Here is a 57671-nt window from a genome sequence, read left to right on the forward strand (position 1 = left end):
GTGCGGCTTCTCCATACTCGCGCAGGCGCGGATTTATGATCAGCGGCGGTGCATCCAGCCAAGAGGTGCTCGCTGGCACGTCGTCTGCTTCAGCAACCTCAAGTGAGAAGTGGCGTGCTGGCTGTAACGCGAAGGCTGCATGCGCAAGACGGTGAGCATCGTCGTCGGTGTCGCATGTAGCGAACCACTGCGCCAACACTCGGAAATCGGCCGACCGGTCGCTGCGCCCACTGCGGCGCTCATTGATCGTCGCGATGGCACTTAACAGTTGCGGAATCGCCGAGCGTGCCCTTGCACGCAGCAGTTCTGCTTGAGGTGGTTCGTTGCCGGTTGCCAGGAACCAACCGCGTAATCCTTTCCAGCGCTCGCGCCAGATATCCTGGCGGCGTTGTGCTTCCTCTGCCTGTTCGCCAGTGCCGTCGGGGGCGGTATCACGTGCTTCACGTGTGGCGACTTGGCGCAAGACGTAGTCGATGGAGGTGGACAGGTCATGCAACGTGCGGGCGATGGCGTCGGAGCGACGGATCAGATCGCCCATGAAGCGTTCGAGATAGTCGATCAATCGTCGCTTGTAAGCGACCAATGCGGTGGCGTCGGCCTGCTGCAGCTCTAGACTACGTGCCACTCCAGCCATGAACGCCTGGGCGTTTTCAGTAAGACCCTCAAACACCCGCACTAGGTCGCGCAGAATCTCATGTGCCTTGGCGGTATCAAGGTCGTTGACGGATTGTGCCTCAGCCATCAATCGCTGCAAGGCTCGTAAGCGGCTGTCGATGTCCTCCAGCGCGACTGTCTGCAGTTCTGCACGATGACGTAGGCTCTGCGCGAATGCTATCAGGCCGGCCTCTACCGCCTCGCCGCCGCGCGATAGCCGATAGAGAAAACGTGCCCGGTAATAGTCATTGAGCGTGGATACACGCGTCATGTCCGGCTGCGATTCGAGATTGCCCCAGGCCGCCAACTGAGCTAATGCAGCGGCAACCTCTTCCTGAGCCGGTGGCGTCCGTTGACCCCATTTCGCCTCGGACAATACTTCGTCGGGCCGTAATTGCAGGCGGTACTGGCGCTTGGCAGCCGCGAACACCTCCATGATGGCGCGATAGAGGGCTGCCTTTTCCGCAGTGGCGTGGCGGAACAGATCCGCTGAAGCTTCCGGCCAGGATGAGTTGTGAATCACCAAATTCTGCCTCAGTGACCTTCCGTGATCGATGAGACCATTCTTCAGTCCTCTTCGCTATTTGCCAAGCTTTCCCTGCGAGCCAAATTACTTTGGAGTTTTTGTGTCGGTGAGGTGCTTCAGGTGGTGAATGTGGATGGAGGTAGAGTCTGCTGGCGGTGACTTGCCGTTCTCTTCAGGTCTCCTGAGCTAGATCACTTTCTGTCCAGAATCCGCAATTGACCTTCTTCTTAAAGCACCATTCGGCGCAGTATTCCGCTGTGCCGAGAGTAGCAGCGACTGCTCTCCCAACGATAAGGATAGGACACTTGCCTCAATATCTTCTCGTCCGGTTAGAGATCATCGGTACGGTGCCAAGCCAGGGCTGTTTCGCTTCGTCACAGCATTTGTGAGTGATAGGTTGGGAGCGCTGCTGACACCTGATTCAGAGCGGAAATACAGGTCTCTATTTTGGCTATTATGGAAGTGATTAGTGATATTTGCTGCAAAGCATATCCTCTACGTACCGGTCCCATATAGGGGCTAGGAAATCCGTTAAATCTTCAAAGGTGGCGTTGATGATCTGAGGATTTGCATTGATGATGGAGTATAGGCAGTCCAGTGCGCGGTTAAGGTAGCCCATGGTGGCATATTTTTCTGGGGTAATGCAGTCTATGATTTCTTGTATTTCGGCTGTTACATTGTCCTGATTTTCTAAGCGTAAGATTTTCTGTACGTAATTTGTGTCGTGGCCTGGTGTGCGATCAATAAATAGAGTGCAAGCTTGCAAGCAGCACTTAACTAGATTGAATTCAATCTTGGGTGGGGTGTTAAATGGTCGGAAGTGAGACTGTAAAAGTGAGACAAGAGCAAGTGCTTCTGAGCGGGAGCTTGGGCGGCGTCCTAAATCTTTGGACATGAAGTGGGCTGATGAGCGCGCAAAGCTTTCTAGGTTTCTGTATTTTGTTTTTTTGAATTTTTTAAACGCTACCCCCAAAATCCCTTTGTTAGACTTCTTGTGCCTCTCTATTGTCCATTTCCAAACTTTTGGTAAGAGATCATCTATCAACCATTGGTGTGTTGCTTCTGCGTTCCAGGCCTTGCGATGCGATACTGTGATCGGATGTCCAGAAATATCTTGCAGCGGGGACCAGCCGATAGTTACATAATGATTGTGGTTAAGGTGAATCCCAGGATCGGTATAAGCATACATGATCACATGGTAGCCGGCGTCTAGATTCTTAGTTGTGTGAGGGGTAAAGACTTTCAAGCAGGATGGGGCTGCATCAAATATGCAGTCGTCTGATGTGCCATGCTCATAGTCATGCTGATCGCAGTAGGCCATGATTTCGTGCCAAAACCAACTTTCTATACGGCAGAGTCCGAAGGTGAATTTTTCTGTTCTGATCTTTTCAAAGCGTAGTATTTTCCATTTTTTTTCAAGCTCGCAAATGCGTGAAAAATATTTATCCCAAGATTTTTCGATAACCCAGTCAAGCTCGTCTATCTCTCTTCTTGTAAGCACCAGTTGAGCGCCGGAAAGAGTCAATACATACTTGTCTGTTTCATGTAGGTTGATTATGAATGGGGTCTCGTATAACGATTTGGCATGGTGTCTATGTTGAATTATTTCTATAAATTTTCTTCCGTCAATTGCCAAGCTAACGCCGCTTAAGTCTTGGCGAGCAAATTCTATTCCGCAGCTAAGGTGTGTTCTGTTTTCATTGGGAAGAAAGAAGCTTACTGAGGATGATTTGTTGCTTATCCTCCATCCGTCCATGATTTCAGTTGTTTTTTTCTCGGGAAATTCTTTTGATAGGGTCGCAACTGGTTTTGGTGCATTGCAGAATCTGATGGCATGTTCCTGGCCGAAGAAGACTTCTACAATCTCACTTAAATCCCTTAATTTTAGATCTATTTTTGGTGCATGCCATAGTTCTGCTGTAATTCCTGTGTTACTTAGTTCTTTTTCAAACAAAATCCAGGCGTCGATTGCTTTTTTATCTTTGACGTTGTCGCTTGTGCAGAGGATAAAGGTTTTTGTGTTCGAGTATTTATTGCTTCTTAGGAACTTTTCTCTGACTTCATTTATTTTCTCTCGGCTGATCTTGGTTGTGTGCTTGCACTCGGCGACAATATATTTTCCGGAGCTGTGGTCGGTGACTATTAGATCTATGCCATCCTGGCTTTGACCGGAGAGGCCATACCTAAATGCTTCCCCAAGCTTATGATTTGGGATGTCTCTATAAGTTCTTTCAAGCAAATGAAGGCAGAGGGATTCAAACTGGGGCCAGGTGAGTTTCTCCAGGGGGAGTTCTTCGATTTTTCTATTCAAGGGTATAGCTTGCACTGGGTTTTTTATATAATCAAGCGCTTCTGGTATGCTGATTTCTTGCTTGTAAGTGTGATGGTTTTCCATTTCGGTTTTGGGTGTTTTATAGTGAGGAATTTGGTTTTTGGGAGTGTGCTTTCTGCTGGTTGTTATTAGTGGCTTTCTGCCGGGGCTTGGTGGTTGGCTGAAGCCGATCTGGGTTAATTTCGGTAGCGAGAAAGACGTGCACGCTATTAAGCACGGTGCGTAGATTTGTGCCGGTTGATGTGGATATTTCTATTTGTGTCTAGTACGTAGAGTGGCTTGTTTATTCCAAACAGCATTTCTTGTACTTGATGCCGCTGCCACATGGACACGAGTCGTTACGACCAACTTTTCGATCTTCTGGTTGGCTGCCAGATACGGTCCTGGTGTTGGCTATTGGCTTCGACATGAAGGATGAGGCCTGTCTCCAAGCGTAATCGAGGCAGATTCCAAACCTCATGCGTGCATCTCGTGATCCGAGACAGATACCAAACCAGCTATCTGCCCCCTCCATGTACTTCCGGCGTTCGCAGTGGTTTTGAAGGGCTGCCGCCGATTCAGCTGTGGACCAGTCGCTGCAGTGGATTGTGACGCCTGTATCACCAAGGCATACGGTAATGTCGTGAGGTTGCCCATCGCTCCGAGCCCTCGAGACCACCAGATCGATACCACTATTGGCATCTGCCATCGTCTCCCCATTGAGCATCAGCAGCAAGAAGCCGAGGTCAATCATCCTGGGATCTGCTTTGGCCTCGATATCTTCGATCAGCCTTCCCAAGGCTGTGTCGGAGAAATGGGTAAGGATGCCTTCTGGTGTTGTTTTGCCTGGAACCCCCTCTCGTCTAGCGGACATGGCGATATCGAGGTCTGCCGAATGGCCTTCGGCAATTACAAATTTTCCGGACGAGCCCTCAAACCACAGGTTCTGCTTCAGATGATACGAGAGAATCGTCAGTTCTTGTAAGGCAGACAGTCGGTCGGCGTACAGAGTACGCCGATGTAGGTAGCTCAGAAGATAAAGCGGGGTTTTAAGCATCTCTGTCATTGCATCAAGTGCAAAGACATCAAGCACCTGCGGTGGCTTGATGATATCTGTCTCGCGGTACTGTAGGAATTGACGTGCCTGGAAGCTCAAGGCTGGATAATGATCGGAGACCAGGCACAGAATGTAGATTTCCTTGAAGCGTCGATCAAACTCAAGTTCCGTACCCGTTGGATCTACGAATTTGAAACGAATGTCGGAGAGCATCGAGGCGCAGAGATGTCCTTGGTCGTATGAGTCCTGGACACTTTTCTTGAAGTCATCCTTGAGTGCTTGATCATTGCCTTTGCGTGCTTCTAGCGTTAGGCGCTTGGATTTGGCCTGCAACACGATTGCTCTGTCGGCATAGATGACCAGTACGTCGACTTCCCCTAGCCTGTTGCCCTTGGTCTCGTAAATATCTACGTTGGTGTGCACATGGAGGCTGCCAAAGACGCCATTCAGTCGATCTGTGGCAAAGCCTTCAGCGAATCGACCACGATTGTTCATTGCGGTAGGCCGATATGCCTTGTCTGAACTCATCCAGTAGAAGGGGGATTCATAAATGCTTCTGCTAGGCTATAGGGCTGAAAGAGCAGGAACTCAGACTGATTGAGCCGAAGTAGTGGTAACGCATTCGATATATTGAATTCGCTCAGTGCGGTAAAGTTTTCGTTTATTTCGCTCGTGGGTAACGCAAATGCATCCAGCACACGTGTGACAATATGCTGGGCAATTCCTGAGCGCTTCACTATCTCCGCGGAAGTCAGCAAATGGGCTGGCAGGATGCTCCATTCGCTGGGTGGCAGTTGTTGCATGGCTGCCAGCTGCGTCGACAGCTTCTCACATTGAAGTTCGTGTGCTACCCGCACTACGGATTGGGCGGCCTCGATAGAGAAGCCCTTGTTAGCTGTTAGCCATGCGTTATCGGCTTTGTATTTGCGCTCTGCTAGATCCAGATACTGGAAGAAGTAGGCCGACTCACCACCATGGAAGATTGGTTCTCGAAAAACTACTCCGTCTTGTAGCGGGCTATGACCTTCATCGACGATCCTCTTCCAGTCCTGCCCCCGAAACGGTTCGAACGACATCACCTTGTGTAATTCGGCGAGGAGCTGGTCTGTACGGATAATGTAATCCTGCATGACTGGAGGGGAGGGTATCGTGTAGTCGATCGGCCCCTTGATCATCAGCCCAATGAGTGTCGAGATTTCAGCGCGAGACAAACACTCCCCTGATGACATGCAGGACATGTCATCAGGGGTCACCTCATCGGAGTATTGGATGAGATTGTCGCGAAAACAGAAGTAAGCAATTGTGTGGGCGTACCCTGGAGAGAGGCACAGTGAAGCGAGTTCGCTGAAGAGCTGATGTTCGGTTCTGGGTAACTCGTTATTCATTGGTAAGTTCTTCCTTGAGCCCCATATCTGTATATGCTTACTCATGCGCGTCGGAGTGTTCGGTTTGAGAGAGGCAGCTCAGATCGGCTGCCAAGTCAAAAGCTCGGCTTCGCCTTTGACAATCATCTCGTCGATGAACCCGAGGGTCTGCTGTCGATGTATTTGACGATTGGGCTCGTTCATGCGGCTAAACAAGGACTGGAGGGCATCTGCGATAGCAACTGCGTTCGGCTCTGGCCACCAGCGTGCCAAGGCTCCTGCCAGATCATTCTGCTCGGTCGTGTTTTGTTCGGTACCGAAGACCAACCTTGCGATGTGCCGAAGGCTCTCGTCCAGACTGGCGAACACATAGCGAGTTCTGCCGTTTTTTGCCTTGGAAACGCGTTCCACGAAATCGCTCAGATGGGTGAGATCCCAGGCGGCATTCCGAGCTCCTGCTAGAGCTCGATTGCGATCAGAAGAACGCAGTGATTTCAGCAATCCACGGCGTGGAGGAGAGTTGGGTGCGAAGTAGAGACAGGCGAACATGGCTGCTGGACCTGCAATGATGAAGTCACGGTGCATCCACTCGAACAACCTGAAAAGGCGATCCAATGGTGGCGCTGCTGAAGTTCGAGTGCACAGATCTTCATCGTTGCGATGTAGTTGCGCCGCCATCGACGAAGCGGTTTCGCCAGGTCAAGTTGCTGGTTGATGGGAGGCGCACTCGCAATAGGCAAACGCTCAACACGGCCTAGGGCTGCCGCTATCCAATCATGCACATGGCCGTTATCCGCCGCGCGAAACCAAGCCAACTCTTCGAGCGCGCGTTTATTACCATGTTGTGGCGCGAGCTCATGGAAGGCGATGGACGGTTCTATTTCAATGTCCAGGCATTGGGCAAATGCCAGAACGGCCGCAGCAGTTCGTCTTGGTCCATCGATGTCCAGACCCTGAGCTACCTGAGCCATACGGGAGACGATGTTCCGATCTGGAAGCAGAACGGTCTTTACGCGCAGGCAATGCTCTTCGTACAGAAAACCATCCGGGTGGTATAGGCCGACTGGTGGTGGCCCGTAACCCGGAACGAATACTTGGGCCCTCTGGAGCTCGCCAGCGATCGCATGAAGATCGTCATAAGGAAAGTCTGCGGGCAAGCAAAGTGCTGCTTCGACGTCTTCACTCTCGAATAGATCAGTAGTCATTTGCTAGGAGGTAGTTCCCTTCCTGGGGGTGGTAGCAGGCTGGTCTCTCGCCCGAGCAGCCGAGGGGCTATCTGCATGATAACTGTGTGATCTGGAAATGCGAAAAGGTGGGCTTCCTGAGGAGGCCTTGAGAGGGATGGTCTGCGGTAGATGGTATCGATCTGACGATGTAGATGGTGTCGCCGTTTTTTGAGTTTTACGACGCGTTTTGTTGTTAGTGCATGAGGGCACAACGTGTCCCAGAATGGTTTTTGCTGGGTGTTAGCTACAAGTGCGTGAGCAGTAAGTCGATAGCCATTTGCCGAGGGCAGATGGGGTAGGGCGCTGGAAAAGCATCCAGGATGATGATGTAATTTCATCCACTTAGCGGATGAAATTACATCATGTACCCACGAAGAGTCCGCCAGTACACGCTTGAGGCTCTGGATGACTCTCTGATCGTTCTGATCAATGGTGCTCGCCAGACAATCGGCGTCGTACGCGGGGTTGCCACCGCATGAAGGTCGAGAGCGTTCTAATCGAGCCTCCGGCGCCGCACGAGCGTCGAGCGCACGGCCCTTGGAGCGATTTGGCGCTCCATACCATCGGCTGGCGCGCGTTTCAGGACTTATGCTCGCAGGTTTGTGAGGTCGTACTCGGCCGTCCCGTGGAAATCTTCCGCGAAGCCCAAGATGGCGGTCAGGACGCAGTTTTCCTCATTCCTGCGGGAAACGACGCTCCCCCGATTGGCACGGTGCAATGCAAGCACACGTCCGATGCCATAAAGGCATTGAAGTTTAGCGATCTCAACGTCGAGATTGATCATGTCGAAGAACTAGTCAAAGCCGGCCAGGCGGATACCTATGTCTTCATGACGAACATGAGTGTGGATGCGCCCGTCGCAGCTGCAATGCGTGCCAGACTTCGGGCGCTTGGCGTGCGTAAGCCGCACATTCTTGGTCGTCAGTACATCGTCCGTGTTATCAGGAGCAGCGCGCGCCTGCGTGCCCTGGTCCCGCAGGTCTACGGCCTAGGGGATCTCACCTCGATCGTGGATGAGCGGCTCAGCGAGCAGAGCCGGGCTCTGCTTGACAGCTGGATCCCAAAACTTCGCACTTATGTGCCTACCCAGGCCCATCGCGCGGCAGTCAATGCGATCTCCGAGCACGGCGTAGTGCTGCTGCTCGGCAATCCTTCAAGCGGCAAATCGGCGATTGGCGCCATCGTTTCGACCATCGCATCGGAGAATCCAGACAGCACCGTACTTGCTCTGACCAGCCCGCGCGACTTCGAGGCCGGTTGGAATCCCAATGATCCGGGGCGCTTCTTCTGGATCGACGATGCATTCGGCTCGAATGTGCTACGCGGCGACTACGTGCAGGATTGGGCCTCGGCTTTCTCCAAACTGCGGGCAGCGATTAAGCATGGCAATCGATTCCTCCTAACCTCCCGCAAGCACATCTATGAAGCGGCGCGGCGTCGGCTCGGGCAGCGCAACCTTGGCCAATTTGCAGATGGCAGCGCCGTGGTGGATGTCGGCGAGCTGACGTCCGAAGAGAAGGCGCAGATTTTATATAACCATGTAAATTTCGGCGAACAGAGCCAGAGCTGGAAGTCGAGCGTTAAGCCGCATCTGCCGGCAGTCGCTGCAGTTCGCGATTTCCTTCCTGGAATCGCCGAACGTCTCGGCGACCCAAACTTCACCAAGGGCCTGGCGCCTCGCGAAAGCTCTCTCGTCCGCTTTATGGAGGAGCCGACAGAGCATCTGGTCGATACTGTCAACGCCTTGGATGATCAGCTACAGGCTGCGCTCATCCTTGTTTATGTCCATCAGGCCGGCTTCGATCCCTGCGATCATGACGCTTCGGCTGCACAGGCAGTCGCGGAGTTGACAGGGTACTCTCTCTCTAAGATCCAGGATTGTTTCGCCGAGTTGAAGGGCTCATTCCTCAAGCTTTCCGGATCAAAATGGACATTTGCCCATCCGACGATCTCTGACGCCCTAACGGAGATTCTGCGCCAGAAGCCCCATATGATGGCAGCGCTCATACGAGGCGCGACTATCGACACCATTCTTAGCAGCTTCACGTGTGAAGGCTCACCGCTTATTCGAGATGCGCTTGTCATCCCGACGACGCTCGACAACGCGTTGGTTGCACGACTTGGCCGCACGCCCGACGAATGGCACCGCAATTGGATGCTGTTCCACTTCCTGTCTTATCGTTCGAGTGAGGCCGTGTTCAAGAAAACCGTCGAACAATATCCAGATCTACTCCGAAGGTCTTGCTGGCAATCCGATCTTGCCAGCAACGATCCCCTGATTGCCATTTGCTCCCGTGCTCATCACCTCAGCATTTTGCCTGACGATCTGCGATCGGATGTAGCCGACAAGCTAGAGTCTGCCGTGCTCAATGGCCTCGACGTTTCCTTCTTTGAGGAGGCACAGATGCTAGCGGTCATACCGCCGCTAAAGCTTATCGGTATGGGCTTAGCGCTGCGGACAACCGTACTCCCGTCGCTCGAGGAGCGGATCGACGAGATGACCGCTGACGCCGACTTGGACGAAGAGCCTGACAGCCACTTTAAGAAGCTTCTCGGCGTGCTTGATCGCATTGAGGCGATTGGTGTCGATGCTGACGCTGTGGACTTGATCGACGACGCACGCGAGCACGTGAAGCGATCAATCGAAGCGCTTGAAGAGCGCAAGCGCGAGCATGATGAAGGCTCCGAAGATGAAGCGGATTGGACGCACATAGTGACGCAAAATAAAGAAGAAACCCTGCCTTCTGCTCCAGTCGTCACAAAGCGCTCAGTGTTCGAAGATGTCGACAAATAGCCTTGAGCCCAAGTATTGAGGCGACCGCCTTCGAGCGGACAGTGTTCAATGTGGCGTTCAATAACGGCGACGACTACCCGAAGAACTTCTCCTACCTCATGTCACCCAACGGCCAATGGAAGCTGACCCCGGCCTACGACGTGACTTTTGCGAAGGGCTGGGCGGGTATCACCAGATGGACGTAACGGGCGAGGCACTGCACATCAACCGCAAACACCTGCTCGCGCTCGCAGTGGAGGAAGCGGATCTGCTAGGTAGCCAGCGGCTTTACAACCAGTGCTAAACGCCAGTTCCCGGGTAGCTGCATCACCCAGGACACGCTACGCACGATCAAGGCACGAATCGACCACAGTATCGAGCGGCTTAGTTAGTCAGCATCGCTATGGCTGCCGCCGTCCGACGGCGTGCTGATTGGGCAGTTGACTCACCGCCCATGCTCCTTGTGCAGTGACCCAAGACCGGCATTCACCTGCTGGAAAACCATGCACTGACCTTAGAGATTCTGCGGGCTCAATATCAGAGAGGCCTCAGGGACTTTTGCGGGAAACCGTCGAAAATCGTCCGACATCGTTGGGCATCGATTGCAGCGAGCGCCATTTTTAGTGCATTAAAATCAGTAGGTTACGTTTTTCATACTTGGATGGGGTGCAAGGGGTAGAGTGTTCGAATCACTCCGTCCCGACCAAATAATCCCAACAAAAAGGCCAGTCAGAAATGACTGGCCTTTTTGTTTAGGCTGAAAAATTGGAGAGGCTTAGAGTGGTGCTATTACATTCACAGAACGCCCCAGCGCCCTGCGCAGTGCTACCGACCAGCTGCGCCTGGAGTGGCCAGCTCAGCCTGCTCAGCCACGCGCGCTTGCGCGCCGCCTGCCCATGCTCGCAGTGTCGCGCGGCGCGCCTGCACGGGCGCATTGATGCGGCGCCGAGCGATGTACGGCTGCGCGCGATCAACCGGCAGGGCTACGGCGTGCAGCTGGTGTTCAGCGATGGCCATGACCAGGGCATCTATCCCTGGAGCTACTTGCGGGAGCTGGCGGGCCAGGCTTAATCCCGTGGCGAGATGGCCTGGAAAGGGATAAAGCCTCAAGGCTGGGAGGCTTTTTTCCATAGGGCGAGGGTCATGGGGAGAAGGGGGCGCCATCACCTAGGGCTTGTAGAAAGCAGCGCTGTAGCGCCAGCTGCCGGACGAGCTGCCTGCATTTATCTGGAATGGATGCCGCTGCCTGTGCTCATAAATTCTGGAACACATGCTGGGGCGATGCTTTGCCCCGAAGGCTTCGGCCCAAGGGCCGATTCTGCGAGCTGGAGGTTGGCATGAACGCGAGTGACACGGAGCAGCAGGCGAGCTGCACGCTGGATGCGTTGCGCGACAAGAGAAATGCCGCGCAAGCCGAGCTGGAGCGTTATCTGCTGGAGCAGTTTCCCATCGATACCGAGCAGAAGAACCTGGGCGTAACGATGCGCACCCACGCGGTGACCGAGATCGAGGAAGAGATGCGCCACGAGATGCTGAGGGCGCAGGCCCACGGCTGAGCCGAGGGCCCGCAAAGTCAGTCGGGTGTGTTCTGCGGGTCGCCCTCATTCGAGCGGCTGCGTGGCTGTTCCCCGGTGATGTCCTCGTCCGGCTGTTCTTCCTTCGCGGGCGGTTCATGGGTGGTGGGCGTCTGTTCTGCTTTGCCGTTGGGCGTTCCGTGGCTGGTCATGTGCTAGCTCTCCACAAAGGCGGGATACCTCTGTTTTGAGGGGAGAGCGGGACGGGTGTTCAAGTATTTGCTGGCCGCGCCAAGCAAGCTTGAGTGCCGAGTCGTCTGCACGGCACCATGCGTTTGAGCATTGGTCGGCAGCGCGATGTCGAGGGCGGCTGGCAGCATGCTCCGCAGATGGTCCACTTCCGCTTCCCTCACGCGATCAGACTCCCATGAACCCAATCGACCGCCAGTCGTTCCAACGCATCATCAGCGCCCATGGCAAGCCCGAAGGGGCGGCGTACTTCGACGTCGCGGAAGAGCTCGCGCACGAGGTGTTTCCTGAGCGCATCGTTTTCCAGACCAATTACCTGGATTACCGCAGCTACGAGGTCGACCTCGCCGAGGGCGCCATACGCGTACGCAAGACCCGCCTGGACAACTACCGACGTGGCGACAAGGCCAAGGTCATCGGCGACGCGATGGACGAGGAGGACTGGGCTGAGCTGGGCGGGCTGTGGCAGCGCCTGAGCCGCGATCTGGACAGCCAGGAGCCTAGGCCGCAGCTCGATATGGGCGACAGCCTGGTCGAGCTGTTCTACTGCCTGTTCGATGAGCCCTACGCGCAGGAGCTCGCGGATAGCATTCCGGCGCCGTCGGCGCAGTGGGATTGGGCGTGGAGGCAGCTCGAAGCGGCGCTGCTCGGGGCTAACCAACTGGCCGAGTTCGAATGGAAGGAGTGGACGTCGGACGGGGTCGCCGCCGTCAATGACCTCGCGCCGCTGCGGCAGTCGTGCATTGCCATCGCGCCGCCCGACGACACAACCATCGCCGCCATCAACCGTACCGCCGACTGGCAGCGGGCGCTGCTGCAGTATTTCAATGGGCAGCTCGAAGCTCATGATCTGAAGCTGCTGGCCATCGGCACCCATTTCGATGAGCGCCAGAGCTTCGCCTGCCTGCCCATGAATGGTCTGGGGCTGGTCAATGCGCTGGAAATCATGGGCCGGCTGGGCATCATCCATCGATATTGAGCGACCCAGGAGGCCACGAGTCGGCAGCATGGGCGCCTGTGAGCGGTGCGGATTCCTCATCATCGAACACGGCCAGCGCTGTTCGCGCTGCGCCGAGGAGATGGGGTTGGCGGCCACACGGCGGCGATCGCCTGGTCGGCTGGCGAATCGCGGCATTCGCTCGGCGGAAGGCCCGCGGTTCTTCCGGCAAAATTCTGTCGACTCTGCGGAGTGACTGTGTAGAATCCCGCGCCCGAAAATGCAGGAGACAACACGTTGGTCATTCATTACTTCGCGTCCCAGGAGAGTGTTGCCTGCGGGCGCACCGGGTCTGGCCTCAATAGCAGCCAGGATGTCGCCCAGGTTTCATGCAAGCTCTGCCTGCGCTCCGTGGAAAAGATGGCTACGGCGCCCGTACGCAAGGCGCCGAGTCTGGCAGAGCTGAGAGCCGCGGCGAAGGCGGAGAAGGCAGCCGCTGCCGAGGCGGCGAAGCCTACTCCCAGACTGTCGCCGCGCGCCGAATGGCAGCAGCGTCTGGAACAGCTGCCGGGGCGCAACCGACTGCCGCGCGGCGCATCCAGGCAGTCCTTCATCTAGCCGGCGGTGCCAGTCCGCTGCCGATTGAAGGCGCCGCCTCGCTCAATGGCTAACCTGTATCAGACACACACAGGGAGCCAAGCCGATGGCACAAGTGCTGGTGGCGGACGAGCAGCCGCTGATCCGCAGGGCGCTACAAGCGCTGCTGGAGCAAGAAGGACATCTGCTGATCGGCGAGTGCGCTGACGGCGGCGAGGCGCTGCAGCTGGTACGCCGCCTGCAGCCGGACATGCTGGTACTGGAGCTGAGTCTGCAGCGCCTGGGGGGGCTCGAGGTGATCCGCCGCCTACGCCAGAGCGGCAGCTCGTTGCCGGTACTGGTGTACAGCGCTCAGGACAGCCCACACCACGCCGCGCTCAGCCTGCAGGCCGGCGCCACCGGCTTCGTCGGCAAGCAGGAGAGTCCCCAGGCGGTGCTCGCCGCCATGCGCGGCCTGCTGCAGGGCCGCAGCCACTTTCCCGCCCAGGCGCTGGGCACCGTGGCGGCCGGCGAACTGCTGCGCGACGAGGCGGACCAGTTGCGCAGCCTGTCGCCGCGCGAGCTCACCGTGCTGCGCTACCTGGCCAACGGCGCCAGCAACAAGCGCATCGCCGACGAGTTGGCGCTCAGCGACCGCACAGTGAGCACCTACAAGGTGCGCCTGTTGCACAAGCTCAATGTCGGCTCGCTGGCCGAGCTGCTGGAGCTGGCCTGGCGCAACGGCCTGCTCGGCCATCTGCCGCAGGCCACCAGCGAAGCCGCCGGCAGCGATCGCTTTCACCAACTGTTCGACAGCCTGCCGATGCCCGTCTGCCTGCGCGATCCGGACGGCCGCCTGCAGGCCTGCAATCAGCAGTTCCTCGACTTCTACGGGCTCGAGCGCGAGGCGCTGCTGGGACGGCGGGTAGCCGAGCTGGTCGAACTGGACGAAGACGAGGTTCGCCGCTACCGGGAGATCTACCGTCAGGCGGTGGAGCGGGGCGAGCCCTACAGCTGCGAGGTGCTGCTCGCGCACCACGGCCAGCAGCGCAGCCTGCGCCACTGGGGCGTGCCCTGGCGTGACGAGAACGGCGCGTTGGTCGGCATGCTCTGCTCGGCGGTCGACCTCAGCGAGCAGCAGCGCGAGATCGCCGAGCTTGCCCAGGCCAAGGCGCGTGGCGAAACGCGCCAGCGGCTGCGGGCGCAATTCCTGCAGGCGGCCGGGCAGGACCTGCTGGCGCAGGTGCGCGAGTTGCGGCGCCTGCTGACCCAGGCGGCGGGGCCGGCGGAGGCGGTGGCGGCGAGCCTGGAGGAGCAGCTGCAGGTGCTGCTCGATCTGGTGCGCCTGGAGCGTGGCGACCTGGTGCTGGAGCCGCAGCGTGCCGACCTCGCCCAACTGACCGCGGAGCTGGCCACGGCAGTGCCCTGCGAACTGCCGGCGAGCGCCCTGGCCAGGGTCGATGTACGGCGATACGAACAGATAGTGGTACCGCTGCTCGGGCAATGCGCGGAGGCGGCGCGCCTGCAGGCCCGCATGACAATCCTCGGCCATGGCGAGGCGGACTGGCACCTGCGACTGCAGCCCTGCGCCCAGCCCGTCGGCTACTCGGCGCCGCTGCTGCTGGCCGCGCGCCTGGCCACGCTGATGGGCGGCGAACTGAGCTGGAGCGGCGACGCGGCGCTGCTACGCCTGCGCCTGTTGCAGGCCTTGTAGTGACATTCCTACAGGACTCTCGTGATCCCCTGATAGGGCCGTGAGCGGCCTCGGCCGAGCATTGACTCCGAAAGCGGCGCTAATCCGCCGAACCTTCTGGAGGAGTCACGCAAATGAAAGCTCGTCAGCATCACGGAAGCCTGCCCAGCCTGCTGCACAAACCCTCGCGCCTGCTGGCCCTGAGTATCGCCCTGGCCTATGCCGGCGGCCATGTCGCGCCAATCTGGGCGGATGCGCTGCCGCAAGGCGGCCAGGTGATCTCCGGGCAGGCCACCATCAGCCAGCAGGGCAATGGCCTGCAGGTGGACACCAAGACCGCTCGCACCGCCATCAACTGGCAGAAATTTTCCATCGGCCCTGACCACAAGGTGCACTTCCAGCAGCCCGACGGCAACTCGGTGACCCTCAACCGGGTGATCGGCGGCGACCCGTCGAAGATCTACGGCATGCTCTCGTCCAACGGCAAGCTGATCCTGCTCAACCCCAACGGCATATGGTTCGGCCCCGAATCGCGCATCTCCAGCCGCGCGCTGGTGGCCGCCGCCGGGCGCATCAGCGACGAGCAGATGGCCGCCTTCGAGAAGAGCGGCAAGCTCGACGTGCAGCTGGAAAGCCTGGTGCGCAACGAAGGTCGCATCGAAGTGCCGGACCACGGCAGCGTGGTGCTGCTCGGCGCCCAGGTGGAGAACGCCGGGGTGATTCAGGCCCGTCAAGGCGAAGTGACCCTGGCCACCGGCCCGCGCGCCACCCTCGATTTCCATGGTGACGGCCTGCTCAGCCTGGCGTTGCTCGATGGCGCCGACAGTCAGGTGGGCGAGGGCGTCAGCGGTGGCGTGAGCAACAGCGGCACCATCGACGTCGGCTCCGGCGTGGTGGCGATGAGCGCGGCCCGCGCCGCCAAGCACCTGGATTCGGTGATCAGCGTCGGCGGTGCGGTGATCGCCGATTCGGTGAGCAGCCAGGGCGGGCGCATCGTGCTGGGCAGCTCGGCACGTACCGAAGTGAGTGGCAGCCTCTCGGCCAAGGGCACGGACGGCGGCAGCATCAAGGTCCTCGGTGACCAGGTGCAGATCGCCGGCAGTGCCCGGCTCGACGCCTCCGGCAGCGCCGGCAAGGGCGGTGAGGTTCTGGTGGGCGGTGGCTTCCAGGGCCAGGGCGAGGCCAGCGCCAAGTCCGCTTCGGTCGACAAGGGCGCCCAGCTGCGCGCCGATGGCAAGAAGCATGGCGGCCTGATCGTGACCTGGTCAGACGGCACCACCACCTTCGCCGGCCAGGCCAGCGCCAAGGGCGGCGAGCGGGGCGGGGTGGTGGAGACTTCCGGCAAGCACCTGAAGGTGACTGCCGACGCCAAGGTCGACGCCGCCGGTGGCAAGCACAGCGGCACCTGGCTGCTCGATCCGGAGACGGTGAACATCGTCGACAACGCCAGCGGTGACGACGTCAGCGCGGCCAGCCTGGTCAACAGCCTGAAGAGCACCAACGTGGTGGTCAACGCCAGCCAGCGCATCAACGTCAACGCGCCGATCATCGCCAGCCAGATCGGCACGGTGATGGTCGACGGCCAGCCCACCGGCGCCACCCTGGCGCTGATCGCCAACGGGAACCCCGGCCAGGTCAGCAGCTACGACGGCAGCGACAAGCACAACGACAGCGGCTCGGTGCACGTCAACGCGCCGATCCTGCTCAAGGACGGCAACCTGTTCATCGCCGCTACCGGCGACGTGCGCCTGATCGACAACGCCGGCAGCGGCGACAAGGGCGACGCGGCCTGGAACAAGCGGGCGATCATCGACGTTGGCAGTGGCATCGTCTGGATCAAGACCAGCAACACCGCCAGCGTGACCCAGGATGCCAACACCGCGCTGATCGGCAGCCAGGTGGCTGTGCAGGGGGCCAGCGTCAAACTGAACAGCGCGCTGAACCATGCCGGCACCCTGGCCGGTCGTGCCAGCAACGGTGTGTTCCAGTTCAACCAGACCAACGCCAGCGGTGCCACCACGACCGGCACGGTCAAGGCGCCGTTCTCCGGCGAGAGCCTGAGCGGCGTCAGCGCCGAGCAGATCAAGTACCTCGGCTTCCAGGAGGTGGCCTCCGACAACGCCCACAACGGCCTCACCAACCCCTACCAGAGCGTGACCCTGTCGGCCGGCGGCCAGCAGTTCGACTACCTGGTGTTCGAGGCCGGCGGCTTCGTCGACGGCAAGGGCCAGGCCATCGACCCCGCTGTGCTGTTCAATTACCTGGACAGCTCCGACTACCTGCTGCATGGGCTGAGCTTCACCGATGCCGCTGGCGTTACCTGGGCGTTCAGCCCGGACAGCAAGTCCGCCGGCATGACCTCGGTAACCCGCAACGGCCAGGCCTATGGCTCGCTGCCGGTAGGCTTCAGCCTCGGCGCCGACAAGGGCACGGTGGTGGCAGTCGACCTCGACGTTCGTCCCTACGGCGGCCTGTCGTTCAATAACGCCGGCTGGGGCGTGGCCGGCTACAACATTCCCGGCCCGACCAATGCGGCGGAGATCCAGCACAACAGCCAGGACGGCACCTCGGAACGCCTGACTGTCGGCCTGGGCGGCAAGGCCGAAACTGTGCAGGCCCAGCTCGGCTGGCTGCTCAATGACCAATCCTGGGCGCAGCCCAAGGACGGCAGGAACCCGTCCCACCCGCTGCTGGAGCAGGCGCGGGTGCATTTCCTCGCCACCCAGGCGGCCGGTGCCGACGCCGTGCAATTGAATGCGCAGAAGGCCAAGGTCGATCTGCAGGTGCAGGACGCCAGCCGCGTCTACGGCGACGCCAACCCGCAGCTGCAGGCGCAGCAGAAGGAGAATGCCGCGGCCAGCCAGGTGCGTGAGATGGACCGCTTCGTCGACCGCCAGCTGGGCCGTGACGGCATCGCCCAGGGCGAACCCGCCACCGATGCCACGGCCCGCTCCAACGTCGGCCAATACGCGATCACCGGCAGCCTGGCGGGCGACGACTTCGCCAACCGGCGCTACGAGATCGGCGTGACCAAGGGCACCCTGACCATCACCCCGGCACCGCTGGATGTCATCGCCCATGACAAGGCGAAAAAGGTCGGCGAGCAGGACCCGGCGCTGACCCATGAAGCCCAGGGCTGGAAGTTCGCCGACGACGAGCGCGACTTCACCCTGGAGCGCGCACCGGGCGAGGCGCCGGGACAGTACCGCATCTTCGAGAAGGACGGCACCCGCCTGGTCAGCGCCAACTACGAGGTGACCTTCCACGACGGCAAGCTGAGCATCAGCGGCCCGGTCAACCCGGATCCGGGGCCCGATCCGAAGCCAGGTCCCGATCCGAAACCGGACCCCGGCCCGCAGCCGACGCCGGCTCCGCAGCCCGGAGCCAATCGGCAGGCCGACTCGGCCTCCGTGGCCCAAGGTACGAGCAGCGAGCGCTGCACCGCGCTGGAGTCGCCCTCGGCAGTATCGGCCAACTACTCGGTGACCCCCGCGGTGGTGCGCACCTACCAGGTGCAGCTGGTGTGCAAGCCGCGCTCCTACGGCTCGCCCGCGGAGCAACTGCCGGACGCCAACGACATTCTTACCTACGCTAATGGCTTGCTGAAGGATGGGCAGTTCCTGCTTCCGGACTGGAACAGGACCGTCATTCCTCGTGAGCTGCAACTGGACGCGCCGCAAGGCAAGTGAGGCTGACATGAACACGCAAGCAATCGGCCTGCTGAACAAGCTGACCCTCTCCATCGCCTCCCTGTCGCTGGCGCTGGCCGCGACACTGACCGCAGCGGCACCGCTGTCCAGCATCGACCCCGGCCGGGTGCGGGTGCCGGACGAGGAGGGCCTGCGCAACGACACCAACCAGATGCCCGGCAGCCTGCAGCTGCCGGCCAGCGAGATAGTGGCGGAACCGCCGCCGCTGATCGTCACGCCCAAGGCGCCCAGTCTGCCGGCCAGCGACACGCCCTTCGCCGTGCGCAAGGTGCGCCTGGAAGGGGTGAAGAGCTATCCGGAGAACACCTTCACGCCACTGCTGCAGTCCCTCGAAGGGCGCCAGGTCACCCTGGCCGAGGTGCAGGCCGTCACCGAGCGCATCACCCAGCGCTACCGCCACGACGGCTACCTGCTGGTACGCAGCTATGTGCCGGCCCAGGAGCTGAACGATGGCGAGCTGGTGCTGCGGGTGGTGGAGGGCAAGGTCAACAAGGTCACGGTCAGCGGCGCCAGCAACAGGACCCTGGAAGGCTACGCCGAGAACATCCGCGAGGAGGCGCCGCTGCGGGGCTCGACCCTGGAGCGCAACCTGCTGCTGATGAACGACCTGTCCGGCAACGAGACCCGTGGCGTGCTGTCCGCCTCCGAAGGCACCGAGGGCAGCGACCTCAACCTGGAGAACAAGCAGCGGCGCTGGGAGGGCTTCTTCGGCTTCGACAACCGCGACAGCCGCTACTACGGGCCCTGGCAGGTCTACGGCGGGGTCGGCCTGAACGACCCGTTCGGCATCGGCGACCACCTGGCTTTGCGCCTGGGGCGCTCGGTCGAGGGCGACAAGCTGGCCTTCTACGAGGGCCAGTACGAGATGCCGGTCGGCCGCGACGGCACCGTGCTCAGCCTGCTGGCGCAGCACAATGATGGCAACGCCGATACCCTGGACTTTCTCAACGCCAACAGCAGCGGCGACACCCTGGCCGCGCGCATCACCCACCCGTGGATTCGGTCGCGCAACGAGACCTTCAAGACGTCGCTGGCCTTCACCTGGTTCAACGGTGAGTCCGAGTACCTGGACGACCCCGACCTGCCGCCGTCCAGCGAGGACCACATCCGCGCCCTGCGCCTGGGTGCCAGCTGGGACTTCAGCGACAAACACGGTGGGCGCAACCTGCTCAAGGGCGAGCTGAGCCAGGGGCTGGACGTGCTCGGCGCCAGCTCGGAGAAGCGTCTGAACACCTCGCGCCTGGAAGGGCAGACCGACTTCACCAAGCTGCAGGTGGATGCCCAGCGCATCCAGGACCTCGACTGGCTGAGCGAGAACCTCAAGCTGTACCTGGCCGTGACCGGGCAGACTTCGTTCGGCGACCCGCTGCTCTCGCCGGAGCAGTTCGGCGTCGGTGGCAGCGAGTTCGGCCGTGGCTACGACCCGTCGGAGATCGCCGGCGACTCCGGCCTGGCCGGCAAGGTGGAGCTGCAGTACAACACCGTGCACAGCATCAAGGACCATGCGGTGCCGACCCAGTACTACGGCTACTGGGACGTGGGCAGGGTATGGAACGAGCAGCCCCGGGCCCTGGCGTCGGAGAGCCTGGCCTCGGCCGGCTTCGGCGCCCACCTGCAGGTGGCCAAGGACATGTTCGTCTCGCCGGAAGTGGCCTTCCCGCTGACCCGCACCGTGCAGGCCGAGGAGCTGGACGACAAGAATGGCAAGGAGCCGCGCTTCTACCTCAACTTCCTCAAGCTGTTCTGACGCGATGGCGCCGCCTGCGGAAGGCGGCGCCGACGAGCCTCCAGCAGCCAGCTGAATCACTCCGATCGCCCATACCACCCGACACGGGGGGTATGGGGTTCGCTGGGCAATCGTAGGATGCGGCTCGGCCAGCTGCGGATGAACGCGGTTGGCATCTTGCGACTTGGGATATCTCCCTGTCAGGGATAGCGTCATGAGCCAACCTCTTCTCGCTGCAGCTGCAGCCATTCTCCTGCTGGTGCCAGGTCATCTGCTGGCCGGCGGCCTGATGCTCTATGAGGTCGGCACGGACAACGTCGGCCTGGCCAATGCGGGCGCCGCCGCGCGGGCCCAGGGGCCTTCGACTCTGGCCAGCAACGTGGCCGGTATCGCCTGGTTGCCTGGCACCCAGGTCAGCGTCGGCGCCCAGGTTCTGCATGGTCATCTCGAATTCGAAACCGATGGCGCCAGCAACGTCGCCGGTGCCGATGGCGGCAACGCGATGGAGTGGGCGCCGGGGGGCAGCCTCTTCATTTCCCGGGAGCTGGGCGAGGGCTGGTCGGTCGGCTTTGCCAGCTACGGTGATTTCGGGCTCAGCCTGAACTACGAGAACGACTGGAGCGGCCGGTACTTCCTGCAGAACGGCGAAATACTCGGCATGTCGCTGATGCCGGCGCTGGCCTATCGCGCGAACGAGCAGTGGGCTTTCGGCCTGGGCGTGCGGGCCTTCTATGCCGCGCTGGATAGTCAGCTGGCCATCGACAACGATCCCTTCGGCCTGCTCGAGCGGCCGGATGGGCAACTGCGCTACAGCGACCACGACTGGGGCTACGGCGCCAACCTGGGCGTGATCCATGAGCCACGCCCGGGTACCCGCCTGGGGTTGAGCTACACCAGCGCGATCGATATCGAACTGGAGGATGGCCTGGACCTCCAGGGCGTCGGTCCGGTCGTGAGCGCATTGCTGACTGAGCGTGGGCTGCTCGGCGCCGATACGCGTCTCGACATGCGGGTGCCGCAGACCCTGACCCTGAGCCTCTATCAGCAGCTCGATCCGCGCTGGGCGCTGCTGGCCAGCGTCAACTGGCAGGACTGGTCGCGGTTCGGCGAGGTGGGCATCGAGCTGGACAGCAACCGGCCGCGCTCGGCCACGCTGCAGGCCAACTACCGCGATACCTGGCATCTCTCCCTCGGTAGCCAGTTCCGCTTCGCCCCGCGGTGGCTGTGGAGCGCCGGTGTCGCTTACGACAGCTCGCCGGTGGACGACGACGACCGCAGCCTCGCGGTGCCGATGGCGCAGAGCTGGCGTTTCGGCACGGGCCTGACCCATGCGCTGGATGAGCATATCGATCTGAACCTGAGCTACGAGCTGGTCTGGCTCGGCGACATGCCGGTCCGCCAGCAGAAGCCGCTGCCCGCCGGCGATCCGAAGCGGGTTTCCGGGGAGTTCGAGGATGCCTGGATCCAGGCCCTCAGCGGCAGCCTGACCTGGCGTTTCTGAAGCCATGACGAGCTCGCCAGGGCGAGCTTTCCTACAGACAAACCCACACTGGAGAACACCTATGAGAGTCGCGCCAACGGCCTTGCTGGCTGCCATCGGCCTCGGCCTGGCCAACCCCGCTGCGGCTGCCGATACGGATCAGCTGCTGCAGATCGCCAAGGAGGCCTATGTCTACGGCTACTCGCTGATCACCACGGAAGTCACCCGCGTGCAGATGACCAACGTGGCCAAGGTGGACAACGAGCATGCGCCCATGGGCCAGTTCATCAACGTCAAGCGCTATCCGCCGGCCGGGTACCGCGGCGTGTCGGCACCCAATGCCGATACGCTCTACTCGATCGCCTGGGCGGACCTGAGCGAGCCGCAGGTGTTCAGCCAGCCCGACATGGGCAAGCGCTACTACCTGATGCCGATGTACGACCTGTGGATGACCATCTTCCACTCGCCGGGTGCGCGCACCGCGGGCGGCTCCGCGGCCAACTACCTGCTCACCGGCCCGGGCTGGCAGGGCGAGGTGCCGGCGGGCATGGTGCAGATCAAGTCCGCCACCCGCAAGATGCTGATTCTGGGGCGCACCTACGCCGATGGCAGCGACCAGGACTACCAGGCGGTCAACGCCCTGCAGGCGCAGCTCAAGCTCACGCCGCTGTCCGCCTGGGGCAAGCCCTATGCGCCCAAGGCCGCGCCGGTGGACCCCGATCCGGGCTTCAGCATGACGGCCAAGCCGCAGGAAGTGATTCTCGGCATGAGCACCGAGAGCTACTTCAACAAGCTCGCCACGCTGATGTGCGAGGACGCGCCGCCGGCTGCCGAGGATGGCCCGATCCTGGCGCGCATGGCCAAGCTGGGCATCGAGCCGTGCAAGCCGTTCGTGCTGAGCAAGCTGGACCCGGCGCTGCAGAGCGTCCTGCAAGACCTGCCCGCCACGGCCCTGAAGGAGATCGGCGCCAGCCAGCCCTCCCTGGGCAGCAAGGTCAATGGCTGGACCTATACCAAGGGCCTGGGTGTCTACGGCGACAACTACATGAAGCGTGCCGTGGTCGCCGCCTTCGGCTGGCCGGCGAATGTGCAGCAGGACGCCGTCTACCCTTACGCCACGGTCGACAGCAGCGGGCAGAAGCTCAATGGCGCCCACCGCTATACCCTGACCTTCGCCAAGGGGCAGACGCCGCCGGTGAATGGCTTCTGGTCCATCACCATGTACCAGATCGACCAGGGCTGGTGGTTCGTGCCCAACCCGCTGAACAAGTTCACCGTCAGCCCGCGCAACGACCTGCAGTACAACGCCGATGGCTCGCTGACCCTGTACTTCCAGCATGAGTCGCCCGGCAAGGACAAGGAGGCCAACTGGCTGCCGGCGCCGAAGGGCGACTTCCTGCCGATGCTGCGCATGTACTGGCCGCAGGATAAGAGCCCGTCGATCCTCGACGGCAGCTGGACGCCGCCCCAGATCATCCGCGCCGAATAGCCTCCGCAACATGGGCCCCGACGCGTCTGCGCCGGGGCCTGCCGCTCTCTCCAGCCTGGCGATTTCGGCCAGGGCTGCTCGCTCGTTTCCCTGCGATTCGCCGCCGCCCCCCGTCACTGGGGGGGAAGCGCGGGCCGCGACTGCCTATGTTGTGCCCCATGCTGTCGCGGCGTGGCCAAGGCCTGCGCGTGCCGGGAGCGACCATCCGAACAAGAACAACTGGAGCGATGCCGTGCTGGGTTTGATGCAGGACCACCCCCTACTTATTTCCTCGGTGCTCGAACATGCACTGCGTTCCCATCCAACGGCGCAGATCGCCTCGCGCACCGTGGAAGGGCCCATGCACCACTGCACCTACGCCGATGTGGGGCGCCGTGCCAAACAGATGGCCAATGCCCTGACCAGGCTCGGCATCGAACCCGGCGAGCGCATCGGCACCCTGGCGTGGAACGGCTATCGGCACATGGAGCTGTACTTCGCGGTGTCCGGCATGGGCGCCGTGCTGCACACCATCAACCCGCGCCTGTTCCCCGAGCAGATCGAGTTCATCGTCAGGCATGCCGAAGACCGCGTGCTGTTCTTCGACCTGAGCTTCAGCGCCCTGGTCGAGCAGCTGGCCCCGCACCTGCCGGAGGTGAAGGCCTTCGTGGCGATGACCGAGCGGCGCCATATGCCGGCCATCCAGGTGCCGCGCCTGCTGTGCTTCGAGGAGCTGATCGCCGAGGAGAGCACGGAGTTCGCCTGGCCGTCCTTCGACGAACGCCAGGCCTCGTCGCTGTGCTACACCTCTGGCACCACCGGCAATCCCAAGGGCGTGCTGTATTCCCACCGTTCCTCGCTGCTGCATTCGCTGGCGCTGTGCACGTCCGATGGCTTCGGGCTTTCCTCGGCGGACTCGGCGCTGCTGGTGGTGCCCATGTTCCACGTCAACGCCTGGGGCATGCCCTATGCCGGCGCCATGAGCGGCGCCAAGCTGGTGTTGCCGGGGCCGGCCCTGGACGGGGCGAGCATCTACGAGCTGATGCGCAGCGAGCGGGTGACCCTGGCGCTCGGCGTGCCCACCGTGTGGATGATGCTGCAGCAGCATGTCGAGGCCCAGGGGCTCGTGCCGGCCGACGAGCTGTGCCTGGGGCGCGTGGTGATCGGCGGGGCGGCGGCGCCGCGCAGCCAGGTCGAGCGTTTCGAGCGTGATTTCGATACCCGGGTGATGCATGCCTGGGGCATGACCGAGATGTCGCCGCTGGGCACCGTCTGCAACCCCTTGCCCAAGCATGCCGGCGCCGATCTCGAGGCGCGCCTGGATCTGCAGGCCAAGCAGGGCCGGGCGCTGTTCGGCGTGACCCTGAAGGTGGTCGACGACGACGGCGTAGAGCTGCCGCGCGACGGCCGCTCGGCCGGTCACCTGCTGGTGCAGGGGCCGTGGATCGCCAGCCACTACTACCGCAGCGACGAGCCGATCCTGGACGCCCAGGGCTGGTTCGATACCGGCGACGTGGCCACCATCGATGCCGATGGCTACATGCAGATCACCGACCGCGCCAAGGACGTGATCAAGTCCGGTGGCGAGTGGATTTCCTCCATCGACCTGGAGAACGCCGCGACCGGGCATCCGGCGGTCGCCGAGGCGGCGGTCATCGGCATTCCCCACGAGAAGTGGCAGGAACGGCCGCTGCTGGTGGTGGTGCTGAAGCCGGGCCGGATGGCGAGCAAGGCGGAGCTGCGCGAGTTCCTCGCCGAGCGCGTGGCCAAATGGTGGCTGCCGGACGACGTGGCCTTCGTCGACGAGCTGCCGCACACGGCGACGGGCAAGCTGCAGAAAATGAAGCTGCGCGAGCAGTTTCGTGGCTATGTCTTGGCGGAGGGCTGACACGAAGAGGTGTTTCCCGACTGGCAAACCGCAGGCAGATGCAACAATACTGCGCAGCACGAGATTTTTTCCCTGCCAGAGGCGCTGTAAGTGGAAAGAATGGAGCCTGAGCTGGTACTCAAGACCACGCCGCCGAGGAGCCAGAAGGCCGCCTTTCGCCGCGAGCGCCTGAGCCTGGACATGGACGAACTGGCCACGCGCACGGCGCTATCGGTGCACGCGCCGGCCGGCTTCGGCAAGACCTGGCTGCTGTCGCAGTGGCGCCGCGAACTGCTGTCACGCGGCGCGGTGGTGGCCTGGCTGACGCTGGATGGCCGCGACGACAGCGTGCGCTTCGTCCAGGGGCTGGCCGCGGCCATGCTGGTGGCCAGCGGTCGGCCGGCGTTTGCCAGTTCGGCCAACCAGGCCATGAGCCGCCGCGATGCCCTGGGTGACCTGACCGAGTGGCTGGCGGAGGTGGCCGACCTGGGCGGCGAGGTGGCGCTGATTCTCGATGAGGTGGATGCGCTGCCCGATGCCACCATCCGCGAGGCCCTGACCTACCTGCTGCACAACGCCCCGGCCAACCTGCGGGTGCTGATGGCCTCGCGCCGCCGCCTCAACCTGCAGGCGGCCGAGCTGCAGGCCCGCGGAGTGTTCCTGGGGCTTGGCCTGGACGCGCTGCGCTTTCGCGTCGACGAGACGGTCGCCGTGCTCGCCAGCCGTTTCGGCGAGGGCCTCGATATCGATCTCAAGGTGCTCCTGCATGAGCTCACCGAGGGCTGGCCGCTGGGGCTGCAGCTGGCCGTGGCGGCGATCGAGAGAAGCGCCGGGGCCGAGCGCGCCATTCACGAGCTCAAGGCCTGCAGCGGCGACATCCAGCGCTATTTCGTCGACAGCCTGGTGGCGAAGCTGCAGCCGGAGCAGGTCGATTTTCTCACCTGCATCGCCTTGCCGGAGACCCTGCATCCCGAGCTGTGCGTGGCCCTGACCGGCAACCCGCAGGCGGCGCAGATGATGGCCGAGCTGTGCGCCAGCACGCCGATCTTCTCCGAGGGCCTGGGCAGCGACTGGGTGCGCATCCATCCGCTGGCCCGCGAGTTCCTGCAACAGCGCGTGGCCCTGCTGCCGGCGGCGCGCCGCTGCCAGCTGCACCAGCGCGCCGCCACCTGGCTGGAGGCGCGCGGCTTCTTCGAGGAGGCCGCCCACCACTACCTGAGCGCGGAGCTGCCGGCGCAGGCCTACAACATGATCGAGCAGTGCCTGTACGAGATCATGCTGCGCGGCCAGTTCAACCGGGTCATCGAATGGATCGGCGAGCTGCCCGCCGAAGAGGTGGAGTCGCGCCCGCGCATGTGCCTGGCGGCGGCCTGGGCCCTGGCCATGAGCGAGCGCTCGGCGCAGGCCCGGCATCTGATCGTCAAGCTGCAGTCCGATCCCTCGGTCGACGAGGAGGCCAGTTGCGAGGCGGCGGCCATCGCCTCGGCGGCGGCCTATTTTGCCGACCGGCCGGACGAGTCGCAGGCCATCATCGGCCGCTGGACCGAGTCCCCGCCCAAAGGCTCGATCAAGGTGCAGGCCATCGTGGCCAACCAGCAGGCGCGCCTGGCGCTGTTCCGCGGGCAGCCGGAGGCGGCGCGGCGCATCTGCCGCAAGGCGCCGCAGTACAGCTGGACCGAGGGCCTGGATGCGATTCGCGGCTTCGCCGAGTGGGTGATCGGCGTTACCTACCTGTGGGAGGGGCGCATGCTGCCGGCGGCGGAATCGCTACGCAGCACCCTGCAGCACGCCGAGCAGGACATCGGCCGGCGCAGCTCGGTGGCGACCTTGCTGGCCAGCTCCCTGGCGGCGGTGTTGCTGGAGCGCGACGAGCTCGGCGAGGCGACCACGGTGCTGGCCAACCGGCTGGATGTGGTCGAGCGCCTGGCCAGCCCCGATGCCATCGTCTTCGGCTTCGTCACCGCGGCCCGCCTGGCCGGGCTGCAGGGGCAGGCGCACCGCAGCCATGATCTGCTCGAGGCGCTGCATGCGCTGGGCGACGAGCGGGGCGTGCCGCGCTTCTGCATGGTCTCGCTGGGCGAGCAGATCCGCCTGCACGCGCTGCAGGGCAGGGCGGATACCTGCCAGGTGCTCTGGCGCCGGTTCGAGGAGGTGATTCCGCCGTGCTTCCAGGACCCCGAGAGCCTGCTGGCGCCGGAGTTGCGCCTGCATGCCGGGGTCGCCCGCGCCTATGTGCTGCTGGCGCAACGCGGCTGGCCGGAGCTACTGGCCACCGCCGTCGAACTGCACGAACTGGCCAGCCGGATGCGCCGTGGTCGCGAACTGGTGCAGGCCCTGCTGTTCAAGGCCCTGGCCCTGCACGAGAGCGGCCGCGACGGCCAGGCCAGCCTGCAGGAGGCGCACAGCCTGGCGCAGGAGTACGGCATGCGCCGGGTGCTGGTCGACACCCTGCCGCCGCAGGCGCGCTGGGGCGCGGCGCTGGAGGCGGCCGAGCCCCTGGCCGCTGCGCCGAAAGCGCCGGTGGCCGAGCCCGCGGCCCGGGTGACGGCGGCCAAGGTGGTCTCCAGTCGGCTGCTGACGCCCAAGGAGCAGGAGGTCCTTCAGCTGCTGGCCCGCAACCTCTCCAACAAGCAGATCGCGCTCGCCCTCAACGTGGGCGAGGAGACGGTCAAGTGGCACCTGAAGAACCTGTTCGGCAAGTTCCAGGCCGGCACCCGCCGGCACGTGGTCGATCGCGCCTTCATGCTCGGCATCCTGGAGGCGGAGCGCTAGCCCCGCGGTACGTTCGGCGTAGCGCCTGAGCCGCGCCCCCACCCCCCATCGCCGCAGTGCGTCCCCCCATACGCTGGGGGGGGAATGCCTGCGTCACGCGCATACCTTCTCCCTACAGATTCAGTGCCCGCCGCGATCTTCCGGCGGGGCCGACCTTGGGGAGCAAACATGCCGCAACGAGTGCTGATCGCAGGGGTAGGGGTGACACCCTTCAGCCCACTGACCGCGCGAGCCTCCCTGCCCGAGCTGGCGGGGCGGGCCGTGCGGATGGCCCTCGAAGACGCGCGCATCGACTACGACCTGATCGACCAGGTGTTCATGTCCAGCGTGAATACCGCCGTCGGCGTCAGCGAACAGCTGCTGATGCAGATCGGCCTGTCCGGCATCCCGCTGTTCTGCATGCGCGACGGCGGCGTGTCGGCCAGCACCGCGGTGCACCTGGCGCGCAACAGCATCCTCGCCGGCGAGGCCGAGGCGATCCTGGTGCTCGGCTTCGAGGACCTGCAGGCGGGTACCTCCAAGAGCATGTTCTTCGGCCTGGACAACTTCCCCGGCGATGACGGGAGCGAGCTGATCCGTCCCGGCGACCCGCTGAGCATGCTCGCCCAGCGCGATCATCCGGCGGCCCTGTACGCCGCGCAGATGAGCTGGCTGCAGGCCCACATGGGCCTCACCGAGCAGTGCGTGGAGCGGGTTCTGCAGCGGGCCCGCACGCAGGCCCGCCTCAATCCCGGCGCCCTGGCCGATGCCTGTGAGCCTGGCGAGTGGCTGCCGCCCTACCTGTGCCCGCCGGCCTGTGGCGCCGCCGCGGTGCTGCTGTGTTCGGAGGCGTTCGCCGGCCGCTACGGCTCGCGCGGTGGCGTGGCCATGCTCGGCAGCGCCCGGGCCAGCGAGACGCTCTCCGAACTGGCGGCCGGCAACCTGCTCGACGTCCTCGGGCGCGCGGCAACGCGGCGCGCGGCCGCCCAGGCCTATGCCCAGGCCGGGGTCGGGGTCGAGGATCTCGACGTGGTCGAGCTGCACGACCAGAGCGTGGGCGACTACCTGGTGTTCAGCGCGGCGCTGGGCCTGTGCGAGGAAGGGGAGATGGGCGAGTTCGCTCTGCGTACGCAGACGAAGCCAGTCGTCTGCCCCTCGGGAGGGCTGCTCGGATGCGGCCTGGTGCCAGGGGCCAGCGCCCTGGCGCAACTGGCGGAGCTGGTGCGCCAGCTCCGTGGCGAAGCGGGAGCGCGGCAGGTGCCGGGGGCCCGTGTCGGCCTCCAGCACAGCGCCGCCGTCGGGCGTTCGGTCACGGTCACGATTCTCCAGCGGGTCTGAGGCCGAGCGCAGCATTCATAACCACACAGCGAGTATCACGATGAACAACAAGAACAATAAAACCTGCCACCACCTGCGGCCGAGCCTTCTGGCCTCGGCCGTGCTGGTCGGCCTGGGCAGCTTGCCCGCCCATGCCTTCGAACTCGACACCGGCATCGAAGACCTCCAGGTGCGCTTCGACAACACGGTCAAGCTCAACTATGCCCAGCGCGTGGAAAGCGCCAACTCCAAGCTGGCCAACTCCTGGAACAACAACGACGGCAACCGCAACTTCTCCGCCGGCAGTGCGGTGTCCCAGCGCATCGACGTGCTGCACGAACTCGACGTGGTCTATCGCCGCCAGTTCGGCTTCCGCGTCAGCGGCAACTCCTGGTACGACCATGCCTACGACGATGTCGGCAGCGCCAATGCCTCGACCAATCAGTACGAGGACGGCGTGGCCGATTCGCGCGGGCTGAGCAGCTACGCCGACCGCTATTTCAACGGTCCTTCCTCGGAAGTGTTGGACGCCTTCGTGTTCGGCAGCGTGGAGCTGGGCGAAGAGTCGCTGCTCAGCGGCAAGGTCGGTAGCCATACCCAGTACTGGGGCGAGACCATCCTGGCCTTCGCCCACGGCAACAGCTACGGCCAGTCCGGCCTGGACATCGCCAAGGCCCTGGCGGTACCGGGTACCGAGGCCAAGGAGCTGTTCATTCCGCGCAACCAGATCTCGATGAACTTCCTGGTGAACCCGGAGCTGTCCTTCGGCGCCCAGTACTTCCTCGACTGGGATGCCTCGCGCCTGCCCGAGTCCGGTACCTACCTGGGCTTCAACGACGCCATCCAGCACGGCAGCGACGACCTGTCGCTGATCGCCCAGGGCAACCCGATGTTCGGCGTGCTGCCGGGTGCACCGCAGTTCCTGCGCCTGACCGGGGGCCACACCTACACCCCGGACAAGCGCGGTGACTACGGCCTGATGGCCAAGTGGAGCCCGGAATGGCTCGACGGCACCCTCGGCCTGTACTACCGCAACACCTCCGACATCCTGCCCAACCTGGCCCTGCAGGTGGGCGCGATCGGCCTGCCGCAGCTGCGCTCGGGCGTGGTGGGGGAGTACAACCAGTTCTACGTCGACGACATCGACGTGTACGGCCTCAGCCTGTCGAAGAACATCGGCGGCGTCAGCGTCGGCGTGGATGTGAACTACCGCGAGAACATGCCGCTGGCCAGCGTCCCGGCCAACGTCAACCCGCTGGCCCCGGCGGGCAAGCCGGGCTTCGTCAGCAGCTTCGACGGCGAAGACGGCGTGGCCCGCGGCAACACCGTGCACGCGGTGGTCAACGGCCTGACCACCTTCGCCGACACCCCGGTATGGGACGGCGCCTCGCTGCTGATGGAACTGGCGTACAGCCGCTGGCTGGACGTGACCGACAACGAGCAGCTGTTCAAGGGCGAGGACTGGTACCGCGGCGTCGACAAGGTCACCCGCGACAACTTCGTGCTCGGGGTGAACTTCACGCCGACCTGGTACCAGGTCTTCCCGGGCGTCGATATCCACCTGCCGATGACCTACAACGTCGGCCTCAGCGGCCACTCGGCCGTGCAGCTGGGCGGCAACGAGGACTCCGGCAGCTACTCGGTCGGCGTCGGCATGGACGTGCGCAACCAGTACCGCTTCGACCTCAAGTACGTGGACAACTTCGGCCCGTTCGACACCTGCGAGTCGACCACCGACGGCGCCGCACCGGGTGCCAACGGCCTGTACAACTGCGCGCCGGGCCAGACCACCGCGTTCGCCGGCACCCCGGCGCAGCTCAAGGATCGCGGCATGGTCACCTTCACCTTCAAGACAACCTTCTGACCCATTCTCCAGGAGATCAGCAATGGCCCTTATCAAATCCCTGATGGTCAGCGCGCTGTCGCTCGCCGTGGTCGCAGCCGCCCAGGCCGCCGTTTCGCCGGAGCAGGCCGCCCAGTTGGGGCAGAGCCTCACCGGCGTGGGTGCCGAACAGGCCGGCAATGCCGATGGCAGCATCCCCGCCTACAGCGGTGGTCTGACCACCCCGCCGAGCGGCTACCAGGCCGGTAGTTCCATGCGTGTGGACCCCTTCGCCGGCGACAAGCCGCGCCTGGTGATCGATGCGAAGAACGCGGCCGAGCAGGCGGACAAGCTCACCGCGTCCTCCCGCGAGCTGTTCAAGCGCTTCCCGACCTTCCGCATGGACGTCTACCCCAGCCACCGCACCGTCGCCCTGCCACAGCGCCTGCTCGACAACACCCGCAAGAACGCCACCGCGGCGCGCACCACCGGCGAGGGGCTGGCGCTGGAGAATGTGCTGCCGGGCGTGCCGTTCCCGATCCCCGGCGATGGCAACGAGGCCATGTGGAACCACCTGCTGCGCTACCAGGGACACGCGCTGAACTCCAAGTACGACTCGTGGAACGTCGATGCCTCGGGCAACGCCTCCCTGGCCACCACCGGCGACGCCTACCTGGAGTACCCGCTGTTCGACCCGGCGCGCAGCGACGTGCCGGCCAAGCCGGACGACCTGTTCTTCAAGTCCAAGCTGTACTACCAGGGCCCGGCACGTCGCGCGGGCGAGGCGATCCTGCTGATCGACGCGGTGAACCCGCTGGAGAAGCCGCGCCGCGCCTGGCAGTACCTGCCTGGGCAGCGTCGGGTGAAGATGGCCCCGGACATCGCCTATGACACGCCGAACCCCGGTTCCGCCGGCAGCTCGACCTACGACGACGCCTGGGTGTTCAACGGTGCCATGGACCGCTTCGACTTCAAGCTGGTGGGCAAGAAGGAAATGTACGTGCCGTACAACACCTACAAGCTCAACTACCACCCGAACGCGGCCGACATCACCACGCCGAACCACGTCAACCCGGACCTGATGCGCTGGGAGCTGCACCGGGTATGGGTGGTCGAGGCCACGCTCAAGCCGGGCAAGCGTCACATCTACAGCAAGCGCACCTTCTACCTCGACGAGGACAGCTGGATCGCCCTGGCTTCCGATGAGTTCGATGCGCGCGGCCAGCTGTACCGCGGTGCCTTCGCCCACATGGCCTACAGCTACGACGCCCAGGCGCCGAATTCGGACAACCACATGTTCTACGACTTCGTTTCCGGCAGCTACAACATCACCGGCATCTACGGTCCGCACGGCGGCGTGAAGTACATCAAGCCGCTCTCCAAGGCCCAGTGGTCGCCCGACTCCCTGGCCGGCACCGGCATCCGCTGACGCCGTGCCACGCCACCGGGGCCCGACGGCCCCGGTGGCCATCAACGAGATCGACTCATGAATATTCTCAAGTGGGCCCTGCTGACCGGCCTCGCGGCGGCGCTGAGCGCGCCGTTCTGCCGGCCGGTGGTGGCGCAGGGCTTCGTCGACGTGCTGGACAGCCCCGCGCAGTCCAGCCACCTCGCCCAGCACGGCCTGCTCGTAGGGCTGGCCGGCGCCGGCGAGCGCCTGGTGGCGGTCGGCCAGCGCGGCCACATCCTCTATTCCGACGACGGCGGCGAGCGCTGGCAGCAGGCCAGCGTGCCGGTCAGCTCCGACCTGGTGGCGGTGCACTTTCCCTCCGCCAGCCATGGCTGGGCGGTCGGCCACGACGGCGTGGTGCTGCACAGCGCCGATGGCGGCGCGAGCTGGCAGCGCCAGTTCGACGGCCGTCAGGTCGGCCCCAGCATGCTCAGCCACTACCGCGAGCTGGCGCGTGCCGCCCCCGACGATCAGAGCCTGGCCGCGCTGCTGCACGAGGCCGAGCGCATGACCGCGGAGGGCGCCGACAAGCCCTTCCTCGATGTGTGGTTCGAGAACGAACGGCAGGGCTATATCGTCGGCGCCTTCAACCTGATCTTCCGCACCGAGGATGGCGGGCGCAGCTGGACGCCCTGGATGGAGCGCACGGACAACCCCAGCGCGCTCAACCTCTACGCCATCCGTCCGGCCGCGGGTGAGCTGTTCATCGCCGGTGAGCAGGGGCTGCTGCTGCGCCTCGACCGCGCCAGCGGACGTTTCGTGCCCAGCCCGACGTCCTATGCCGGCAGCTTCTTCGGCATCCTCGGTACACCCGATGCGGCGCTGGTCTACGGCCTGCGCGGCAACGTCTTCCGCAGCGTCGACGGCGGCGCCAGCTGGAACCAGGTCGAGATCGGCCTGCCGGTGAGCATCACCAGCGCTACCCGCTTCGCCGACGGCCGCCTGGCGCTGCTCAGCCAGGCCGGCCACCTGCTGCTCAGCAGCGACAACGGCGCCAGCTTCCAGCTGCAACCGCAACCCGCCATGGCCCCGGTCGCCGCCGCCCAGGCTGCGACGCACGGCGCGCTGGTGCTGGCCGGTACACGCGGCGTGCGCCGGCTGCTCGTGGAATGACGGAGACATACGCAAATGGGTAATTACGAGCACGACGGCATGCCGGTGGTGCGGGAGCTGCAGGGCTTCGATCCGCGCACCGGCAGCCTGCTGGAACGCATCATCTTCAACAACCGCCTGCTGGTGGTGCTGGCCTGCATGCTGATCACCCTGGCTCTGGGCTACCTGGCGGCGACCCGTCTGACGCTGACCGCCAGCTTCGAGAAGATGCTGCCGCAGAGCCAGCCCTTCATCAGGAACTACCTGGATAACCGCGACTCGTTGCGCGGCCTGGGCAATTCGGTGCGGGTGGTGGTGGAGAACACCTCCGGCGACATCTTCGACCCCGCCTACCTGCAGGCGCTCAAGGAGATCAACGACGAGCTGTTCGTCACTCCCGGCGTCGACCGCGCCTGGATGAAGTCGCTGTGGACTCCGGCGGTGCGCTGGACCGAGGTGACCGAGCAGGGCTTCCAGGGCGGCCCGGTGATGCCCGACTCCTACGACGGCTCGGCGGAAGGCGTCGAACAGCTGCGCATGAACATCGCCCGTTCCGGCATCGTCGGCAGCCTGGTCGGCAACAACTTCCGCTCCAGCATGATCTTCGTGCCGCTGCTGGAGAAAGACCCGGTCAGTGGCCAGGCCATCGATTACCACGCCTTCTCCAAGGTGCTCGAGGACAAGCTGCGGGCCCGCTACGAAGGGCAAGCGGACGGCACGCTCAAGGTCCGCGTGATCGGCTTCGCCAAGCTGATCGGCGACCTGCTCGACGGCCTGCTGCAGGTCATGGCCTATTTCGCCGCGGCGGCGGCCATCGCCACGGCCATCATCTACGCCTACACCCGCTGCGTGCGCAGCACCGCGCTGGTGGTGTGCTGCTCGCTGATCGCCGTGGTCTGGCAACTGGGGCTGGTGGCGGCGTTCGGCTATGCGCTGGACCCGTTCTCGATCCTGGTGCCGTTCCTGGTGTTCGCCATCGGCGTGTCCCACGGCGCGCAGAAGATGAACGGCATCATGCAGGACGTCGGGCGCGGCACCCACCAGCTGGTGGCGGCGCGCTACACCTTCCGCCGCCTGTTCCTCGCCGGCCTCACCGCGCTGCTGGCCGACGCCGTGGGCTTCGCCGTGCTGATGCTGATCGACATCCCGGTGATCCAGGACCTGGCGGTGACCGCCAGCGTCGGCGTGGCGGTACTGATCTTCACCAACCTGGTGCTGCTGCCGGTGTTGCTGTCTTACCTGGGCGTCAGCCAGAGCGCCGCCGCGCGCAGCCTGCGGCATGAGCAGGAAGAAGGCCGCGGCCGTGGCCTGGGCGCACTGTGGAGCGGGCTCGACCGTTTCACCGAGCGCCGCTGGGCAACCGTCACCCTGCTGGTGGCGACCGTGCTGGCGGTGGCCGGCTTCGTCGTCGCCCTGCAGCTGAAGATCGGCGACCTCGACCCCGGCGCCCCGGAGCTGCGCGCCGACTCGCGCTACAACCTGGACAACGCCTACATCACCGCCAATTACTCGCTGTCCAGCGACCTGTTTGCGGTGATGCTGAAGACGCCGAAAGAGGGCTGCCTGAAATACGAGAGCCTGATCGAGGCCGATCGCCTGGGCTGGCTGCTGCAACAACAGACCGGGGTGCAGACCACCGTGTCGCTGGTCAACGCGGTGCGCCAGGTCACGGCCGGCTCCTACGAGGGCAACCCCAAGTGGCTGACCATCGCGCGCAACCAGGACGTGCTCAACTACGGCGCCCAGCAGGCCTCGGTGAACAACCCGGAACTGTTCAACACCGACTGCTCGATGATGCCGGTGGTGGCCTACCTGAGCGACCACAAGGCCGAGACCCTCGATCACATGGTCAAGGTGGCCGAGCAGTTCGTGCGCGAGCACAGCACCGAGCAGCGCCAGTTCCTGCTGGTGGCCGGCAGCGCCGGCATCGAGGCCGCCACCAACATCGTGGTGCGCGAGGCCAACCGCATCATGCTGCTGTACGTCTACGCCGCGGTGATCCTGCTCTGCTTCGTGACCTTCCGCAGCTGGCGCGCGGTGCTGGTGGCGGTGCTGCCGCTGATGCTCACCTCGATCCTCTGCGAGGCGCTGATGGTCTGGCTGGGCATGGGCGTGAAGGTGGCCACGCTGCCGGTGATCGCCCTCGGTGTCGGCATCGGCGTCGACTACGCCCTGTACCTGCTCAGCGTGCAGCTGGCCCAGCAGCGTGCCGGCGTGCCGCTGGCGATGGCCTATCGCAATGCGGTGGCCTTCACCGGCAAGGTGGTCGCCCTGGTCGGCGTCACCCTGGCGGCGGGCGTGGTCACCTGGGCCTGGTCGCCGATCAAGTTCCAGGCCGACATGGGCATCCTGCTGACCTTCATGTTCATCTGGAACATGATCGGGGCGCTGGTGCTGATTCCCGCGCTGTCGCACTTCCTGTTGCGGAAGGCTCCCTAGGGGAGGGTGGTGCCATGCGCCGGTGGCTGCTCTGGGGTGGGTTGATGTGCAGCCTGGCCGCCTGGGCCGAGACGCCGGCGCCGCCGGACCGCCTGCGCATCTGCATCAGCGACCATGCCTATCCGCCGCTGACCTTTCCGCACCGCGACGGCCAGGCCCAGTACCTGATCCGGCGTGCGGCGGGCCAGCTGGGCTGGCGCGTCGAGTTCGTCGTGCTGCCCTGGCGGCGCTGCCTGAAGGCGGTTACCGCGGGGGAGGTCGAGGGCGTGGCCACGGTCGCCGATACCCCGGCCAACAGGGTCCGGCTGGCGATGCCGCTGCGCCGTGGCCTGGCCAACCCGGCCAGGGCCGTGGGCGAAGTGGTCGCGGTGGTGATCAAGCGCCCTGACAGCCGTGCCGACTGGGACGGCACGCGCTTCATCGGCCTGCACTCGCCGGTGATCCACGAGGCCGGCATCTCGGCCTTCACCGCGCGCCTGGCCGAGCTGGGCCAGCCCGGCCTCGACAGTGCCCATACCCCGGAACAGCTGCTACGCATGCTGCTGGTGGGGCGCGCGGAGATGGCCCTGGGCCTGGAGCCGCGCACGGGCGAATTGCTGCAGACCGCCGAGTTCTCCGGCTTGCAGCGCCTGCCTCAGCCGTTCCTGCGCAGCAGCACCTACCTGGCTTTCAACAAGGCCTTGTATGCCCGCGAGAAGGTGCGGCTGGAGCGCGTCTGGCAGGAGATCGGGCGTATCCGCGCCTCGGCCGAGTGGCCGCAGCTGGCATTGCGCATCTATCCGGGCGAGGTGGGCGACTAGCCCCCCCGAGCCGGGGGAGGTGCGCGGCGCCGATAGCCGGTTTCATGCCCCATCACGTCATGCGAGGGAACGGATATGCGGCTGGGTGCACTGTTGTTGCTGGGATGGCTGTACGCGATGAACGCCGTTGCGGACGAGCAGGTGCAGCAGCACCTGCACGAGCTGCGCACGCGCAGTTCGCTGCTGTGTTCCAGCGCGCTGCTCTACTTCAACCCGGCCCTGGAGGCGCAGGATTCCCGCGCCCTGGCGTCCAGCTACGACAGCCTGAACCTGCTGGCGACCCGCGTGGTGCAGCTCGGCCAGCCCGAACCCGTGCTCACACAGCTGCGCGACATGCAGCGCCTGTTCAAGGATCTCGAACGTCTGCCCCGCCAGCAGGCGCAGCAGTATCCGCCACTGCTGCTGCGGCTGTTGCGCGTGCAGCGCGAGATGGATGTCTGGGCCGATCAACAGCTGGCGGCGGGCGGCGCCGCGGCCACCCCTGCACAGCTGCGCCAGCACAGCCTGGGTATGGCGCGCCTGCTGCTGGACTATCAGGCGCGCAGCTATCCCTTCGTCGACGGCGAGTACCAGGGCCTGGCCCAGGCCGAACGGCAGGCCCTGGACCAGGATCTGCAGCAGGGCCTGCGCCAGTTGCAGGAGGCGGATGCGGCGCAGGCCGAGACGCTCGGCAGGGTGCGCAAGGGTTATCGCTTCGTGCGCTCGCAGATCCTGGCGAACGCGCCGCGGGAGTCTTCGGGAGGCGTGGAGTTCTACCTGGCCCGGGGCATCGTCGACCTCGACGAGCTGGCCGTCCAGATCGGCCAGGTCGGCCAGTAGCGAGATCTACAGCTTGATCAGCAGCGGGCCGTTGAAGGCCTGCATGATCAGCTCGGCCGGCTGGCCATGGGCGATCAGCTGGGCCATGGCGTTGAGGTAGGGCGTGACATGGCGGAAGTAGTGCTTGTAGCCCGCGCACAGGTAGTTGAGCCCGGGTTTGCCGTCCGGCGTTTCGCTGAAGCGGTTCTTCGGGCACTCGCCGTGGCAGGCGAACAGGTAGTCGCAGTGGCGGCAGTAGTCGGGCAGCGCCTCTTCCTTGGCCGCACCGAAGGCCTGCTGGGCGGGGGAGGCTAGTAGCTCGGCCGGGTCCTGTTCGCGGATGTTGCCGAGGCGGTACTCGGGGTACATGTAGTGGTCGCAGGAATACAGGCTGCCGTCGTGCTCGACGATCGCCGCCTTGCCGCAGCGCGGGGCGAACAGGCAGACGCTGGGCGGCAGCTGGCACCAGGCAGCCAGGGCCCACTCGAAGTTCATCACGTGGATGGTGCCGACATCGTGGCGCACCCATTCATCGAAGATGGCGGTGAGAAATTCGCCGTAGGCCTCCGGCGCCACGCTCTGCGCCGTCACCAGCGCGTCGGCTTTGTGCAGGTCGTGCAGGCGCAGCTCGGGCGGGGTGGCGAACTGCTGGCCGCGCGCCGCATCGGGCGTCGTCGGGGCGCGTTCGACCACCGGGTTGAACTGGATATGGCGAACGCCGGACTCCTTGAGAAAGCGGTACACCGCCAGCGGTTGCTGGGTGGTATCGCGCGTCACGGTGACCAGCACGTTGTACGGCACCGCGTGCTTTTGCAGCAGCGCCAGGCCGCGCATCACGTCGTTGAAGCTGGAGCGGCCGCGCTTGTCCGGCCGGTGCAGGTCATGCAGCTCGCGTGGTCCGTCGAGGCTGATGCCGACCGTGAAACCCTCGCGGGCCAGGAAGGCGCACCAGTCCTCGTCGAGCAGGGTGCCGTTGGTCTGCAGGGTGTTGCGGATGGTCTTGCCGTTGGCGAACTCGCGCTGGTAGGCCCGGGCGCGCTGGAAGAACTCCAGGCCCAGCAGGGTGGGCTCGCCACCTTGCCAGGTGAACTCGACTTCCGGGCTGCGCTGCGCGGCGATATAGCGCTGCACATAGGCGCGCAGCACCTCGTCGGCCATGCGGAAGCGGTTGCTCGGCGGGTGCAACTGCTCCTTCTCCAGATAGAAGCAGTAGTCGCAATCGAGATTGCAGATCGGCCCGACGGGCTTGGCCATCAGGTGCATGCCCTGCTGCAGGTCGCTCATGGCGTGGCCTGCGGTCTCAGAGGTAGCCGATCTTGCGCGCATCCTTGAGCACGATGCGTCGCAGCAGGCCGACCGAGAGGCGCCTGAGCTGGAAGATCAACCGGGCGAAGGGGCCGACCAGGACCAGGTCACGGCCCTGCTGCACCGCCTGCACCATGCTCTCGGCCACCAGCTCCGGGTCGCAGCCCTTGCGCTGGTAATACTGCTGCAGGCGGCTGATCTGCTCCGTCTTGACGGAGGCGGCCATGTTCCTGCGGTTGGCGACTATCGGCGTGTTGATCACCCCCGGGCACACGGTGGTGACCCGTACCTGGGTGTCGCTCAGCTCCATCTTCAGCACTTCGCTCAGGCCGTAGACCGCGTGCTTGGAGGCGGCGTAGGCGGCCATGCTGGGGGATGGGAACAGGGCGGCAGCCGAGGCCACGTTGATCACCTGGCGCGGTCCGCCGGCCTCGATCATGCGTGGCAGGAAGCAGTAGCAGCCGTGCACCACGCCCATCAGGTTGATGTCCAGCACCCGTGGCCAATGGTCCAGGTCGCTGTCGAGGAAGCGCCCCAGGTAGCCGACGCCGGCATTGTTGATCAGCACATCCAGCGCGCCCTGGGCGACGTGGATGCCGGCGGCCAGTTCGGCCATGGCGGTGGCGTCGGTGACGTCGATTTCATAGCTGAAGCATTGGCCGCCGGCGTCGACTATCTGCTGGCTCAGTGCAGCCAGGCCGCTGCTGTCGATGTCGCACAGCAGCAGGACGGCGCCGCGCCGGGCGAAGGCCAGCGCGGTGGCGCGGCCGATGCCGGAGGCCGCTCCGGTGATCAGGACTTTCTTGTTGTTCAGGTCGGCGATGGCCATGGTGTTCTCCGTGGGCCGCGCATGACGCGGCCCGCTGTGGTCAGGGCAGATAGCGGATGTGCAGGTCGCGCACGCTGCCGTCGAAGGCGAACGGCGCGCGCTCGAAGTAGTCCAGCGCCACCGGCGAGCCGAGGTCCTGCGCCACGTCGAAGGTCTCGCTGGCGGTGAAGGTCAGCGGCGGAGAGAAGGGCGTCGTGCCGCTGGCCACTTCCTCGCCATTCACCAGCAGGCTCAGTTGCACCGGGGCGCCGGGCTTGGCAGCGGTGGCCTGGGTGCGCACCTCGATGCGCACCGGCCCGGCGGCCAGGGGGCGCTCGGCGCGCAGCTTGATGCGCGCCACGGCCATCGCGTTGTACTCGTAGACCACGTGGCCCTTGTCGAGATACAGCGTCACCCCGCCGCCTATGCCGCCCAGCGCGTAGATCACGCCGCTGGCGTTGTCCGGTAGCTCGACCTCGGCGCTCACCAGGCTGCTGCGGTTGCGCAGGTTGGGCGCGGCGAACTCCGGCAGGCGCTTGACCTGCGCGCTGAAGTGCCATTCCTGGGGCCCGTTGCCGGCCAGCACCGAAGGATCGAGGAAGGGGTACAGCCCCGCGCCGATCGGGTAGACGTGATTGGCCTTGGCCTGGGCATCGAACTCCGCCTTGAGCTCGGCGAGCTTCTCCGGGTACTTGTCCGCCACGTCGGTGGCCTGCGAGTAGTCGCTGCTCAGGTCATACAACGCCCAGCGGTCGTTCTGCGGGTTCCAGCCCATGAACTGGGCAAAGCCCTGCACCCAGGGTTTGCGCGGGCCGAACACCGAGGCCATCCAGCCGTCCTTGTAGATGCCGCGGCTGCCGAGCACTTCGAAGTACTGCGCCGGCTTGCGTGGCTCGGCGGCGGCATCGGCGAAGGTGTAGCCCATGCTGACGCCGTCCAGCGGGTCCTGAACCACGCCATTGACCGACTTCGGCGGCGCGATATCGAGGATGTCGTAGACGGTCGGGGCGATGTCGTTGACGTGGTGGAACTGCTGGCGGACCTGTTCGTCCGCCGCGATGCGCTTTGGCCAGGACACCGCCAGCGGTGTGCGGGTGCCACCGAAGTAGCCGGCGACCAGCTTGGTGCCGGGGAAGGGACCGGAGCCGGCCCAGGCCCAGCTGGCGTTGTACATGTTCTCCAGCTTGGCGCCGCCCAGCGCCGACAGGCCGCCGTACATGCCGTCGAGCACCTTGAGCTGCTGTTCCTTGGGGAAGGGGATGCCGTTCTGCGCGAGCAGCTCGTTGATGGTGCCCTCCATGCCTTCGGCGGAGGCGCCGTTGTCGCCGAACACATAGAACACCAGGGTGTTGTCGCGCTCGCCCTGGCGCTCCAGCTCGTCGAGCAGCTTGCCGGCCTGGGTGTCGGCATGCTCCATGAAGCCGGCGTAGACCTCCATCAGGCGCGCCTGGTAGCGCTTCTGCTCGGCACTGAGGCTGTCCCAGGCCGGCAGCTCCGCCGGACGCGGCGTCAGCTTGGCGTTCTGGGGAATGAAGCCGAGGGCCTTCTGGCGCTTGAAGGTCTCTTCCCGGTAGCTGTCCCAGCCGCCATCGAACTTGCCCTTGTACTTGTCCGCCCAGGTCGCGTTGACCTGGTGCGGGCCGTGCACGGCGCCCGGCGTCCAGTAGAGGAAGAAGGGCTTGCTGGGGGCGTAGGTCTGCTGTTCCTGCAGCCAGTCCACGGCCTGCTCGGCGAGGTCCTCGCTGAGGTGGTAGCCCGGCTCGTGTGGCGGCTCGATCGGCGTGGTGTTGCGGTACAGGCGCGGCTCGTATTGCGAGGTCTCGCCGGCCAGGAAGCCGTAGAAATATTCGAAGCCGTAGCCACTGGGCCAGGTGTCGAAGGGGCCGACGGCCGTGGTGTCGTGGGTCGGCGTGTTGTGCCACTTGCCGAAGGCTGCGGTGCTGTAGCCGTATTGCTTGAGCACTTCGGCCATGGTGGCCGAACTCTTGGGAATTTCCCCGGTGTAGCCGTCCCAGTCGGTGGCCAGCTCTGCGATCACGCCGTTGCCCACCCGGTGGTGGTTGCGTCCGGTGAGCAGCGCGGCGCGGGTTGCCGAGCTGATGGCAGTGGTGTGGAAGGCGTTGTAGCGGATGCCGCTGTCGGCGACGCGGCTGAGGGTCGGCGTATGGATGCCGCCGCCCACCGTATCGGCCTGGGCGAAGCCGGCGTCGTCGAGCATGATCACCAGGATGTTCGGCGCATCCGCCGGCAGGTGCGACTGCGCCTGGCGCTTGGCGTGGCGCGACTCCTTCAGGGTGGGGCCGGCGTCACTCGCCGAAGGCGTCGGCGGGAAGGGCAGGCTGTCCTGCGCCATGGCGGCAGGGGCGCCGAGCAGCGTGCCGATTGCCAGGGCGATTTCTCCGGCACAGGGCTTCTTGGTCATCTGGGCATCCGTCTTGATGTTCTATGGCAAAAGCCCGCAGGCCGTTGAGCGCTGCGGGCTGCTGGTCGGGTCGGGTCAGACCGAGAAGCTGGTGATGTCCTTGGCTTCTATGCCGTTGGCCTTGCAGTAGGCCAGGTAGCGCTCGACGCCCGACTTCCAGTTCTCGATGGCGAACAGGTTGTCGTTCTCGTCGAAATACAGCAGGTCGCCCTGGACGATGTTCAGGGTGATGATCTCGTCGCCGTACTCGGCCAGAGCCATGGGGGTGTGGCTGGTGCCGGCGGTCTCGAAGACCACGCCGCCTTGCTTGGAGATCCAGTCGTGCTCGAGGTACTTCCAGGCGCCCTTGATGGTGTAGACGATTACCGTGCCGGAATGATGGTGCTTGGGCATGGTGACGCCGGCGGGCGACTTGAGCAGGGTGATGGTCTCTCCGCGCACCGGGTCGCACTTGATGTATTTGACGAAGACCTCGTTGCTATAGGGGGCAAACGGCACCCAGGGCAGGTCTTCGTCGTTGATGGCGGCGGTGTCGATCGATTCGTACAGCATGGCAATGCTCCTCGGCTCAGGCATGGCGTGAATTGGAATGCTGGCGAGGATTCTGCGCAGGAGTGGGGCGCCTTACCCCCCTCTTGTCGGGTGGTTTCAGGGCGCGGGGCCAGGGGCGGTTTGGGGGGAAGTTGTTCAAGCACCCACAACGACGGTGGCTGTCTGTCGGAGCAGGCATGGGTGAATGGTTGCTTGCGCTCGGAGCGGACGTTGCAGCCGCTGACTTACGCGACTTGGCGCAATCCGAGTCGAAAAACTCATCCGGTTGGTCGACGAACTGCAGCGAATGCTGCAGATGGGTAACCAGCGGACGAATTGCTCAATGACGGCAGTCCTTGCCGGCTCGTTAGCGTACGGTTACCCTCTCTAATACCCTATCTAGAGGCCTCGGAGCTGGCCAGCATGCAGAGCAATAGCAGCCCAAGCATGAGTTTGCTCTTGGATGAGTGGCGAAAGGCTCAGCGCGAGGTTGAGCTTTATATTTTCGAAAACTATCCCATCGATACGCCTGATAAAGAGCTTGCCCTGCGTCAGCTAGCGTTAGCGGCTGCCGAAGCCGAAAAGGCGATTAGGGCGTATGTGCGAGTCAGTCCCTCCACCTGTCAGCGCTAAGCGGACTTCACGTCATCCTGTCGCGAGTCACGGAAAAACCACCAGTTCAGTTTTGAATCGCAGAGCGAACATGGACGGCTCTCGAGGTCTGCGTACGCCACGCCCAGCTTTACAGGGAAGACCTGCACTTGTATCGCGCAAGGACTCTGCAGGTGGAGGAGGGCGACATGTTCGGCCACGAAATCATGGCCGAGAGGGGGAGGCCGGCTCGGGCGTGCCCGCGCGAGCAAGGACGACTTGAGGCTCACCCCAACGCAAGCTCAGCCACCGCAGCGCATTTCGCATGGCGAGCGGGGTGGGCTGACCAGGTGTGGCCCGGCAGGGCAAATAGGCTATGACGGTGTGACCTGCAGGTGAACTTCATTGGCGACTGGCAAATCGCTTGAACCACAACGACGGAGCCGAAGTCCGCATGAGTAAGGACTCCTACGGGAACTGCCATGACTCAAGATGGGCTGAACGGGCTGCGAAGTCTTCTCCATGATCTCGAGTTGCCGCTGGATGGCGACCATCCCTCGTTCTTGGGCTCGGTACTACGCACGTTGAGCCAAGATGGGCTCGATCGCCTACCCAGGCCCGGTGATGGCAATACTCTGCGGCGCTGGCAGGTATTGGCTACCGTCGCAGGGAGTGACCTTTCGCTACTCAAGCTCTATGAAGGCCATACGGATGCCTTGGCTATCCTGGCCGAGCTGGATAGCGAACAGTTGCCTGGCCTCTGGGCGGTCTGGGCGGCCGAATCGCCTAGTGCCTGCGTGAACTTGGTCTCTCGCGACAATCGATCCGTGCGCATCAGCGGCAGCAAGCTGTGGTGCTCTGGCGCCGCCGTCGTGGACCATGCTCTGGTGACGGTCAAGGACGAGCAGCAACGATCGCAATTGGTGGCGGTCACTCTCGATCAGCCCGGCGTCAGCATTGGCAATACTGGCTGGAATGCAGTGGGCATGGCGGCCACGGGCAGCGTAGCCGTGGAGTTCGCCGAGGCCCATGCAAGCTGTGTCGGCGGTCCCGACGGGTACCTGCAACGCCCAGGCTTCTGGCATGGCGGTGCCGGTATCGCCGCCTGCTGGTACGGCGCAGCCAGCCGCTTGGCCAGCTACCTGCGACGTGGCCGCACCGACGATCCCCATGCCATAGCACATCTAGGCGCCGTGGACGCAGCCTTGGCAGGCGCTGCCAGCGCTCTGCGCGAATGCGCCGCCTGGATCGACTGCAACCCTTCCGCTAGCTCGGAACTGGCAACGCGGCGCGTTCGCGCGCAAGTCGAGGGGGCGGTGGAGGCTGTGCAATGGCACGTCGGGCGCGCGCTGGGCGCCACGCCATTCTGCCGCGACCGTCGCTTCGCCCGTTTAGCTGCCGATCTGCCAGTGTTCCTGCGGCAGAGTCATGGCGAACGTGACTTGGCCCAACTGGGACTGCTCCTGACCGCGCGATCGACACAGGCTGATGGTGACGAGACGTGGGCGCTATGAGCCCGGCAAAAAACCTTATCGCCGACTCAAGAACCACTCCGGCGGGGACTTGGCGCAGCTGGGGCCTGCTGGAGCGCCTACCGCGTATTAGCCGTGATCAACTCCTGCCAGCCGGGCATCGGCTGGTAGTGGTCGCGCCCCATCCCGATGACGAGGTGCTGGCCTGCGGCGGGCTGCTGGCCAGCCTGGCCAGCGCCGATGGCAATGTGTTGATCTCGGTGACCGACGGCGAAGGTAGCCATCCAGACTCACCCATCAGCCCGGAATGCCTGCGCGCGGTGCGCCAGGAGGAAAGCCGCGCTGCCCTCATGCGACTTGGCCTCGATCTGCAGCGCTGGCACTGGTGCCGCCTGCACCTGCCCGATGGCGGCGTGGATGCCAGCGTGTTGGCCGATCAGCTGCGCGAGATGATTCTCCCTGGTGACCGTTTGATAAGCACCTGGCGTGGCGACGGCCACTGCGACCACGAGGCCACTGGCCACGCCTGCGCCCAAGTAGCGGCACAACGTGGCGCCCAGCACTATGAAACGCCTATCTGGGCCTGGCATTGGTCAGCCCCGGACGACCCTCGCGTGCCTTGGGCACGTGCTTGTCGCTTCGACCTCGACCAGGAGGCTGTCAGGCGCAAGCGTGATGCCATCCTCGCTCACACGAGCCAGTGCGAAGGACCCCAGCCCGTCCTCAGTGCCTGCCTGCTGGACACCCTGCTGCAGCCCTATGAGATCTATTTCCGATGAAGGAAAGCCTGCCTGCGCGCTACTTTGACACGCTGTATAGAAACGATCCCGACCCTTGGTCTTTCCGCTCGCGTTGGTACGAGCAGCGCAAGCGCAACCTGATCCTCGCATGCCTGCCTCGCCCGCATTTTCACAGAGCCTTTGAGCCGGCCTGCGCCAATGGCGAAATTAGCGCTGAGCTGGCTCGGCGCGCCGAAAGCGTGTTGTGCTCCGACTACAGTGTTGAAGCCCTGAGTCTTGCCCGCACCCGACTCGCTGAATTCAGCAACGTGCAACTCGCGCGGCACACCATTCCGGAAGACTGGCCGGCGGGCCGCTTCGACTTGATCGTCCTTGGCGAGTTCGGCTACTACCTCACCCCTGAAGCGTGGCAGCGTACTTGCGAACAAGCGGCCCGCAGCCTCGTTGCTGGCGGTGTGTTGGTAGCCTGCCATTGGCGTCACCCACTAGAGGGCAGTGCACTGTCAGGCGATGCAGTTCACGAGCACCTGAGCCGAGCCATGCGTGCACTCCCGACAGTGCGCCATGTGGAAACCGATTTCCGCCTGGAGCTCTGGTGCGCCCCGGAGGAAGAATGATCGGCGTACTCGTGCCCGCACACAACGAAGCGGAACTCCTCGGAGGGTGCCTGCAGTCGTTACAGAAAGCCGCACAGCACCCTGGTCTGGATGGCGAACCGGTACATATCCTCACGGTGCTGGATGCCTGCACGGACGACAGCGAAGAGGTGGCCCATGCCTCGGGCGCCCTCATACTGCGGGTTAACAAGCGTAATGTGGGTCATGCCCGCCGCGTAGGTGCGGCCCATCTCTTGGAAATGGGAGCCCGCTGGCTGGCCTGTACGGATGCGGACAGTAGCGTCAGCCAAGACTGGCTGGTGCGCCAGCTGGCATTCGGCGCCGAGGCGGTATGCGGTACCGTACGAGTGTCGGACTGGTCGCCGCAGCCAGCTCAGGTCCGGCATCGATACGAAAAGCACTACCAGAGCCGCGAGGATCACCGACACATTCACGGCGCCAACCTCGGCATCTGTGCCCGTGCCTATGAGCGTGTCGGAGGTTTCCGACCCCTGCCATCCGACGAAGATGTCCACCTGGTGCGCGAGCTGGAGCGCAGCGGTGCCAGAATCGTCTGGACCCATCAAACCTGCGTGACTACTAGTGCCCGCCGCAATTACCGCGCGCGAGGTGGTTTCGGCGAGTTTCTCGACAGCCTGGCGTAAGCGAATTAAGCGCATCGACAAGGTGGTGGAGATCACGGGGCTGAAAGCATCACCATGAAGGGCTTGATCGAAGAAGGCGGGGGGCTGATTGACGAAGTCGACAGGGGGCAGTCCTCGATGCCGGCTCGATCGGTGCAGCACAGAAGGGCGAGCACTAAGAGATTTCCCCTATGGGACTCTGCAAGCGATGGCCAGGCATCTCGGGCTCGGCTTCTCGGCAATCACCTTGAGCAAAGAAACCCTGGCGGGGGAAAAGCGTACGGATAAGAAACTGACCAAGATTGCTGCAGAGGGAGGCAACCAAGCCGCTACCTTGCAGTGATGGGAGGTCGCTCTCCCGCTTTCTTTCAATACAGGCCAGGCGCTGCTTCGCGCATGAATATCTCGATGGTTTTTGGACCTACCCCTTCAAATTCAGCCAAGCGCTTTTCGAACTCCATCCGGTTTGCACTTTGCCGATGCATCACGCTGACTTTTCCACCGTATTGCTCATTGAGCTTCCTGCACAGTTTTACCAAGCGGGCCGCGGTGGAGATGTCATAACGAACGTAGCGCGCTTCTCCGAGCATTCTCACCAGGTCAGTCCTATTAGAGCTGCCCAATTTTTCAGGTGTGTCTCTTTTGCGCTGCTCGATGATGACTCGGTAGGCCTTCTCGGCGATGGATTGCTGAATCGGCTTTCCAAAAAGAAAGCTTGCTATTAGCCATTTGAACAGCGCCTCGTCGCTCGCTTTGGCGAGGCCTTCGTCCAGCCCTAACTGGTGCGCGGTTACTCGTTTGGCCGTCATGTAAGCGCCAAGCCGGGACCTTCCGATCCTGTCGTCAAAGGGTGGGGTTTCATCGGCCCTCCTGCTGGCTGTTCTGACGTTGTGGCTTGAGCGCGCGAAAAGGTTGCCATGTCCGCGTCTTCTGCGCGCCCCAAGGGAAATCCCTCTGTCCGCAGCCAGACGAATCAGTGATTCGTACTGGCGATGGTGAAACCATTGTCGGCTCGAGCCGGCAATAAATGGCCAGGCGTCTGATCTAGAGATCTATCTCCACCCAGACCGGAGCATGATCGCTGGCATGTGGCTCCCCGCGCACCCAGCGGTCTACCCCGGCATCCACCATCCTTTTTGCCAATGGCTTGCTGAGTAGCAGGTGGTCGATGCGTAACCCTGCATTGCGCTGCCAGTGCTGGCGGAAATAATCCCAGAACGTGTAGATCTGCTCCCCGGGAAAGCGAGTGCGCAGGGCATCAGTCCAGCCTTGTTGCAGCAGGCGCTGATAACAGTCTCGACTTTCGGGCTGGAGCAGCGCGTCTTTCTGCCAGGAGCGAGGGTTGTATATGTCGAGATCGGTCGGCACCACGTTGTAGTCACCCGCCAACACCACGGGATGGCCACTGTCAGCAAGCGATTCGGCGTGCGCAATCAGGCGCTCGAACCAAGCCAGCTTGTAGGCGAATTTCGGGCCGGGCTGGGGGTTGCCGTTCGGCAGATACAGGCAACCGACAATCACTCCATGAGCCGCCGCTTCCAGGTAGCGACTCTGGGTATCTGATGCGTCCCCTGGAAGTTCGCGCCGGATCTCCAATGGCTCCATGCCCTTGGCCAGAATCGCTACGCCATTCCATGCAGGTTGACCTCGCCAGATCACCCCATAGTCGGCCGCACGAAGATCGTCCGCGGGAAACTTGGAGTCCGCCGCTTTTAGCTCCTGCAAGCAAACGATGTCGGGGGCCTCGCGCTCAAGCCAAGTGATCAAGGCCTGGAGCCGCGATTGGATTCCGTTGATGTTGAAGGTGGCGATTCGAAGCGTGGCCAAGAGAGCCTCGGACATGACAGATAAGTCATATGGCAACCGATACTGGCGCCGTTACTGCCTCCGATCGCCGTGCCGGTGAACGAGTTCAGGGCAATTGTGTGATGTCGATGGATTGTTCGGTAGCGTCTCGACAGCCTCGCCTATGGCCGTCGGCTGCTGAGCCCCAGCGTCCGCCGGCGGCCAGAAGCGTACGGCGCTCGGCCCGGCGCGCGGGTTAACCCTTCAGTGCGGCTTCGATCGCGGCGATATCGATCTTGTGCATGCCCATCATCGCCTCGAAGGCGCGCCCAGCCGCCGCTCGGTCCGGACTGGTGATCGCCTGCGTCAGCACGCGCGGTGTGATCTGCCACGACAGCCCCCATTTGTCCTTGCACCAGCCGCATGCGCTTTCCTGCCCGCCGTTGCCCACGATTGCGTTCCACAAGCGGTCCGTTTCGGCCTCGTCGTCGGTGGCCACCTGGAAGGAGAAGGCCTCGCTGTGCGGGAACGCGGCCCCGCCGTTGAGGCCGAGACAGGGGATGCCCAGCACGGTGAAATTGACTGTCAGCACATCGCCCTGCTTGCCCGCGGGATAGTCGCCGGGCGCACGGTGGATGGCGTCCACCGAGCTGTTCGGAAAGGTCTCGGCGTAGAAGGTCGCGGCATCCAGCGCGGTGCCGTCGTACCAGAGGCATATGGTGTTTTTGCTGATCATTCTGGCTCTCCACGGGGAGGAGGTGTGGCGAGCAAAGGGGCCATGCCCGAACGCGCTTGAGGGCGTTGCCTCAGCCCGCCAACGCGACCGGCAACAGCAGCTCCACCCGCGCCAGATCGCCCTGGTTGCTGAATTGCACTTCGCCACCGAAGCTTTCCGCCAGCGCCTTGACGATCGGCAGGCCCAGGCCCCAGCCCTTGGTGTCGCTGCGGCTGGAGATGAAGTAGGGGGTGGCCAGGTTGGCCAGCACTTCCTCGGGGAAGTTGCCGTGGTTGGTCACCATCAGCCTGACGAAGTCGCTTTCCAGGCTTTGCTCGATGCGGATCGGCTTGAGTGGCTGGCCATGCTTGGCGGCGTTGCCGATCAGGTTGTCGAAGATGCGCAGGAATGCGGAGCGGTCCCAGGCTATCTGCAGGTCCGGGGTTGCCAGTTGCAGTTCCAGCGGGTTGTCCAGTTGCAGGGCCAGGTTGGCCACCGCGTCGTGTAGCAGCATGGCCAATTCCATGCTCTCGCTCATCAGCTTGATGCCGCCGCCGACGCTGACGTGGGAGATGTCCAGCAGGTTTCCCACCATCTCGTCGATGCGCCGCAGGTTGTCCTGCAGCACGGCGAGCAGGTCCTCGGTGCGGCGTGCCGGGTTGCGCTGCATCAGCCCGGTGGCCATCACCGCGGCCGACAGCGGCGAGCGCAGGTCGTGGCTGAAGGAGCGCATGAAGCGTTCGAGCATGACCTTTTCCTTGCTCAGCTGCTCGTTGCGCGCCTCGGCCCAGTTGCGCTGGCGCTCGATGCGCTCCATCCGGGTATTGCTCTTCAGCAGGCTGCTGATGGTGGCCAGCACTTCGTCCGGGTTGATCGGATGGGTCAGGTAGGCGCGGGCGCCGGTGTTCAGCCCGGTCGCCTTGTCCTTGCCGCTGACGAAGGTGGCCGAGATATTGATGATCGCCGGCAGCCGCGAAGGCCCCAGGCTCTGCTCGGCCATCTGGATCAGCTCGAAGCCGGTCATGTCGGGCAGGTTGATATCGAGGATCACCAGGTCGACGCCCTCGATCATCAGCGCCAGTCCCTCGGCACCCGTACCGGCTTCCACGATCTGGAAGTTCGCCTCGCTGGACAGGATCTTGCGCAGCACATAGCGGTTGGCTTCCATGTCGTCGACGATGAGGACTCGTCTAGTGCGCATCGCGTTGCTCCTCCACCAGGCGTCCAATGTGTTGCAGAACCTGCTCAGCGTAGTCCGGATGCGACTTGTGCAGAATCGCACGGCTGTGACGCTGCAAATGCTCCAGGGCCGGCCCCGCGAGCGGCTTGGAGGTATTGATCAGCACGCGCGCGTGCATGCTCCAGTCCATGCTGTCGAGCAGGTCCTCGCCGGAGATGTCCGGCAGGTCCAGGTCGAGGAAGATGATATCGGGGCGCACGGCATGCAGCTTGTCGATGCTGGATGTGGCGCTGACCGCCTCGATGATCACCGGGTGGTAGGGCTGCAGCAGACGCGACAGCAGGTAGCGGTCGGCCTCGCTGTCGTCGATCAGCAGGATGTTGATGCCGCTCAGGTCGAGCGCCGCCGGCTCGGGCGCCTGCTGGTCGTATACGCGGGCCACCTGCAGCAGGAAGCGGCTGCCGCGGCCCAGCGCGCTGTCCAGGCTGATCTCGCCGCGCAGCAGGCCTGCCAGGCGCTGCGCCAGGGGCAGGCCGAGGCCGGTGCCCTGGATCTGCGGCGCGGCGGGGTTGCGCACTCGCAGGAATTCCTCGAAGACCCGATGATGGTTCTCCGCCTCGATGCCGATGCCGGTGTCCTCCACCAGGAACTCGACGCTCTGTTCATCCGGCAGGTAGGTGCGCACGCTGACCTTGCCGCTGGGGGTGTACTTGAAGGCATTGCCGATCAGGTTGCGCAGTATCTGGAACAGCCGGTGGCGGTCGGTCTCCAGCGCCACGTCATGGGTGGCGCCGAGTACCTCCCAGGTCAGCGTGGGGTAGCGCTGGGCCAGGGCACTGGTGAACTGGCGCAGCTGTTCGACGAAGTCGGAGAGCATGAAGCGCACCGGGGTGATTTCGATGCGCCCGGACTCGGCCTCGGAGAGGTCGAGCAGCTCGTTGACCAGATCGGACAGCTCGGAGGCCGCATCGCTGATGAAGGCCACCTGCTTGTATTGCTCGGGGTTGAGTGCCCCGTCCACGCCCTTGAGCAACATCTTGCTGATGTTCTCGACGATGTTGATCGGCGTGCGGATCTCGTGGGTCATGTTGGCGAAGAAGCGGCTCTTGGACTGGCTGGCGGTGCGCAGCTCATCGGTGGCTTTCTCCAGTTCGGAATACAGCGCCACCACGCCCTTGTTGGTGTTCTCCAGCTCCAGGTTGGTGGCCTCCAGCTCGAACTGCTTGTTCTGCAGCTCGGCGGTGGTCAGCAGCAGCTCCTTGCCGCGTACCTGCAGTTCGACGTACGGATCGGCGACGCCCTCGCTCTGCAGTTGCTCGCGGATCTCATGAAATTGCGCCACCGAGGGATAGCTGCGCGGAGGATGAATCGCCTTGACGCCGCGGATGCGGGTGCCGCTCTCGGAGGTGTGGATCTCGAAGTCGTCCATCAACCGCTGGGCGCCGCGCAGGCCCACGCCCATGCCAGTGGGCGAGATGTAGCTGCCGTCGAGGATGCTGTCGATGGCGGCGATGCCGGGCCCGTGGTCTTCGGCGATAAAGCGCAGGCCGCAGAGCAGGCCGGCCTTGTTCTCCACCAGCTCGAACAGGAACGCGCCGCGGCCGGCGTACTGGTAGATGTTGCGGGCCAGCTCCGATACCGAGGTGGCGAAGCGGATCTGCTCCAGCTGTGACAGGTCGAGCCAGGCGGCGATGCGCTTGGCGCTCTGGCGACAGGTGACCACGTCGACTTCTTCCCGGATGTCTATGGATACGATGCGCCGCACCTTATGCATGCTTCATTACCACCATGGTTGCGTCATCGTTATGCCGGCGAAAATCGCGGTGCAGTACCGCCGCAATCACGGCGGGGTGGCGCCCGACCAGCCCCGGGTAGCTGGCCAGGTCGAAGCGGGTGCTGATGCCGTCCGAGGCCATCAGCAAAACGGTGGTGGGCGACCAGGGATAGCTGAAGCTCTGGATCCTGCCGATCCGATAGCCCACCGTACCATTGCCGGACACCATGCTGCGGCTGCGCCCGTCATGCAGTACACCGGCGATATTGCCTATCCCGCAGAAGCGCACCTGCGACTGCTGCGGCAGAACCTCTGCCAGGGCCACGGCCCCGCCGCGGGTCGAGGTCAGCACCCTGTGCATACGTTCGAGTAGCGTCTCCAGCGCAAGGTTCGAGTCATGTTCGCGGAACAGCTCGCGGGCCTTGCGGCTGGCTTCGTTGGCGGCGTAGCCGTGGCCCAGGCCGTCGCACACCAGCAGGCGGTTGCCGCTGACCGCCCAGGCATCGCCGCACAGCTCCTCGCCCGGGTACGGCAGGGAGACACCCGCCGAGATCAGCGGTCCCGCGGGTGGCTGCAGGTGAAACCGGGCCAGCACCACGGTGCCGCGCTCGGGCTGGGAATAGATATCGAACAGGTCGGAGAGGCGGCTGATCGCGCCCAGCCCGGCGCCCATGGTGCCCTTGCTGGAATAGCTGTCGGCCAGGCAGCGGGCGACATCGGCCATGCCGGGGCCACGGTCCACCGCCAGCAGTTCCAGGCGGCTGTCGTCCTGGTAATACAGCAGTTCGCCGCCGCCGGCGTGGATCACCAGATTGCGCGCCATTTCCTGCACCACAACGCCGATGCGGCCGAGCAGGGGCTCATCGGTCGTCAGGCGGCCGGCCAGGCGCACGATGGCGCGGCGTGCTGCGTCGGCGTGCGCGGTATGGCTGATGGCGTAGGCACTATGCGTGGAGCATTCGCTCATCTCCACTTCCATAGCTCCACGGTGGTGCCGGTGCCGGGCTGACTGGCGATGGCGAATTCGTCCACCAGACGGCGTGAGCCGCTGAGGCCGAGGCCCAGTCCGCTGCCCGAGGTGTAGCCGTCGACCAGGGCGCGCTCGATGTCGGCGATGCCCGGCCCCTGGTCGCTGATGACCAGGCGCACGGCCGCACGGCCCTCGCGGCTGGCCAGCTCCAGCAGGCATTCGCCGCCATTGCCGTAGATCAGCGCGTTACGCGCAATCTCGCTGGCCGCGGTGACTATCTTGGTCTGGGAGACCAGCCCCAGGCGGGCTTGCTCGGCGAGTTTGCGGACCTGCTGGCGGATGATGACGATGTCAGTTTCCTGTTTCAGAGGGAGCGTCTGTGTCTTCACTCTCGGGCTCCCCGGCGATGTCGTCCTCGTTCACGCTGTTTTCCAGCCAGCGCATGCCCTTCTCGATATTCAGCGCGGTGGCGATGCCCTCCAGGGACAGGCCCAGCTCCACCAGCGTGATGGCCACGGCCGGCTGCATGCCGACCACTATCACCTTGGCGTCGAGAATCCGTGAGACGTTGGCTATGTGCGACAGCATGCGGCCGATGAAGGAGTCGACTATCTCCAGGGAGGAGATATCGATCAGCACGCCCTTGGCCTTGTGGCGCACGATCTGCGCGGTGAGGTCTTCCTGCAGGTCCAGCGCCAGTTGGTCGTGCATGTCGACCTGGATGCTGAGCAGCAGGTAGTTGCCCATCTTGAGAATTGGAATGCGATCTACCATTGCGCCTGTCCCTTAGCGTGCCTTGGTATTGACCAGACGGACGTCCAGCTCTTTGAGCGCCAGTTTGAAGGCGTCGGCCAGCGAGGCCTTGGTCACCACATCGCCCAGTTCCACGCCCAGGTGCACGATGGTCGCCGCGATCTGCGGGCGGATGCCGCTGATGATGCAGCGGGCGCCCATCAGCTTGGCCGCGGTGATGGTCTTGAGCAGGTGCTGGGCCACCATGGTGTCCACGGTCGGCACCCCGGTGATATCGATGATGGCGATGTCCGACTCGGTCTCGACGATCTTCTGCAGCAGCGACTCCATGACGATCTGCGTGCGGTTGCTGTCCAGCGCCCCGATCAGCGGCACTGCCAGCACCCCATCCCACAGCTGAACCACCGGGGTGGACAGCTCCAGCAGGCTCTCCTGCTGTTCGCGGATCACCGTCTCGCGCCCGGCCATGTAGTACTCGACGCTGAACAGGCCGAGCTTGTCGACCAGCTTGCTGATCAGCCAGACCAGGTTGATGGCATTGTTGCCCTGGCTCTGCACCAGGTCGAACAGCGGCTCCTTGAGGGAGAATACGAAGGTGGCCGTCTCGGAAGGGCTGAAACCCTGGCGCGCCTGGGTCAGCGAGAGCCGTTCGAGTTGCGCCATCAGCGGCTTCCAGGCCGCTGTTTCGATATCGTCCGAGCCCTGCGCCAGGGCGATGGTCACGGCCTTGAGCAGCTCGCGGGAGCTTTCCTGCACGGTGCGCTCGTCGATCAGGTCGATGCGCATGCCGGCAGCGCGCTGGGCAGCCATCCACTTGTCCAGCAATTGTTCTTCGTTCTGTTTGAGAAGCTCGGCTAGCTGAGAAACGGACATCGCAGATTTCCTTTCGCGGTGGATAACGGTGCCGCTGACACTAGCACTCATATCGCCAACACGAGTGACGGAATGCGCAACGGCGACAGAGGATCGCTAAACGGACCGGCAGCGATAAAGGGAGTTCAACATTTCGGCAGCGCCTTGTGGGCGCTGTGTGCCGGCTTAGACCGCCCCGTTCGGGGTATCAGGTGCCGGCGATGGTGGCGAAAAGGGGGCATGGGATTGCCAATTTCCCCTGGAGCGATTTGCTCGGGCGACGATCCATATCGACACCTATCGCGCACAGCCGAGAGATCAGCCATGACACAGCGCTCGCAGAAAGAACTCATGTTGGCCGGGGAACTGTATGTGGCCTCCGGCCCCGAACTGGCTGCCGATGCGCAGCGCGCGGCCGACTGGATGGCGCGCTACAACGCCGCGGGCGCGGCCTCGCTGGAGGCGCGCCTAGCGCTGCTGGCCGAGCTGTTGGGCGCGGTGGGCGAGGGCGTGAACATACGGCCGCCGTTCCACTGCGACTATGGCTACAACATCCACCTGGGCCCCGGGGTGTTCATGAACTTCGGCTGCGTGATCCTGGATGTCTGCCGGGTCAGCATCGGCGCCGGCACGCAGATCGGCCCGGGCGTGCAGCTACTGAGCGCAGACCACCCACGCGAGCCCGAGCTGCGCGCTCAGATGCTGGAGTTCGGCAGGCCCATCAGCATCGGCGCGAATGTGTGGATAGGGGCGGGTGCGTTGATCCTGCCGGGCGTGACAGTCGGTAATAACGCCCTGGTCGGCGCGGGCAGCGTGGTGACCCGGAATGTGCCTGCCGGGGCTACCGTGGTGGGCAATCCCGCCCGCGTCATCCGGACCTGTGGTTCGTCTGCCGCGGGCGGCTGAGCCGAGCGGGATCGGCGCCATTGCAGCACCGATCCCGTCGCGCCATCAGTTGCCCAGCGGCGGGGTACGCGGCGGTACCCGGCGCTTCGAGCCGGTCGACTCGAAGGCCGCGGCGAAGCGCAGCAGCGCCGAGTCGTCGTAGGCGCGCCCGGCGAAGGTCAGGCCCACCGGCATGCCGATATCGGCCATCACGCCCATCGGCACGGTGACCGTGGGCACGCCCAGGTGGCGAATGGCGAGGTTGCCGTTGGCCACCCAGATGCCGTTGCTCCAGGCGATGTCGGCCGAGGCCGGGTTCACGTCGGCATCCGCCGGGCCCACGTCGGCCACGGTGGGGAACAGCACGGCGTCGAGCTTGAGCTCGTCCATCCAGTCTTCCAGGTCGATCTTGCGCGTCTGCTCCAGGCCGCGCAGGCCGTCGGGCAACGTCTCGATCTGGTCCCAGGTCTTCAGGCCGCGCTTGGCCATGTTGACGTATTCGTCCATGCCGGCGGCCAGGTCGTCCTCGCGATTGGGCAGAGTGCCCGGGGCGTGCGGGAAGATCTGCGGGCCGTCGACGTCTGCCAGGTGGTTCAGCTTGGGATCGCCGTTGGCGCGCAGGAAGTCGTCGAAGGCCCAGCCCGACAGCTCCCACAGCTCGTCATGCAGGAACTCCGGGCTGACGATGCCGCGATTGAATACGGTGGACGCGCCGGGGCGGTCGCCCTCGCAGTTGGACACCAGCGGGAAGTCCACTTCGATGACTTCCGCGCCGGCGGCTTCCAGGGCCTTGCGCGCCGCTTCCCACAACGCGATGACCGAGGCGCGGGTGTGGATGCGCTGGCCGGTCGGGCCACCGATGCCGGGTTTCTCGCTGGTGCCGGCCAGCTCGTCCTTATTGATGAACATGCGCGGCACGCCCAGGCGCTTGCCCTTGAGCGCGGCGGCGCTGGCAGCCAGTTCCAGATAGGACGCCGGACGCACCTCGGAGGCCTTGGGGATCGGCACCCAGGGCTGCAGGCGCCAGAGGTCGCCGCGGGTCTCGGCGTCATCGGCGACCACCACGTCGAGCACTTCGAGCAGGTCGGCCATGGTCCGCGCGTAGGGCACCACCACATCCATGGTCGGCGTCAGCGGCCAGTTGCCGCGTACCGAGATCACCCCGCGCGACGGGGTGTAGGCGCACAGGCCGTTGTTGGAAGCAGGACCACGGCCGCTGGACCAGGTTTCCTCGGCCAGGCCGAAGGCGGAATAGCTGGCGGCGGTGGCGGTGCCGGCGCCATTCGACGAGCCGGAGGCGAAGGGGGCGGTGAGGTAGGCGGCGTTGTACGGGCTTTCCGCCCGGCCATACACGCCACGTTGCATGCCGCCGTTGGCCATGGGCGGCATGTTGGTCTTGCCCAGGCAGATGGCGCCACCGGCGCGCAGGCGCTCGATGGTGAAGGCGTCGCGTTGGGCGACCAGATCCTTGAAGGCGGGGCTGCCGGAAGCGGCGGTGAGGCCCTTGACCAGGTAGCTGTCCTTCGCCGTGTAGGGAATGCCATCCAGCGGGCCGAGGGTTTCGCCACGGGCACGGCGGGCGTCGGAAGCCTCGGCTTCCTGCAGCGCAGCGGGGTTGCGTACGACCACGGCATTGAGCCTGGTATCGGTCTCGGGGCCGTCGTAGGCGTCGATACGGGCCAGGTAGGCCTGCACCAGCTCGACCGCTGTGGTGCGACCGGATTCGAGCGCGGCACGCAGCTCGGCAATGGAAACCTCAGTTACCTCAATCATCTTGTTATTCACCGCTGGCTACTGATGGGTGGCGCAGGGAACCTGCTGCACGCTGAACGCTGGGTTCAGGGTGTCAATTATGTCAAACAGTTGATCTGATATGTCAAACGCTTGCTCATGGTGGAGCGCATTTCGCTACGAGAAAGCATAGGAAGGTAGCGGCGGCAGCGGAAATGCCGAGGGTGATCCGTGCTCTTCTCGCGCGGGACAGGAGAGTGGCCTGGGGGGCGGCAAGCCCACCAGGCCCGCACTCAGATGCGGAAACTGCCGACCAA

The 57671-nt window shown here is 64.0% G+C and carries 48 protein-coding genes and 1 pseudogene (2 of these 49 running past the window's edge); 28 read left to right on the forward strand and 21 right to left on the reverse strand.

The window, feature by feature from the left end:
- The 5 genes from N7607_RS10670 to N7607_RS10690 form a co-directional block, all read right to left on the reverse strand.
- A protein-coding gene (locus N7607_RS10670) for a TIGR02677 family protein (protein WP_279866967.1) crosses the window boundary here: on the reverse strand, positions 1-1177 show its 5' portion. The gene continues 371 nt to the left of window position 1, outside the view; only the first 1177 of its 1548 coding nucleotides appear in the window; its start codon is at positions 1175-1177; its stop codon lies beyond the left edge, outside the window.
- A gap of 469 nt (positions 1178-1646) precedes the next feature.
- Positions 1647-3575 carry a hypothetical protein gene (locus N7607_RS10675; protein WP_279866859.1) on the reverse strand — a complete coding sequence of 643 codons (1929 nt, stop codon included), beginning with the start codon at positions 3573-3575 and terminating at the stop codon, positions 1647-1649.
- Positions 3576-3795: 220 nt separating this feature from the next.
- Positions 3796-5043 (reverse strand): SEC-C metal-binding domain-containing protein, encoded by a 1248-nt coding sequence (locus tag N7607_RS10680; protein ID WP_279866857.1) that lies wholly within the window; start codon positions 5041-5043, stop codon positions 3796-3798.
- Positions 5044-5072: 29 nt separating this feature from the next.
- Entirely contained in the window at positions 5073-5933 is an 861-nt protein-coding gene (locus tag N7607_RS10685; RefSeq protein ID WP_279866855.1) for a hypothetical protein, read from the reverse strand.
- A gap of 78 nt (positions 5934-6011) precedes the next feature.
- Entirely contained in the window at positions 6012-6497 is a 486-nt protein-coding gene (locus N7607_RS10690) for a hypothetical protein (protein ID WP_279866852.1), read from the reverse strand.
- Positions 6498-6694: 197 nt separating this feature from the next.
- On the opposite strand from N7607_RS10690, the gene N7607_RS10695 reads away from it, so the two are divergent.
- The 5 genes and pseudogenes from N7607_RS10695 (at position 6695) to N7607_RS10715 (ending at position 11467) form a co-directional block, all read left to right on the forward strand.
- Positions 6695-6970 carry a hypothetical protein gene (locus tag N7607_RS10695; RefSeq protein ID WP_279866851.1) on the forward strand — a complete coding sequence of 92 codons (276 nt, stop codon included), beginning with the start codon at positions 6695-6697 and terminating at the stop codon, positions 6968-6970.
- A gap of 643 nt (positions 6971-7613) precedes the next feature.
- The gene (locus N7607_RS10700) at positions 7614-9932 is read left to right on the forward strand and encodes a hypothetical protein (protein WP_279866850.1); all 2319 of its coding nucleotides are present in this window, start codon (positions 7614-7616) and stop codon (positions 9930-9932) included.
- Positions 9933-9958: 26 nt separating this feature from the next.
- A pseudogene (locus tag N7607_RS10705) lies at positions 9959-10303 on the forward strand (HipA domain-containing protein); the annotation flags it as partial.
- A 430-nt stretch (positions 10304-10733) separates the two neighbouring features.
- A complete protein-coding gene (locus N7607_RS10710; protein ID WP_279866965.1) occupies positions 10734-10982 on the forward strand; it encodes a gamma-butyrobetaine hydroxylase-like domain-containing protein in 249 nt (82 codons plus the stop codon).
- A 266-nt stretch (positions 10983-11248) separates the two neighbouring features.
- Positions 11249-11467: a hypothetical protein gene (locus N7607_RS10715; protein WP_279866849.1), complete on the forward strand. Its 219-nt coding sequence runs from the start codon at positions 11249-11251 to the stop codon at positions 11465-11467.
- Positions 11468-11484: 17 nt separating this feature from the next.
- Here N7607_RS10715 and N7607_RS10720 read toward each other — a convergent pair whose 3' ends face one another.
- Entirely contained in the window at positions 11485-11637 is a 153-nt protein-coding gene (locus tag N7607_RS10720; protein ID WP_279866848.1) for a hypothetical protein, read from the reverse strand.
- 215 nt (positions 11638-11852) lie between these two features.
- Between N7607_RS10720 and N7607_RS10725 the strand changes: the two genes are divergently transcribed.
- From N7607_RS10725 to N7607_RS10800, 16 genes are all read left to right on the forward strand, one after another.
- Entirely contained in the window at positions 11853-12653 is an 801-nt protein-coding gene (locus N7607_RS10725; RefSeq protein ID WP_279866846.1) for a hypothetical protein, read from the forward strand.
- 255 nt (positions 12654-12908) lie between these two features.
- Positions 12909-13229 carry a hypothetical protein gene (locus N7607_RS10730; RefSeq protein ID WP_279866845.1) on the forward strand — a complete coding sequence of 107 codons (321 nt, stop codon included), beginning with the start codon at positions 12909-12911 and terminating at the stop codon, positions 13227-13229.
- Positions 13230-13314: 85 nt separating this feature from the next.
- Positions 13315-14901: a response regulator gene (locus N7607_RS10735; RefSeq protein WP_279866844.1), complete on the forward strand. Its 1587-nt coding sequence runs from the start codon at positions 13315-13317 to the stop codon at positions 14899-14901.
- A 113-nt stretch (positions 14902-15014) separates the two neighbouring features.
- Positions 15015-18569, forward strand: a complete 3555-nt coding sequence (locus N7607_RS10740) for an MBG domain-containing protein (RefSeq protein ID WP_279866842.1) — start codon at positions 15015-15017, stop codon at positions 18567-18569.
- A 7-nt stretch (positions 18570-18576) separates the two neighbouring features.
- Positions 18577-20337 carry a ShlB/FhaC/HecB family hemolysin secretion/activation protein gene (locus tag N7607_RS10745; protein WP_279866840.1) on the forward strand — a complete coding sequence of 587 codons (1761 nt, stop codon included), beginning with the start codon at positions 18577-18579 and terminating at the stop codon, positions 20335-20337.
- 193 nt (positions 20338-20530) lie between these two features.
- Positions 20531-21817, forward strand: coding sequence for an outer membrane protein transport protein (locus tag N7607_RS10750; protein WP_279866839.1), 1287 nt, complete (start codon positions 20531-20533; stop codon positions 21815-21817).
- Positions 21818-21878: 61 nt separating this feature from the next.
- On the forward strand, positions 21879-23285 hold the full coding sequence (locus tag N7607_RS10755; RefSeq protein ID WP_279866838.1) for a DUF1254 domain-containing protein: 1407 nt from the start codon (positions 21879-21881) through the stop codon (positions 23283-23285).
- A gap of 232 nt (positions 23286-23517) precedes the next feature.
- Positions 23518-25152, forward strand: a complete 1635-nt coding sequence (locus tag N7607_RS10760; protein WP_279866837.1) for a 3-(methylthio)propionyl-CoA ligase — start codon at positions 23518-23520, stop codon at positions 25150-25152.
- Positions 25153-25251: 99 nt separating this feature from the next.
- Positions 25252-27903 carry a LuxR C-terminal-related transcriptional regulator gene (locus N7607_RS10765; protein ID WP_279866836.1) on the forward strand — a complete coding sequence of 884 codons (2652 nt, stop codon included), beginning with the start codon at positions 25252-25254 and terminating at the stop codon, positions 27901-27903.
- 168 nt (positions 27904-28071) lie between these two features.
- On the forward strand, positions 28072-29220 hold the full coding sequence (locus N7607_RS10770; protein ID WP_279866834.1) for an acetyl-CoA acetyltransferase: 1149 nt from the start codon (positions 28072-28074) through the stop codon (positions 29218-29220).
- 40 nt (positions 29221-29260) lie between these two features.
- Complete coding sequence (locus N7607_RS10775) at positions 29261-31063, forward strand: DUF1302 domain-containing protein (RefSeq protein ID WP_279866832.1); 1803 nt, start codon at positions 29261-29263, stop codon at positions 31061-31063.
- 22 nt (positions 31064-31085) lie between these two features.
- Positions 31086-32450 (forward strand): DUF1329 domain-containing protein, encoded by a 1365-nt coding sequence (locus tag N7607_RS10780; protein WP_279866830.1) that lies wholly within the window; start codon positions 31086-31088, stop codon positions 32448-32450.
- Positions 32451-32507: 57 nt separating this feature from the next.
- Positions 32508-33584 carry a YCF48-related protein gene (locus N7607_RS10785; protein ID WP_279866828.1) on the forward strand — a complete coding sequence of 359 codons (1077 nt, stop codon included), beginning with the start codon at positions 32508-32510 and terminating at the stop codon, positions 33582-33584.
- 15 nt (positions 33585-33599) lie between these two features.
- Complete coding sequence (locus N7607_RS10790) at positions 33600-36002, forward strand: MMPL family transporter (protein WP_279866826.1); 2403 nt, start codon at positions 33600-33602, stop codon at positions 36000-36002.
- A 14-nt stretch (positions 36003-36016) separates the two neighbouring features.
- The gene (locus tag N7607_RS10795) at positions 36017-36802 is read left to right on the forward strand and encodes a hypothetical protein (RefSeq protein WP_279866825.1); all 786 of its coding nucleotides are present in this window, start codon (positions 36017-36019) and stop codon (positions 36800-36802) included.
- Positions 36803-36877: 75 nt separating this feature from the next.
- Entirely contained in the window at positions 36878-37621 is a 744-nt protein-coding gene (locus N7607_RS10800) for a hypothetical protein (protein ID WP_279866824.1), read from the forward strand.
- A 6-nt stretch (positions 37622-37627) separates the two neighbouring features.
- Here the strand turns inward: N7607_RS10800 and N7607_RS10805 are convergent, their stop codons facing one another.
- The 4 genes from N7607_RS10805 to N7607_RS10820 all read right to left on the reverse strand — a co-directional run bounded on the left by N7607_RS10805 (position 37628) and on the right by N7607_RS10820 (position 42687).
- Positions 37628-38884, reverse strand: a complete 1257-nt coding sequence (locus tag N7607_RS10805; protein WP_279866823.1) for an anaerobic sulfatase maturase — start codon at positions 38882-38884, stop codon at positions 37628-37630.
- Positions 38885-38900: 16 nt separating this feature from the next.
- Positions 38901-39734 (reverse strand): SDR family NAD(P)-dependent oxidoreductase, encoded by an 834-nt coding sequence (locus tag N7607_RS10810; RefSeq protein WP_279866822.1) that lies wholly within the window; start codon positions 39732-39734, stop codon positions 38901-38903.
- A 40-nt stretch (positions 39735-39774) separates the two neighbouring features.
- Positions 39775-42135, reverse strand: coding sequence for an arylsulfatase (locus N7607_RS10815; protein WP_279866821.1), 2361 nt, complete (start codon positions 42133-42135; stop codon positions 39775-39777).
- 75 nt (positions 42136-42210) lie between these two features.
- Positions 42211-42687, reverse strand: a complete 477-nt coding sequence (locus tag N7607_RS10820) for a 2,4'-dihydroxyacetophenone dioxygenase family protein (RefSeq protein ID WP_279866820.1) — start codon at positions 42685-42687, stop codon at positions 42211-42213.
- A gap of 402 nt (positions 42688-43089) precedes the next feature.
- On the opposite strand from N7607_RS10820, the gene N7607_RS10825 reads away from it, so the two are divergent.
- The 6 genes from N7607_RS10825 (at position 43090) to N7607_RS10850 (ending at position 47052) form a co-directional block, all read left to right on the forward strand.
- Complete coding sequence (locus N7607_RS10825; RefSeq protein ID WP_279866819.1) at positions 43090-43299, forward strand: hypothetical protein; 210 nt, start codon at positions 43090-43092, stop codon at positions 43297-43299.
- A 440-nt stretch (positions 43300-43739) separates the two neighbouring features.
- Complete coding sequence (locus N7607_RS10830) at positions 43740-44771, forward strand: acyl-CoA dehydrogenase (protein WP_279866818.1); 1032 nt, start codon at positions 43740-43742, stop codon at positions 44769-44771.
- On the forward strand, positions 44768-45508 hold the full coding sequence (locus N7607_RS10835) for a PIG-L family deacetylase (protein ID WP_279866817.1): 741 nt from the start codon (positions 44768-44770) through the stop codon (positions 45506-45508). The genes N7607_RS10830 and N7607_RS10835 overlap by 4 nt, the downstream gene beginning before the upstream one ends.
- Positions 45505-46086 (forward strand): class I SAM-dependent methyltransferase, encoded by a 582-nt coding sequence (locus tag N7607_RS10840; RefSeq protein WP_279866816.1) that lies wholly within the window; start codon positions 45505-45507, stop codon positions 46084-46086. Before N7607_RS10835 ends, N7607_RS10840 begins: the two co-directional genes overlap by 4 nt.
- Positions 46083-46730, forward strand: a complete 648-nt coding sequence (locus N7607_RS10845) for a glycosyltransferase (protein WP_279866815.1) — start codon at positions 46083-46085, stop codon at positions 46728-46730. Before N7607_RS10840 ends, N7607_RS10845 begins: the two co-directional genes overlap by 4 nt.
- Before the next feature lie 88 nt (positions 46731-46818).
- A complete protein-coding gene (locus N7607_RS10850) occupies positions 46819-47052 on the forward strand; it encodes a DUF892 family protein (RefSeq protein WP_279866814.1) in 234 nt (77 codons plus the stop codon).
- A gap of 25 nt (positions 47053-47077) precedes the next feature.
- Here the strand turns inward: N7607_RS10850 and N7607_RS10855 are convergent, their stop codons facing one another.
- The 9 genes from N7607_RS10855 to N7607_RS10895 all read right to left on the reverse strand — a co-directional run bounded on the left by N7607_RS10855 (position 47078) and on the right by N7607_RS10895 (position 54759).
- Positions 47078-47518, reverse strand: coding sequence for a DNA methylase (locus tag N7607_RS10855; protein ID WP_279866813.1), 441 nt, complete (start codon positions 47516-47518; stop codon positions 47078-47080).
- Between the two features lie 235 nt (positions 47519-47753).
- Positions 47754-48536: an exodeoxyribonuclease III gene (locus N7607_RS10860; RefSeq protein WP_279866964.1), complete on the reverse strand. Its 783-nt coding sequence runs from the start codon at positions 48534-48536 to the stop codon at positions 47754-47756.
- Positions 48537-48750: 214 nt separating this feature from the next.
- The gene (locus tag N7607_RS10865; RefSeq protein WP_279866812.1) at positions 48751-49230 is read right to left on the reverse strand and encodes a VOC family protein; all 480 of its coding nucleotides are present in this window, start codon (positions 49228-49230) and stop codon (positions 48751-48753) included.
- Positions 49231-49300: 70 nt separating this feature from the next.
- Complete coding sequence (locus tag N7607_RS10870) at positions 49301-50410, reverse strand: response regulator (RefSeq protein ID WP_279866811.1); 1110 nt, start codon at positions 50408-50410, stop codon at positions 49301-49303.
- Positions 50400-52163: an ATP-binding protein gene (locus tag N7607_RS10875; protein ID WP_279866810.1), complete on the reverse strand. Its 1764-nt coding sequence runs from the start codon at positions 52161-52163 to the stop codon at positions 50400-50402. Before N7607_RS10875 ends, N7607_RS10870 begins: the two co-directional genes overlap by 11 nt.
- On the reverse strand, positions 52156-53130 hold the full coding sequence (locus N7607_RS10880) for an ATP-binding protein/SpoIIE family protein phosphatase (protein ID WP_279866809.1): 975 nt from the start codon (positions 53128-53130) through the stop codon (positions 52156-52158). The genes N7607_RS10875 and N7607_RS10880 overlap by 8 nt, the downstream gene beginning before the upstream one ends.
- Entirely contained in the window at positions 53127-53522 is a 396-nt protein-coding gene (locus N7607_RS10885) for an ATP-binding protein (protein WP_279866808.1), read from the reverse strand. Before N7607_RS10885 ends, N7607_RS10880 begins: the two co-directional genes overlap by 4 nt.
- Positions 53485-53907: an STAS domain-containing protein gene (locus N7607_RS10890; protein ID WP_279866807.1), complete on the reverse strand. Its 423-nt coding sequence runs from the start codon at positions 53905-53907 to the stop codon at positions 53485-53487. The genes N7607_RS10885 and N7607_RS10890 overlap by 38 nt, the downstream gene beginning before the upstream one ends.
- A gap of 12 nt (positions 53908-53919) precedes the next feature.
- Positions 53920-54759 carry an STAS domain-containing protein gene (locus N7607_RS10895; RefSeq protein ID WP_279866806.1) on the reverse strand — a complete coding sequence of 280 codons (840 nt, stop codon included), beginning with the start codon at positions 54757-54759 and terminating at the stop codon, positions 53920-53922.
- 303 nt (positions 54760-55062) lie between these two features.
- On the opposite strand from N7607_RS10895, the gene N7607_RS10900 reads away from it, so the two are divergent.
- Positions 55063-55644, forward strand: coding sequence for a sugar O-acetyltransferase (locus N7607_RS10900; RefSeq protein WP_279866805.1), 582 nt, complete (start codon positions 55063-55065; stop codon positions 55642-55644).
- Positions 55645-55689: 45 nt separating this feature from the next.
- On the opposite strand, the gene N7607_RS10905 is transcribed toward N7607_RS10900, so the two are convergent.
- Positions 55690-57396, reverse strand: a complete 1707-nt coding sequence (locus N7607_RS10905) for an amidase (protein ID WP_279866804.1) — start codon at positions 57394-57396, stop codon at positions 55690-55692.
- 251 nt (positions 57397-57647) lie between these two features.
- On the reverse strand, positions 57648-57671 hold the 3' portion of the coding sequence (locus N7607_RS10910; RefSeq protein WP_279866803.1) for a methyl-accepting chemotaxis protein. The gene runs 1869 nt beyond the window's last position; only the last 24 of its 1893 coding nucleotides appear in the window; its start codon lies off the right edge, out of view; it ends in the stop codon at positions 57648-57650.

The sequence above is a fragment of the Pseudomonas sp. GD04019 genome, assembly GCF_029837695.1.
Classification (GTDB): Bacteria; Pseudomonadota; Gammaproteobacteria; order Pseudomonadales; family Pseudomonadaceae; genus Aquipseudomonas.

Coding starts and splice junctions, on each gene's coding strand:
- N7607_RS10905 (WP_279866804.1), bottom strand. CDS start 57,396: ATGATTGAGGTAACTGAGGTTTCCATTGCCGAGCTGCGTGCCGCGCTC.
- N7607_RS10880 (WP_279866809.1), bottom strand. CDS start 53,130: ATGAGCGAATGCTCCACGCATAGTGCCTACGCCATCAGCCATACCGCG.
- N7607_RS10775 (WP_279866832.1), top strand. CDS start 29,261: ATGAACAACAAGAACAATAAAACCTGCCACCACCTGCGGCCGAGCCTT.
- N7607_RS10770 (WP_279866834.1), top strand. CDS start 28,072: ATGCCGCAACGAGTGCTGATCGCAGGGGTAGGGGTGACACCCTTCAGC.
- N7607_RS10900 (WP_279866805.1), top strand. CDS start 55,063: ATGACACAGCGCTCGCAGAAAGAACTCATGTTGGCCGGGGAACTGTAT.
- N7607_RS10830 (WP_279866818.1), top strand. CDS start 43,740: ATGACTCAAGATGGGCTGAACGGGCTGCGAAGTCTTCTCCATGATCTC.
- N7607_RS10805 (WP_279866823.1), bottom strand. CDS start 38,884: ATGAGCGACCTGCAGCAGGGCATGCACCTGATGGCCAAGCCCGTCGGG.
- N7607_RS10725 (WP_279866846.1), top strand. CDS start 11,853: ATGAACCCAATCGACCGCCAGTCGTTCCAACGCATCATCAGCGCCCAT.
- N7607_RS10855 (WP_279866813.1), bottom strand. CDS start 47,518: ATGACGGCCAAACGAGTAACCGCGCACCAGTTAGGGCTGGACGAAGGC.
- N7607_RS10840 (WP_279866816.1), top strand. CDS start 45,505: ATGAAGGAAAGCCTGCCTGCGCGCTACTTTGACACGCTGTATAGAAAC.
- N7607_RS10790 (WP_279866826.1), top strand. CDS start 33,600: ATGGGTAATTACGAGCACGACGGCATGCCGGTGGTGCGGGAGCTGCAG.
- N7607_RS10800 (WP_279866824.1), top strand. CDS start 36,878: ATGCGGCTGGGTGCACTGTTGTTGCTGGGATGGCTGTACGCGATGAAC.
- N7607_RS10820 (WP_279866820.1), bottom strand. CDS start 42,687: ATGCTGTACGAATCGATCGACACCGCCGCCATCAACGACGAAGACCTG.
- N7607_RS10825 (WP_279866819.1), top strand. CDS start 43,090: ATGCAGAGCAATAGCAGCCCAAGCATGAGTTTGCTCTTGGATGAGTGG.
- N7607_RS10765 (WP_279866836.1), top strand. CDS start 25,252: ATGGAGCCTGAGCTGGTACTCAAGACCACGCCGCCGAGGAGCCAGAAG.
- N7607_RS10785 (WP_279866828.1), top strand. CDS start 32,508: ATGAATATTCTCAAGTGGGCCCTGCTGACCGGCCTCGCGGCGGCGCTG.
- N7607_RS10795 (WP_279866825.1), top strand. CDS start 36,017: ATGCGCCGGTGGCTGCTCTGGGGTGGGTTGATGTGCAGCCTGGCCGCC.
- N7607_RS10835 (WP_279866817.1), top strand. CDS start 44,768: ATGAGCCCGGCAAAAAACCTTATCGCCGACTCAAGAACCACTCCGGCG.
- N7607_RS10715 (WP_279866849.1), top strand. CDS start 11,249: ATGAACGCGAGTGACACGGAGCAGCAGGCGAGCTGCACGCTGGATGCG.
- N7607_RS10680 (WP_279866857.1), bottom strand. CDS start 5,043: ATGAACAATCGTGGTCGATTCGCTGAAGGCTTTGCCACAGATCGACTG.
- N7607_RS10815 (WP_279866821.1), bottom strand. CDS start 42,135: ATGACCAAGAAGCCCTGTGCCGGAGAAATCGCCCTGGCAATCGGCACG.
- N7607_RS10700 (WP_279866850.1), top strand. CDS start 7,614: ATGAAGGTCGAGAGCGTTCTAATCGAGCCTCCGGCGCCGCACGAGCGT.
- N7607_RS10720 (WP_279866848.1), bottom strand. CDS start 11,637: ATGACCAGCCACGGAACGCCCAACGGCAAAGCAGAACAGACGCCCACC.
- N7607_RS10685 (WP_279866855.1), bottom strand. CDS start 5,933: ATGAATAACGAGTTACCCAGAACCGAACATCAGCTCTTCAGCGAACTC.
- N7607_RS10740 (WP_279866842.1), top strand. CDS start 15,015: ATGAAAGCTCGTCAGCATCACGGAAGCCTGCCCAGCCTGCTGCACAAA.
- N7607_RS10755 (WP_279866838.1), top strand. CDS start 21,879: ATGAGAGTCGCGCCAACGGCCTTGCTGGCTGCCATCGGCCTCGGCCTG.
- N7607_RS10865 (WP_279866812.1), bottom strand. CDS start 49,230: ATGATCAGCAAAAACACCATATGCCTCTGGTACGACGGCACCGCGCTG.
- N7607_RS10810 (WP_279866822.1), bottom strand. CDS start 39,734: ATGGCCATCGCCGACCTGAACAACAAGAAAGTCCTGATCACCGGAGCG.
- N7607_RS10735 (WP_279866844.1), top strand. CDS start 13,315: ATGGCACAAGTGCTGGTGGCGGACGAGCAGCCGCTGATCCGCAGGGCG.
- N7607_RS10675 (WP_279866859.1), bottom strand. CDS start 3,575: ATGGAAAACCATCACACTTACAAGCAAGAAATCAGCATACCAGAAGCG.
- N7607_RS10695 (WP_279866851.1), top strand. CDS start 6,695: ATGGCCGTTATCCGCCGCGCGAAACCAAGCCAACTCTTCGAGCGCGCG.
- N7607_RS10690 (WP_279866852.1), bottom strand. CDS start 6,497: ATGCACCGTGACTTCATCATTGCAGGTCCAGCAGCCATGTTCGCCTGT.
- N7607_RS10780 (WP_279866830.1), top strand. CDS start 31,086: ATGGCCCTTATCAAATCCCTGATGGTCAGCGCGCTGTCGCTCGCCGTG.
- N7607_RS10895 (WP_279866806.1), bottom strand. CDS start 54,759: ATGTCCGTTTCTCAGCTAGCCGAGCTTCTCAAACAGAACGAAGAACAA.
- N7607_RS10890 (WP_279866807.1), bottom strand. CDS start 53,907: ATGGTAGATCGCATTCCAATTCTCAAGATGGGCAACTACCTGCTGCTC.
- N7607_RS10870 (WP_279866811.1), bottom strand. CDS start 50,410: ATGCGCACTAGACGAGTCCTCATCGTCGACGACATGGAAGCCAACCGC.
- N7607_RS10875 (WP_279866810.1), bottom strand. CDS start 52,163: ATGCATAAGGTGCGGCGCATCGTATCCATAGACATCCGGGAAGAAGTC.
- N7607_RS10750 (WP_279866839.1), top strand. CDS start 20,531: ATGAGCCAACCTCTTCTCGCTGCAGCTGCAGCCATTCTCCTGCTGGTG.
- N7607_RS10745 (WP_279866840.1), top strand. CDS start 18,577: ATGAACACGCAAGCAATCGGCCTGCTGAACAAGCTGACCCTCTCCATC.
- N7607_RS10845 (WP_279866815.1), top strand. CDS start 46,083: ATGATCGGCGTACTCGTGCCCGCACACAACGAAGCGGAACTCCTCGGA.